This is a genomic window from Devosia lacusdianchii (assembly GCF_022429625.1).
Classification (GTDB): Bacteria; Pseudomonadota; Alphaproteobacteria; order Rhizobiales; family Devosiaceae; genus Devosia; species Devosia lacusdianchii.
This window is the reverse complement of the sequence record NZ_CP092483.1, coordinates 2,267,773-2,322,137: the sequence shown is the minus strand read 5'-3', so window position 1 is coordinate 2,322,137 and position 54,365 is coordinate 2,267,773. Positions and strand designations below refer to the sequence as shown.

Sequence of the window (54,365 nt, the reverse complement as noted above, 5' to 3'; positions counted from 1 at the left end):
TCGGTTGCCGCCTCGCTGATCCCGTTCCTCGAGAACGACGACGCCAACCGCGCCCTGATGGGCTCGAACATGCAGCGTCAGGCTGTGCCGCTGCTGCGCGCTCATGCGCCGTTCGTCGGCACTGGCATGGAAGCTGTCGTGGCTCGTGACTCCGGCGCTGCCATCGTCGCCAAGCGCAAGGGCATCGTCGACCAGGTGGATGCCACCCGTATCGTTATTCGCGCAACGGAAGAAACCGATGCGTCGAAGTCGGGCGTGGACATCTACAACTTGATGAAGTTCCAGCGGTCGAACCAATCGACCTGCATCAACCAGCGTCCGCTGGTTGTGGTTGGCGATCACGTTAACCAGGGCGACATCATCGCCGACGGTCCGTCGACCGAGCTGGGCGATCTGGCTCTCGGCCGCAACGTGCTCGTCGCGTTCATGCCGTGGAATGGTTACAACTTCGAAGACTCCATCCTGCTCAGCGAGAAGATCGCCATGCAGGACGTCTTTACCTCGATCCATATCGAGGAATATGAGGTGATGGCCCGCGACACCAAGCTTGGTCCTGAGGAAATCACCCGCGACATTCCGAACGTTTCGGAAGAAGCGCTGAAGAACCTCGACGAAGCCGGTATCGTCCATATCGGTGCCGAAGTCGCTCCGGGCGACATCCTCGTTGGCAAGATCACCCCCAAGGGTGAATCGCCGATGACGCCGGAAGAAAAACTTCTCCGCGCCATCTTCGGCGAGAAGGCTTCGGACGTTCGCGACACCTCCCTGCGCGTGCCGCCGGGCGATGCTGGTACTGTTGTTGAAGTGCGCGTGTTCAATCGCCACGGCATCGACAAGGACGAGCGCGCCATGGCTATTGAGCGCGAGGAAATCGAACGTCTCGCCAAGGACCGTGACGACGAACAGTCGATCCTCGACCGTAACGTCTATGCACGTCTCAAGGAGATGCTGTTCGGCAAGGCCGCTACGGCAGGTCCGAAGGGCTATGTCGTGGGCACCAAGCTCAACGATCAGATGTTCGAAGCTCAGCCACGCTCCAAGTGGTGGCAGTTCGCGGTCGATGACGACAAGGTCATGACCGAGATGGAAGCTCTTCATGCTCAGTATGAAGAGAGCCGTCGTCTGCTCGAGCAGCGCTTCATCGACAAGGTCGACAAGCTGCAGCGCGGTGACGAACTTCCGCCGGGCGTGATGAAGATGGTCAAGGTCTTCATCGCCACCAAGCGCAAGATCCAGCCGGGCGACAAGATGGCTGGTCGCCATGGTAACAAGGGCGTGGTTTCGCGCATCGTTCCCGTGGAAGACATGCCGTACCTCGAAGACGGTACGTCGGTCGATATCGTGCTGAACCCGCTGGGCGTGCCGTCGCGCATGAACGTGGGCCAGATCCTCGAAACTCACCTGGGCTGGGCTTGCGCTGGCATGGGCAAGAAGATCGACGAGATGGTCCGTGCGTATCAGCGCAATGGCGATCTGAAGCCGCTGCGCCTGGAAGTGCAGGACCTGTTTGCCGGTGATGACTCCATCACCGACCTCGACGACGACGGCCTCGTGCGTCTCGGCGAGCACCTTTCCAAGGGTGTTTCGATCGCGACCCCGGTGTTCGACGGCGCCAAGGAAGCCGACATCGTCGTGATGCTGGAGCGGGCAGGACTCAAGGCCTCGGGTCAGTCGACGGTGTTCGACGGCCGTAGCGGCGAGCAGTTCGATCGTCAGGTGACGGTTGGGTATATCTATATGCTCAAGCTCGACCACCTGGTGGACAACAAGATCCACGCCCGTTCGATCGGCCCGTACTCGCTGGTCACCCAGCAGCCGCTGGGCGGTAAGGCCCAGTTCGGCGGTCAGCGCTTCGGCGAGATGGAAGTGTGGGCTCTCGAAGCCTATGGCGCGGCTTATACGCTTCAGGAAATGCTCACCATCAAGTCGGACGACGTTGCTGGTCGTACCAAGGTCTACGAAGCCATCGTTCGCGGCGACGACACGTTCGAAGCGGGCATCCCCGAGAGCTTCAACGTTCTGGTCAAGGAAATCCGGTCGCTCGGTCTCAATGTCGAACTCGACATGCGCGAGATCGAGGGCGACGGCTCCCAGGCCGAAGCGGAGCTCGCACCTCCTCAGGAAGCGGCGGAATAATCCGGCACTTCCTACCCCCATTCACTTCCTGAAGGAGCGGGCCAGTTGGCCCCTCCGGATGGAAAGAGGAGAGAATTGATGAATCATCATTCCCACGTCATGGACCCGTTCAACCCGGCCGTTCCGGTGCAGACCTTCGATCAGATGAAGATCTCCATCGCGTCGCCAGAGAAGATTCTGTCCTGGTCGTACGGCGAGATCAAAAAGCCGGAAACCATCAACTATCGTACGTTCAAGCCTGAACGTGATGGTCTGTTCTGCGCGCGCATCTTTGGCCCTGTGAAGGACTATGAGTGCTTGTGCGGCAAGTACAAGCGCATGAAGTTCAAGGGCGTCATCTGCGAAAAGTGCGGTGTGGAAGTCACCCTGAGCCGCGTTCGCCGCGAGCGCATGGGTCACATCGAACTCGCTGCGCCCGTTGCCCACATCTGGTTCCTGAAGTCCCTGCCGTCCCGTATCGCGCTGCTGCTCGATATGACGCTCAAGGACATCGAGCGCATCCTGTATTTCGAGAACTACGTCGTTCTGGACGCTGGCCTCACGCCCTTCACCCAGCATGAACTGCTGACCGAAGAGCAGTTCCTCGATGCCCAGGACGAGTATGGTGCCGACAGCTTCACCGCCAAGATCGGCGCCGAAGCCATCCGCGACATCCTGCTCGCCCTCGATCTCGAGAAGATCGCGGCCGACCTGCGCGTGGAAATTGCTGAGTCCACCACGGAACTTAAGCCCAAGAAGCTCGCCAAGCGCTTGAAGATCGTCGAGCAGTTCATCGTCTCGGGCAACAAGCCCGAATGGATGATCATGACCGTCATCCCGGTCATTCCGCCCGAGCTGCGCCCGCTGGTGCCGCTGGATGGTGGCCGCTTTGCCACGTCCGATCTTAACGACCTCTATCGTCGCGTGATCAACCGCAATAACCGGTTGAAGCGCCTGATCGAGCTGCGGGCGCCTGACATCATCATCCGCAACGAAAAGCGCATGCTGCAGGAAGCTGTTGACGCGCTGTTCGACAACGGCCGCCGTGGCCGCACCATCACCGGTGCCAACAAGCGTCCGCTGAAGTCGCTGTCCGATATGCTCAAGGGCAAGCAGGGCCGGTTCCGCCAGAACCTGCTCGGCAAGCGCGTCGACTATTCGGGCCGTTCGGTCATCACCGTGGGTCCGAACCTCAAGCTGCACCAGTGCGGCCTGCCCAAGAAGATGGCGCTCGAGCTGTTCAAGCCGTTCATCTACTCGCGCCTCGAAGCCAAGGGCTTCAGCTCGACGGTGAAGCAGGCCAAGAAGCTGGTCGAGAAGGAAAAGCCCGAGGTTTGGGATATCCTGGACGAAGTGATCCGCGAGCATCCGGTTCTGCTGAACCGCGCTCCGACGCTGCACCGTCTGGGCATCCAGGCGTTCGAGCCCATCCTGATCGAAGGCAAGGCCATCCGTCTGCACCCGCTCGTTTGCTCGGCCTTCAACGCCGACTTCGACGGTGACCAGATGGCCGTGCACGTCCCGCTGTCGCTCGAAGCGCAGCTGGAAGCACGCGTGCTGATGATGTCGACCAACAACATCCTTCACCCCGCCAACGGCCAGCCGATCATCGTGCCGTCCCAGGACATCGTCTTGGGCCTCTACTATCTGTCGCTCATGAACGAGGGTGAGCCAGGGCAGGGCATGGCATTCGGTTCCTATGCGGAACTGGAACACGCGCTCGACAACAAGATCGTCACGCTGCACACCAAGATCAAAGGCCGCGTCGTGTCGTTCGATGAGAACGGCAAGGAAACGACCGAGATCGTCGAGACGACTCCGGGCCGCATGCTCATCGGCCAGATTCTGCCCAAGCATCCGGCTGTGCCGTTTGCCACGGCGAACCAGCTGATGACCAAGAAGATGATCTCGAAGATGATCGACACGGTTTACCGTGGCTGCGGTCAGAAAGAGACCGTGATCTTCTGCGACCGCGTCATGCAGCTCGGCTTCAAGAATGCTTGCGACGCCGGTATCTCGTTCGGCAAGGACGACATGGTTATCCCGGCCTCCAAGTACACGATCGTGGAAGCCGCCCGTAAGCAGGTCGAAGAGTTCGAGCAGCAGTACAATGACGGCCTGATCACTCAGGGCGAAAAGTACAACAAGGTGGTCGACGCCTGGGCCAAGTGCGGTGACAAGGTCGCCGAAGAGATGATGGACGCGATCCGCAAGGTGCAGATCGACAAGGAGACCGGCCGTCAGAAGCCGATCAACTCCGTCTACATGATGAGCCACTCCGGTGCCCGTGGTTCACCGGCCCAGATGAAGCAGCTTGCCGGTATGCGTGGTCTTATGGCCCGTCCGGACGGCTCGATCATCGAGACCCCGATCACGGCCAACTTCAAGGAAGGCCTCAACGTTCTCGAGTACTTCAACTCCACCCACGGTGCCCGTAAGGGTCTGGCGGATACGGCGCTGAAGACTGCGAACTCCGGGTACCTGACTCGTCGTCTCGTTGACGTGGCGCAGGACGCGATCATCGTGTCGACCGATTGCGGCACCGAACGCGGCCTCACCATGGAGCCGATCGTCGACGCCGGACAGATCGTGGCCTCCATTGGCCAGCGCGTTCTGGGCCGTACCGCTGCGGATGATATCTTCCATCCGTTGTCGGGCGACCTGATCGCTGCCAAGGGCACGCTGCTGGAAGAAAAGCACGTCGATGTCATCGAGGAAGCCCGGATCCAGTCGATCCGCATCCGCTCCCCGCTGACTTGCGACATGCGCCAGGGCACCTGCGCGGCCTGCTATGGCCGTGACCTTGCTCGCGGTACCCCCGTGAACATGGGTGAAGCTGTGGGCGTTATCGCCGCGCAGTCGATCGGTGAACCCGGTACCCAGCTCACCATGCGTACGTTCCACATTGGTGGTACGGCACAGGTGGTTGACTCCTCGTTCCTCGAGTCCGGCGCGGAAGGCAAGATCGCCATCCGCAACCCGAACGTCGTCAAGGTCGAGGGCGGCAAGCTGGTCGTCATGGCCCGTAACGTCTCGCTCGCCATTCTTGATGCCGACGGCAAGGAACGCGCCACCCACAAGGTGACCTATGGTTCCAAGCTGCTGGTCAAGGAAGGCGATCAGGTCCGCCGCGGTCAGCGTCTGGCCGAATGGGACCCCTACACTCGTCCGGTTCTGGCCGAAGTCGAGGGCGAGGTCGTGTTCGAGGATATGGTCGATGGTGCTTCCGTTGCGGAAAACACCGACGAAGCGACGGGCTTCACCAAGCGCGTGGTCATCGACTGGCGCGGCAACCAGCGTGGCGAGGGCCTCAAGCCTGCTCTGGCCATCGCTCGTGGCGGCGTCGTGCAGAAGGTGGAACGCGGTGGCGACGCTCGCTACCTGCTCTCCGTCGACGCGGTTATCGCGGTCGAGCCGGGCGAGAAGGTTTCGCCGGGCGACGTGCTCGCACGTATCCCGCTCGAAAGCGCCAAGACCAAGGACATCACCGGCGGTCTGCCGCGCGTGGCGGAATTGTTCGAAGCTCGTCGTCCGAAGGATCACGCCATCATCGCCGAGATCGATGGCACGATCCGCTTCGGTCGCGACTACAAGAACAAGCGTCGCGTCATCATCGAGCCGACCGAAGAGGGTGCCGATCCGGTCGAGTACCTGATCCCGAAGGGCAAGCCGTTCCATCTCCAGGAAGGCGACACCATTGAGAAGGGTGAATACATCCTCGACGGCAACCCGGCGCCGCATGACATCCTGGCCATCAAGGGCGTGGAAGAGCTTGCTCGTTACCTCGTCAATGAAATCCAGGAGGTCTATCGTCTGCAGGGCGTGCTGATCAACGACAAGCACATTGAGGTGATCGTTCGCCAGATGCTGCAGAAGGTCGAGATCGTGGATCCAGGTGATACCGGCCTGCTCAAGGACGAGCAGCTCGACAAGCTGGACTTCGACGAGCTCAACGACTCGCTTGTTGCCGACGGCAAGAAGCCAGCGACCGCCAATCCGGTGCTGCTCGGCATCACCAAGGCATCGCTGCAGACCCGCTCGTTCGTGTCGGCCGCTTCTTTCCAGGAAACCACCCGCGTCCTCACGGAAGCGGCGGTGTCTGGCAAGGCCGACCTGCTCGAAGGCCTCAAGGAAAACGTCATCGTCGGCCGCCTCATCCCGGCCGGTACTGGTGCCGGTATCTCGTCGGCCAAACTGATCGCGTCCAAGCGCGACGACCTGATCCTGGACGAACGTCGCCGCCAGGCGTCGACCGTCCAGATCCCGGCGCCTGCCGCCGAGTAGGGCTGTCGCATTGTTGAATTGAGGGAAAGGGGGCCGAAAGGTCCCCTTTCTTTTTCAGCGCAAGAGCGTGGCCACAAAATCCATGACCGTCTCCCGCATGGACTCGGCTGGGTCGGAGCAGCCGGCGATCGCGGCCAAGAGGCTGGCGCCCTCTATCAAGCCCAGTATCTGGTCTGCCAGCATGGTGGCGGGCCGATCTGACTTCAGCCGCCCGGCGGTGGCCTCGGCCGAAAGCGTCGCAATGAGGTGGTTGCGAACCGCATTCATGCGCTCCCGCAGTTGCGGCTGGATTTTGGGCGCTATCGCCAGGATGAACCTGAAGTAGGCAAGGCGATCTGGCGTTACCTCGTCCACTGCCGCGAGCATGGCGGCATAGCCGTCGACCAGGGACTTGACCGTGCCCTCGAAATCCGTCGGCGGCTGCTGATCGGCCTGCACCGGTAGGAATTGCAGGAAGAACTGCTCTATTGCTGCCGTGAACAGGTCGTCCTTGTCCTTGAAGTGATGGTAGATCGCACCCTTGGAGAGGCCGGTATCCCTGGTCAATTCACTCAGGCTCATCCCGTCATAGCCGTGCTCCAGGAAGAGCTTGAGAGCCTGCGTGACAATGGTGGTCCGGGCGTCTTTCATGGCTCAATCACTCGGTACATGCAGAAGCTGGTGAACGCACCCAGATCGAGTGTCCGACCCGAAATGAAGCCCAGCTTTTCATAGAGGCGGATATTTGCCGGGTTCTCGGTGTCGAGCGCAAGGCCGTCGGCATTCCAGGCGGCAGCCTGGGCGACGGCTGCTTCAACAAGCCGTCGACCGATGCCGCGACCCTGCCGGCCCGGATCGATGCCAACCATGGCGAGGTAGGCGTACCGGCCACATGCCGGCCCCTTTCGCGTTTCGACCATGTACTTGTTGAGCGTGGCGACCTTTCCCGCTCCGAGCGTCAGCGCGAGCGGCACGAAGCGGAGCAGAGCCATGGTCAATCTTGTCGCGTAACGAAGCGAGGGCGGTTGTTGGGGGCGGTCCATCAATGCGCAGCCAACCAGGACGCTGCGGTCAAACGCGCCTAACATCTCGCCGTCCAATAGCGTGTTCATGTCGAACATGAACTCGAGGAACGCCCTGGCCTTGTGTTCGTCCTGCCCGAACATCGCAAGGAACAATGGGTCGTCCAGGAAGGCCGATACCATAAGCGCAAGCGCGCTTTCGCGATGCGTCCGGGCGATTTTGCCGAGGGTGACGGTCACGAACCGCGCCCGTCCGCCCGGTGATCGACGGCAAAATGCACCAGCACCTTGAGCATGAAGAGCAGGCCGACACATACCGTGAAGGGAGAACCGTCCAGGCCGATCACTGTGCCAAAGGCGCCGATACCGAAAGCGGTTCCCGCAACGACGCGCTGGGTGGCCCCCGGGCGCAACAGGTTCACCAGCACTGCGCCGGCGATGGTGAAGGCCCAGATGGCGAGAGTCGCGGGCATGTTGAGATTGAGCAGCAAGGCGACGATCGGCAAGTGGACGTGGATGGCGATGAACACCCATCGGCTGCCGGGGTGGGCGGCGTGGTGGTCGTTCGTTCCGGTCGTGAGGTTGGCGATGCAGCCCGCAGCAATGTCGAGTATCAGCAGTATTGCCAGCGCCGCACGCCACGCCGGAACCCCTTGGAAGACCTCGGGGTAGAGCGCCACGAGCGTGCTTGAAGCGCCAAGGCCGAAGGCTGCGATCAGCACGAGGTCGCCTGGCCGCTGAGCAGCGCCAAGCACGTCATGCAGCCAAGCAGGTATTTGGATCATCATCTCTCTCGAAACCGACCGGTTGGTATGTAGGAGTCGAATTGCTGTACTGTCAAGCGGGCCGGGCTAGCTCGGAGTCTCCGGTGCATTGTCAACGAACTGCCATTTGGCCGTAGCCGAGCCGACACGTAGCCACGCTAGCAGCAGGATGGCTTCCTCGCTTCGGAGACGATCATGACCAAGACGACGCTGCTTGCCGCGCTAGCTGTGACGATGCTGTCCCCAGCCTCTTATGCCCAGCCCGTTCAGTTCGATGCCACTCTCAAGGCGCATGCCCAGTTGCCTGCCCAGACCTTCGTGCCGGCCCCCGCTGATGCGCCCTATGGCCTGTCGATGTCAGGGCGCTTTACCTCTGGCAAGCGCGTGGAGACGCCGTATGGCTGGGCCAATCCTGCCTCCGGCATTGCCATGCCGTTCCCCGGTCAGCCCGTACAGGGCATGTCCGGTGTTCGTTCGCTGGGCGATGACCGTTTCGTTTTTCTCACCGACAACGGCTTTGGCGCCAAGGCCAACTCGTCTGACGCCATGCTTATCTTCAATTTCATGAAGATGGACTGGGCCACGGGCAAGGTTGCGCTTGAGCGGACTGTGTTCCTCAGGGATCCGAACCGCGTCGTCCCATTCCCTGTTGTCACCGAACACAGCGAAACCCGCTATCTCACCGGCGCTGATTTCGATCCGGAATCGATCCAGCCCGTTGGCGATCACTTCTGGATCGGCGACGAGTTCGGCCCCTGGTTAATCGAAGTCGATGCGCATGGTGTGGTGCTTCAGGTGGTCGCCACCAATCCGAGCGGCGTCGATTACAAGACCCCAGACAACCAGTTCGTCGCCACGCCTGCTGCAGGTGTTGCGGTGACGGGGGTGAATACCGGTCGCTCGGGTGGATATGAAGGCATGGCCCAATCCATGGACGGCACCACGCTCTATCCACTGCTCGAAAAGGCCTTCTATGACGAGGCAGCAGGTGCTCTCGAGCTTATCGATGGCAAGCCGGTCATTCGTATGCTGGAGTTCAACGTTGCCGATGCGACGTGGTCGGACAAGGTTCGCTACTATCCGCTCGACGATGCCGGCAATGCCATCGGCGATTTCAACATCATCGAGGGCACCCGTGGGCTGGTGATCGAGCGCGATAACAATGAAGGCGATGACGGTCGCGAGAAGGCGGCTGCGTTCAAGCGCATCTACCTCATCGACCTGGAGCGCGTCGACGAAAGCGGCGTTCTGGAGAAGATCGCCTATATCGATCTGATGGCGATCAAGGATCCGGGCGGGATTGCGCCGCGCGGCACTGTGGACGGCGTGTTCACCTTCCCCTTCGTCACGATCGAGGATGTGGATCGTGTCGATGAAACCACTATCGTGGTCGCCAACGACAACAACTATCCCGGCTCCACCGGCCGTGAGGCAGGGCGTGCCGATGACAACGAGTACATCCTGCTTGAAGTCGCGGACTTCCTAAAGGCCGAGTAGGGCTAACAGGGAAGGGGCCTTCAGGCCCCTTTTCCTATTTTGTCGATTCCTTGTGCCTACGTTCGTCGTTGTCTACGAATGCACGAGGAGAGAGCCATGAAGTTCAGCACCACTATCCTGCAGATGGGCAACAATACGGGCATCGAGGTGCCGGTCGAGGTGGTCGAGGGCCTGGCCGGCGGCAAGAAACCGGCCGTGGTCGTGACCATTGGCACCTATAGCTATCGGTCGTCGATCGCCGTGATGGGCGGGCAGTTCCTGATCCCGCTTAGCGCCGAGCGCCGCCTGGAATCCGGCATCCGGGGTGGCGACGCCGTCGAGATTGATCTGACGCTTGATACCGAGCCGCGCGAGGTGGTCGTCCCGGACGACCTCGCCGCCGCGCTATCCGGCGACGCTCCCGCCAGGGCATTCTTTGAGTCCCTGTCCTACAGCAACAAATTGCGGCACGTGCTGTCGGTCAATGATGCAAAGACGCCCGAGACCCGCCGGCGGAGGATCGAAAAGGTCGTCGAGGCCATGCGCGCGGGCAAGAAATAGCGCGCTGACACATATTCGTCTTAGTAAAGCGCTTTACTAATTCCGTCCCCGTGTCGGGTCTTGGAGGGTAAAGACGATGACGACCAAAACACTGGCGGCGACCGCACTCGCCGCATCTATCGCGATTGGCTGCCCGGTTGCAGCGCAGGATGCCGCCCCCGCACTTGAACTGATCGGCGAGATCGTTCTGCCGACCGGCCTCAAGATCAACGGCCTAGAGTTCGGTGGCATTTCCGGCCTCAGCCCCGATCCTGCCGATGGCAGCTATCTGGCGATTTCAGACGATCGTTCCGAGCGCGGTCCGGCGCGGTACTACCGCCTCAGGTTTGCCATCGACGCCGACGGCTTCCGCGGTGTCGATATCGTGGGCAGCACTATCCTTCGCGGGCTGGACGGCAATGCGTTTGCCGTCAAGGGCATCGACCCCGAAGCGATCCAGTATTCGCCAACCAAGCGCAGCTTCTTCTGGTCGAGCGAAAGCGATGCCTCGGGCCGCCCCGGCATTTTCGAAGCCATGCTCGATGGCACCATGCTGCGCAGCCTTGCCGTGCCCGATTACTTCCTCACCAGTGCCGACGGCACCGGCGGCACGCATGCCAATCTCGGCTTCGAAGGGCTGAGCCTTTCCAGCGATGGCGCTACGGTCTATGCCGTCAGCGAGAATGCCCTGGCGCAGGACGGCCCCAAGGCCACGTTGGAAGCGGGCAGCCCGTCGCGAATCCTGACGTTCGACGCGATGACCGGCAAGGCCGGCGCTGAGTATGTCTACGAGACGGGCCCGATCTTCGCCAAGGCGACGCAGGAGCCCAACTACAACGATAACGGCGTCTCCGACCTGTTGGCACTGGACGACGGGTCACTACTGGTGGTCGAGCGGTCGTTCGGCTCTGGCATTGGCAACGAGATCAATCTCTACAAGGTCGAGATCGGCGCTGCGACGGATGTGAGCGGGGTGGTCAGCCTCGCCGGCCAGACCTTCACGCCTGTCAGCAAGACGCCGTTCGCCAGGCTGGGGGAGGGCGACTTCGGCCTCGACATCGATAATGTGGAAGCGGTGGCGATCGGCCCCGAGATCGACGGCGCCAAGACGCTCATCATTGCATCGGATAACAACTTCAACCCGGATGGGCAGTTCACCCAGTTCGTGGCGTTCCGGCTCGTCGAATAGCGCAAAAAGCAAGGGGCCCGAACGGGCCCCTCATGACGCCATCGGCGGCAGGTCACAAACCGTAGCCGACATGTTCTGAGTACTGATCGACGACCATGCTCCAAAGCCCGAACTGGGAATCGAGATACTCGGCTGTGACGCCCTTGACCATGTCGAGGTCCATTTCCACGCAGGCATCCTGGTCCTGGTCGAGATAGGCGCGGCTGAAGCGCTTATTGAAATTCCAGTCGTTGATGACCTCGAGTGTGGGCTTGAGGTCCAGGAAACCCACATAGAAGTTCAGGTCTTCGCAGTCGGTGTTGTTGGTGCAGTTGCGGAAATAGACCTGGTAGCTGATGCCGTTGATCTTGCCATTGATCTGCGGATCACCATTGCTCTGCGTTGAAAGGGTCGCCGCACCATAGCCGCGGGCGGCGTTGAGAATCTCGTCGGTGTCGGCGCCGGTCAACAAGGTCTGTGCCTGGGCGGGTGCCGTCAGGGCCAGAGCTAAAGCTCCACCGGCAATCATCGTAGTGAGCTTCATCGCGCTTCTCCCTCGTCGGATTCTGGGGCCGGTCACCTATCGTGTACAAGGCTGGCCGATGGAGCCCGATCCTACACATTTCGATTGGGGCGAGAAGGTGATACTTCAGCGCACCGGTCGAGGAGGGCAGGGGAAAGACATGCGAAGTTCCAAGACACTCTCGCAAAGTCATTGCAAGTCTGTGCATGGCTCCATCGCGGATTTTTCACGAAAGAATCCTTGACGCGCAGGAGAGTCGGCTCTAAACAGCGCCTACCTTAGCGGTCGGTCGTGAATGTCACACCGGGTTCCTGCCATCTTGTGCGGGCATCCAGGACACTCAAACACACTGTCGGGTAACTAGACGACGCAAAATCCTTGTGCGCATGACTGCCCGCCTTTGGGGGTGGTCCGCTGCAATTAAGGCGCCGCCGTACCCCTAATCGGGTCGGATGAGCGCCGTTTTGGTTTGCTTTGTCTAGACCGCACAGGAGCGCTTCCGGTTTCGGAGGGGCGACAAACAAGAACTAAGGGGCCGCTCAATCGGCGGCACCGAAATTTTGGACGATGGAAAGAGCGCAATGCCCACCATTAATCAGCTGATCCGCAAACCACGCGCCAGCAAGCCAAAGCGGAACAAGGTTCCGGCCATGGAAGCAAATCCGCAGAAGCGCGGCGTTTGCTCTCGCGTTTATACGACGACCCCGAAGAAGCCGAACTCGGCTCTGCGTAAGGTTGCCAAGGTTCGCCTGACCAATCAGCGCGAAGTGATCTCGTATATCCCGGGTGAAGGCCACAACCTGCAGGAGCACTCCGTGGTCCTGATCCGTGGCGGCCGCGTTCGCGACCTTCCCGGCGTTCGTTACCACGTGCTCCGCGGCGTTCTCGACACGCAGAGTGTCAAGGACCGTAAGCAGCGCCGTTCGAAGTACGGCGCGAAGCGTCCGAAGTAAGGAGATCGAGATATGTCCCGTCGTCACCGCGCAGAAAAACGCGACGTTATTCCCGACGCCAAGTATGGCGATCTCGTCCTGACCAAGTTCATGAACTCGCTCATGAAGGACGGCAAGAAGTCGGCCGCCGAAAGCATCGTCTACGGTGCGTTCGACATCGTCGAAGCCAAGGTCAAGCAGGACCCGGTCACCGTGTTCCACACCGCGCTCGACAACATCCGCCCTGCGGTTGAAGTCCGTTCGCGCCGTGTTGGTGGTGCTACCTATCAGGTTCCGGTTGAAGTTCGTGCTGACCGTCAGCAGGCCCTGGCCATTCGCTGGCTCATCGAATCTGCCCGCAAGCGTGGTGAGAACACCATGCGCGAGCGTCTTTCGGGTGAGCTGATGGATGCCCTCAATGGCCGTGGTCAGGCCGTCAAGAAGCGCGAAGATACGCACCGTATGGCTGACGCCAACCGTGCCTTCTCGCACTACCGCTGGTAGTAGGAGCGCCCAATGGCACGCGAATACCCGATTAATCTCTATCGTAACTTCGGCATCATGGCTCACATCGATGCTGGCAAGACGACCACGACCGAACGCATCCTCTACTATACCGGCAAGTCCCATAAGATCGGCGAAGTCCACGACGGCGCCGCGACCATGGACTGGATGGAGCAGGAGCAGGAACGCGGCATCACGATCACGTCGGCTGCGACCACCACGTTCTGGAAAGACCGTAACGGTACCCAGCACCGTTTCAACATCATCGACACCCCCGGCCACGTGGACTTCACTATCGAAGTCGAGCGTTCGCTGCGCGTGCTCGACGGTGCTGTTGCCCTGCTGGACGCCAATGCCGGTGTTGAGCCCCAGACGGAAACCGTGTGGCGCCAGGCCGACAAGTATCACGTTCCGCGTCTCATCTTCGTCAACAAGATGGACAAGATCGGCGCCGATTTCTATCGCTGCGTCGAGATGATCGGTTCGCGCCTTGGCGCGAAGGCCGTTCCGGTTCAGCTGCCGATCGGTGCCGAGAACGAGTTCAAGGGCGTTGTCGATCTCATCGAGATGAACGCACTCGTCTGGCGCAATGAAGAACTGGGCGCCCAGTGGGACGTCGTGGAAATTCCGGCCGACCTCAAGGAAAAGGCTGAGAAGTACCGCGAAGCCATGATCGAAGCCGCCGTCGAGCTCGACGACGACGCCATGGAAGCGTACCTGAACGGCGATCTGCCGAACAACGACACCATCCGTCGCCTGCTGCGTCGCGGCACGATCGATGCGAAGTTCTTCCTGATCTTTGCTGGCTCGGCGTTCAAGAACAAGGGCGTGCAGCCCCTGCTCGACGGCGTTATCGACTTCCTGCCTGCTCCGACCGACATTCCGGCCATCAAGGGTATCGATGCCCGTACGGAAGCCCCGATCGAGCGTCATGCCGACGACAACGAGCCGCTGGCCATGCTGGCGTTCAAGATCGCCAACGACCCGCACATGGGCTCGCTGACCTTCTGCCGCATCTACTCGGGCAAGCTCGAGCAGGGCGCGATGCTCGAAAACACGGTCAAGGAAAAGCGCGAGCGCGTTGGCCGCATGTTCCAGATGCACGCCAATAGCCGCGAGCAGATCACCGAAGCCTTTGCTGGTGACATCGTCGCCATCGTCGGCCTCAAGGACACCACCACGGGCGACACGCTTTGCGCGCAGAATGCCCAGGTTATCCTTGAACGCATGATCTTCCCCGAGCCGGTTATCGACATTTCGGTTGAACCGAAGTCGAAGGCCGACCAGGAAAAGATGGGTCTTGCCCTTAATCGTCTGGCTGCCGAGGATCCGTCCTTCCGCGTCAAGACCGATGAAGAATCCGGCCAGACCATCATTTCGGGCATGGGCGAATTGCACCTCGACATCCTCGTCGACCGTATGCGTCGCGAATTCAAGGTCGAGGCCAATATCGGTCAGCCGCAGGTTGCGTATCGCGAAACCATCACCAAGTCGGCCAATGTGGACTATACCCACAAGAAGCAGTCGGGTGGTTCGGGCCAGTTTGCTCGCGTCAAGCTCACCGTTGAGCCGGGCGAAGTCGGCAAGGGTCTCGAATTCGTCAACGCCGTCGTCGGCGGTTCGGTACCGAAGGAATACATCCCGGGCGTCGAAAAGGGCGTGAAGTCGGTGATGTCTGCAGGTCCGTTGATCGGCTTCCCGATCGTGGACGTGAAGGTCACGCTGACCGAAGGTGCATACCACGACGTGGACTCTTCGGTGCTGGCATTCGAAATCGCCGGCCGTGCCGGCTTTAACGAAGGCCTGCGCAAGGCGGCTCCGAAGATCCTCGAGCCGATCATGAAGGTTGAAGTTGTCACGCCTGAAGATTACATGGGCGACGTCATCGGCGACTTGAATTCGCGGCGTGGTCAGATTCACGGCACTGAAGGCCGTGGTGTTCTCCAGGTCGTGAATGCCTACGTGCCGCTCGCGAACATGTTCGGGTATGTGAACTCGCTGCGCTCCATGAGCCAGGGTCGTGCACAGTACACGATGACGTTCGACCACTACGAGCAGGTGCCGCAGGCCGTCGCCGACGAAGTCCAGGCCAAGTACGCCTAAAACAATAAACTGAAACTCAAGGTTGGCCGCAGGGCTAACGAATACGGAGAGAAGCGATGGGCAAGGAAAAGTTTTCCCGCAATAAGCCTCACTGCAACATCGGCACCATCGGTCACGTTGACCATGGCAAGACCTCGCTGACTGCAGCGATCACCAAGGTCCTGGCTGAAACCGGTGGCGCGACCTTCAAGGCGTACGATCAGATTGACGCTGCCCCCGAAGAGAAGGCACGCGGCATCACCATCAACACCGCTCACGTCGAGTACGAGACGCAGAACCGTCACTACGCTCACGTCGATTGCCCCGGCCACGCCGACTATGTGAAGAACATGATCACCGGCGCTGCCCAGATGGACGGCGCGATCCTGGTCGTGTCGGCTGCCGACGGCCCGATGCCCCAGACCCGTGAGCACATCCTGCTCGCCCGTCAGGTTGGCGTTCCCGCGCTGGTCGTGTTCCTGAACAAGTGCGACATGGTCGACGATCCGGAACTGCTCGAGCTCGTTGAGCTGGAAGTCCGCGAGCTGCTGTCGTCCTACGAATTCCCGGGCGACGATATCCCGATCATCAAGGGCTCGGCTTTGGCCGCTCTCGAAGATTCGGACAAGAAGCTCGGCCACGACGCCGTTCTCGAGCTGATGCGCGCTGTTGACGAATATATCCCGCAGCCGGAACGTCCGGTTGACCAGCCGTTCCTGCTCCCGATCGAAGACGTGTTCTCGATCTCGGGCCGCGGCACCGTGGTTACCGGCCGTGTCGAACGCGGTATCGTCAAGGTTGGCGAAGAAGTCGAAATCGTCGGCATCAAGGCAACCCAGAAGACCACCGTTACCGGTGTCGAAATGTTCCGCAAGCTGCTCGACTCGGGCCAGGCTGGCGACAACATCGGCGCGCTGATCCGTGGTATCGACCGCACTCAGGTTGAGCGCGGCCAGGTCCTCTGCAAGCCCGGCTCCGTGACCCCGCACACCGACTTCGTTGCTGAGGCTTATATCCTCACCAAGGAAGAAGGCGGCCGTCATACTCCGTTCTTCGGCAACTACCGTCCCCAGTTCTACTTCCGTACCACGGACGTGACGGGCATCGTGACCCTGCCGGAAGGCACGGAAATGGTTATGCCGGGCGACAACATCAACATGAACGTTCAGCTCATCGTTCCGATCGCCATGGAAGAGAAGCTCCGCTTCGCTATCCGTGAAGGTGGCCGCACTGTCGGCGCCGGCGTCGTTGCGAAGATCCTGAAGTAAGCCTCATTGAGACATTCGCGGCGCGCGAATAGCGCGCCGCGATCCATTTTCGTCAGGATTTACAAAGATGAACGGTCAGAATATTCGCATTCGCCTCAAGGCGTTTGACCATCGCGTTCTCGACGCTTCCACGCGCGAGATCGTGTCGACGGCCAAGCGTACGGGCGCGCAGGTTCGCGGTCCGATCCCGCTGCCGACGCGAATCGACAAGTTTACCGTTAACCGCTCGCCCCACATCGACAAGAAGGCGCGTGAGCAGTTCGAGATCCGGACCCACAAGCGTCTCCTGGACATCGTGGACCCGACCCCTCAGACGGTTGATGCACTGATGAAGCTCGATCTCGCCGCCGGCGTCGACGTCGAAATCAAGCTCTAAGTACAAGAAGTTTCCGCGCCTACCGCAAAAAGGGTCCTCTGAAACCATGACCCGGTACGGCGCCAATAGAGAAGGTAATAACCGATGCGTTCTGGATTGATCGCACAGAAGCTGGGCATGACCCGCATTTTCGCAGAGGACGGCTCGCACGTTCCTGTGACGGTGCTGGGCCTGCAGAACTGCCAGGTGGTGGGCCAGCGGACCGCTGACAAGGACGGCTACGTTGCCCTGCAGCTTGGCGCTGGCCAGGCCAAGGCAAAGAACACGACGAAAGCCGAGCGCGGCCAGTTCGCCGTTGCCAAGGTTGAGCCCAAGCGTCATGTCGCGGAATTCCGCGTTGACGAAGCCAACCTCATCGAAGTCGGCGCGCAGCTTCAGGCTGACCATTTCGTCGAAGGCCAGCTGGTGGACGTCACCGGTACTTCGATCGGTAAGGGTTTTGCCGGTGGTATGAAGCGCTGGAACTTCGGCGGCCTGCGTGCAACGCACGGCGTGTCGGTTTCGCACCGCTCGATCGGTTCTACCGGTGGTCGTCAGGACCCGGGTAAGACCTTCAAGAACAAGAAGATGCCGGGCCACATGGGCGATCGTCGCATCACCACGCAGAACGTCAAGGTCGTCAAGACCGACGTCGAGCGCGGTTTGATCATGATCCAGGGTTCGGTTCCGGGCGCCAAGGGCGCTTGGATCATGATCAAGGACGCGGTGAAGAAGCCGGCCCCCAAGGGCGCTGCCTTCCCGGGCTCGTTCAAGGCCGCCGCTGAAGTCGCGGGGGAAGGTAACTAAATGGAACTCAAGGTCACAACCCTCGACGGCAAGGCCGCTGGCTCGATCCAGCTCGCCGACGACGTCTTCGGTCTGGAAGTCCGTCAGGACATCCTGCACCGCATGGTTCGCTACCAGCAGCTCAAGGCAATGGCCGGTACGCACGATGTGAAGCATCGTTCGGAAGGCGTGCGCACGGGCAAGAAGTTCGTGAAGCAGAAGGGCTCGGGCGGCGCTCGCCATGGCGATCGCAAGGCTCCGCAGTTCCGTGGTGGTGGCCGTGCATTCGGTCCGACCCCGCGCAGCCATGCCATCGACCTGCCCAAGAAGGTCCGCGCTCTTGCTCTCAAGCATGCGCTGTCCTCCAAAGCCAAGTCGGGCTCGCTCGTCGTCGTCGACAGCGTTGCCACCAAGGAAGCCAAGACTGCCAGCATGCTGGCGACCTTCGGCAAGCTGGAATGGACCAACGCGCTGATCATCGATGGTAGCGCCGTCGACCAGAACTTCGCTCTGGCCGCACGCAACATCCCGCATATCGACGTGCTGCCGGTGCAGGGGATCAACGTTGTGTCGATCCTCAAGCGCGACAAGCTCGTCCTGACCAAGGCAGCGCTCGAAGCGCTGGAAGCGAGGTTCGCATGAACAAGCTCAGCGCTTACGACATCGTCCGTAACCCCGTCGTGACTGAAAAGTCGACGATGGCTTCGGAACACAACCAGGTCGTTTTCGACGTGGCGATCGATGCCAGCAAGACCGAGATCAAGGCTGCCGTCGAGCAGCTCTTCTCGGTCAAGGTCAAGGCAGTGAACACTCTGGTCCGCAAGGGCAAGGTGAAGCGCTTCCGTGGTCAGCTTGGCACGCGCAACGACGTCAAGAAGGCGATCGTGACCCTCATCGACGGCCAGTCGATCGATATTTCGACCGGCCTCTAAGGGAAGAGACAGAACAAAATGGCTCTGAAAACTTATAATCCCACCTCCGAAGGCCGTCGTCAGCTTATCACGACCGATCGTTCGGAACTGTGGAAGGGCAAGCCGGTCAAGACTCTGACCGAAGGTCTTTCCAAGTCCGGTGGCCGCAACAACCGTGGTCGTATCACCTCGTTCCATCGCGGTGGCGGTCACAAGCGCACCTATCGCCTGATCGACTTCAAGCGCGTCAAGTTCGACGTCGTTGGTACGATCGAGCGCCTGGAATATGATCCCAACCGTACGGCTTGGATCGCTCTGGTGAAGTACGAAGACGGCGAACTCGCCTATATCGTTGCGCCCCAGCGTCTGTCGGCCGGCGACAAGGTCATCTCGTCGATGCAGACCGTCGACGTGAAGCCGGGTAATGCGATGCCGCTGGAACGTATGCCGGTCGGTACGATCGTGCACAACATCGAGCTGAAGCCCCGCAAGGGTGGCCAGGTTGCCCGTTCGGCTGGCGCGTATGCCCAGTATGTCGGTCGCGACCAGGGTTGGGCGATCCTTCGCCTGAACTCGGGCGAACAGCGCCGCGTGCATGGCTCGTGCCTTGCTACCGTCGGTGCCGTGTCGAACCAGGATCACTCCAACACGTCGCTCGGCAAGGCCGGTCGTTCGCGTTGGCTGGGTCGCAAGCCCGTCACTCGCGGCGTGGCCATGAACCCGATCGATCACCCGCATGGTGGTGGTGAAGGCCGTACCTCTGGTGGCCGTCACCCGGTTACCCCGTGGGGCAAGCCGACCAAGGGTAAGAAGACCCGCAGCAACAAGGCGACGGACAAGTTCATCGTTCGCTCGCGTCACGTGAAGAAGGGCAGGTAAGCCATGACCCGTTCAATCTGGAAGGGGCCGTTCGTCGACGGCTACATGCTCAAGAAGGCCGAGAAGGCCCTCGCGTCTGGCCGCAACGACGTGGTCAAGATCTGGAGCCGCCGTTCGACCATCCTGCCGCAGTTCGTGGGTATCACCTTCGGCGTGCATAATGGCCAGAAGCACGTTCCGGTCAGCGTCACCGAAGACATGATCGGCCACAAGTTTGGCGAGTTCGCACCGACCCGTACCTACTACGGTCACGCGGCCGACAAGAAGGCCAAGAGGAAGTAAGATGGGCAAGCCAAAAACCCAGCGCGCGCTCAAGGACAACGAAGCCAAGGCTGTGCTGCGCATGCTGCGCATCAGCCCGCAGAAGCTCAACCTTCTGGCTCAGTTGATCCGCGGCAAGAAGGTCGAGAAGGCTCTGGCCGAACTCGAGTTCAGCCACAAGCGCATTTCCGGCCAGGTCAAGAAGGTGCTCGAGAGCGCCATTGCCAACGCCGAGAACAACCATGGTCTCGACACCGACGCTCTCGTCGTTGCTGAAGCTTTTGTTGGTAATTCGCTTGTAATGAAGCGTTTCACCGCTCGTGGCCGTGGTCGGTCGTCGCGCATCGAGAAGCCATTCTCGCATCTGACGATCATCGTCCGGCAAGTTGAGGAGGCCGCATAATGGGCCAGAAGATCAATCCAATCGGCTTCCGCCTCGGCATCAACCGCACGTGGGACAGCCGCTGGTTCGCCAACAAGGGCGAATACGGCTCGCTGCTTCAGGAAGACCTGAAGATCCGCACGATGCTGCTGGAAGACCTCAAGGCTGCCGCGGTCTCGAAGATCGTCATCGAGCGCCCGCACCGCAAGTGCCGCGTGTCGATCCACACTGCTCGTCCGGGCATCGTGATCGGCAAGAAGGGCGCCGACATCGACAAGATCCGCGCCAAGGTGAAGAAGTTCACCGACAGCGAAGTGCACATCAACATCGTTGAAGTGCGCAAGCCGGAAACCGATGCGACGCTGGTTGCCCAGGGCATTGCCCAGCAGCTGGAACGCCGCGTGGCTTTCCGTCGCGCCATGAAGCGCGCCGTGCAGACGGCGATCCGCATGGGCGCCGGCGGCATCCGCGTGAACGTTGGTGGCCGTCTCGGTGGTGCCGACATTGCTCGTACCGAATGGTACCGCGAAGGTCGCGTTCCGCTGCACACGCTGCGTGCTGATATCGACTACGGCACTGCCGAAGCCGAGACCACGTACGGCATCATCGGTATCAAGGTCTGGATCTTCAAGGGCGAAGTCCTTGAGCATGATCCCACTGCCCATGAACGTCGCGCCACCGAAGGCGCCGACATGGGTGGCCAGCGCGCTGAACGCGAACCGCGTCGTGAGCGCGGCGACCGTGACCGCGAACGCGCATAAGAAGGTTAGTTCATTATGCTGCAACCTAAGAAGACCAAGTTCCGCAAGGCTCACAAGGGCCGCATCCATGGCGTTGCCAAGGGCGGTACCGAGCTGGCTTTCGGCCAGTATGCCTTGAAGGCGACCGAGCCCGAGCGCGTGACTGCTCGCCAGATCGAAGCGGCCCGCCGCGCGATCACCCGCGAAATGAAGCGCCAGGGCCGCGTGTGGATCCGGATTTTCCCGGATCTGCCGGTTTCCAAGAAGCCGACCGAAGTTCGTATGGGTAAGGGCAAGGGTTCGGTTGAACTCTGGGCCGCCCGCGTGAAGCCCGGTCGTATCGTATTCGAGATCGACGGCGTCCCCGAGGACGTTGCCAAGGAAGCCCTGCGCCTCGGCGCAATGAAGCTCCCGATCATGACGCGGGTTGTCACCCGCATTGCCGACTAAGGACAACGAGCATGAAAGCCAGTGATGTGCGGAGCAAGACCGCAGACGAACTGAAGGACCAGCTCGTCGACCTGAAGAAAGAACAGTTCAACCTGCGTTTCCAGCGCGCTACCCAGCAGCTGGAAAAGCCGACCGAGGTCAAAAAGGTCCGCCGCGACATCGCGCGGATCAAGACGATCTTGGCCGAAAAGAACGCAGCGAAGTAAGGAGCCGCGACCATGCCAAAGCGCGTTTTGCAGGGGACTGTGGTCTCTGACGCCAATGAAAAGACGGTCGTGGTGCGCGTTGAGCGCCGTTTCACGCATCCGGTGATGAAGAAGACCGTTCGCCGGTCCAAGAAGTACCATGCTCACGACGAAGCCAATCTGGCCAAGGTCGGGCAGGTTGTCTGGATCGAAGAATGTGCGCCGATTTCCAAGAACAAGCGCTGGACGCTGGTTCAGGGTGCGGCCGAGCAGGAAAGCGCCAAGCCATGATCCAGATGCAGTCCAATCTCGATGTCGCCGACAATTCCGGCGCTCGTCGTGTCATGTGCATCAAGGTACTTGGCGGTTCGCACCGTAAGTACGCTTCGGTCGGCGATATCATCGTCGTTTCCGTGAAGGATGCTATCCCGCGTGGTCGCGTGAAGAAGGGCCAGGTCATGAAGGCCGTGGTCGTTCGCACCGCGTTCGACATCCGTCGCCCCGATGGCACCGTGATCCGCTTCGACAAGAATGCCGCGGTTCTGATCAACAATCAGAAAGAGCCGATCGGCACTCGTATCTTCGGACCGGTTCCGCGCGAGCTCCGCGCCAAGAACCACATGAAGATCATTTCGCTCGCACCCGAGGTGCTGTAATGGCTGCCAAGATCAAGAAGGGCGATAAGGTCGTCGTCCTGGCTGGCAAGGACAAGGGCAAAACCGGCCAAGTCCTGCAGGTCTTCCCGACCGAAACTCGCGCGACTGTCCAGGGTATCAACCTTGTGCGCCGCCACACCAAGCAGACCGCGTCGACCGATGCCGGCATCTTCACCAAGGAAGCGCCGATCCACCTGTCGAACCTCGCGATCGCCGACAAGGATGGCAAGCCCAGCCGCGTCGGTTTCCAGATCAAGGACGGCGTGAAGACGCGCGTCGCAAAATCGACCGGAGATTCGATCGATGGCTGAGACCGCTTACATTCCGCGTCTCCGGACCGAATACGACACCACGATCAAGGCCGCCCTGCGTGAGCAGTTCGGCTACAAGAACGTGATGGAGCTGCCGCGTCTGGACAAGATCGTCCTGAACATGGGCATTGGCGAGGCCGTCAATGATACCAAGAAGGTCAAGACGGCCGCTGCCGAGCTCGAGCGCATTGCTGGCCAGAAGCCGGTTATCACTCATGCTCGCAAGTCGATCGCCGGCTTCAAGGTTCGTGAAGACATGCCCCTGGGCGTGAAGGTTACGCTGCGCAAGACTCGTATGTACGAGTTTCTTGACCGTCTCGTGAACATCGCGCTGCCGCGCGTTCGCGACTTCCGCGGGCTGAACCCGAACTCCTTCGACGGCCGTGGCAATTATGCTATGGGCATCAAGGAACACATCATTTTCCCCGAAATCAACTACGATCAGATCGATCAGGTTTGGGGCATGGATATCGTGATCGCTACGACCGCGAAGTCCGATGATGAAGCTCGTGCGCTGCTCAAGGCATTCAACTTCCCGTTCCGCCAGTAAGCGGACAGGGAAGGGAAAGAGGATCAGGATATGGCAAAGACCAGCTCCATCGTTAAGAACAACAAGCGCGCTGCGCTCGCAAAGCAGTATGCTGCCAAGCGCGCCGCTTTGAAGAAGCAGACCAAGGATCAGTCGATCCCGATGGATCAGCGCTTCGCCGCCCAGCTCAAGCTGGCCGAACTGCCGCGTAACTCGGCCAAGGTTCGTGTGCGCAATCGCTGTGAAGTCTCGGGTCGTCCCCGTGGCTACTATCGCAAGCTGAAGCTGAGCCGTATCGCTCTGCGCCAGCTTGGCAACCTGGGCCAGATACCGGGTCTCGTGAAGTCGAGCTGGTAAGGAGAACCGAAGATGAGCTTTTCCGATCCGATCGGCGACATGCTGACCCGCATCCGCAACGCCCAGATGCGTCGCAAGAATTCCGTTTCGACGCCGGCGTCGACCCTGCGTGGTCGCGTGCTGGACGTTCTCCAGTCCGAGGGTTTCATCCGCGGCTACTCGGAGACCAAGTTCGAGAACGGTGCTTCCGAGTACGAAATCGAACTGAAGTACTCGGATAACGAGGCGGTCATCCGCACGATCGAGCGCGTTTCGCGTCCCGGCCGTCGTGTGTACGCTTCGGTCAAGAATATTCCGCAGGTTGCCAATGGCCTCGGTGTTTCGATCCTCTCCACCCCCAAGGGTGTGATGGCCGACCACGAAGCCAAGGCTGCCAACGTTGGTGGCGAGGTACTCTGCCGCGTGTTCTAAGGCCTTTGGCCTTGGATCCGCGGTAAGACGATTACTCAAGGATTGAATTAGAATGTCACGTACTGGCAAAAAACCGGTTGCACCGGTGAGCGGCGTTACGGTCACGATCAATGGTCGTACCGTCACCGCCAAGGGCCCGAAGGGCGAACTGAGCATCGAGCTCATGGATGTGGTCAATGCCGAGAATGGCGCCGATGGCGTCGTTATCTCTCCGGCTAATGACTCGCGTCTGGCTCGTGCTGCCTGGGGCACTACCCGTGCACTGATCCAGAACATGGTCACCGGTGTTTCGGCTGGCTTCGAAAAGAAGCTGGCGATCCAGGGCGTTGGCTATCGCGCCGCCATGCAGGGCAAGGATATCAAGCTGTCGCTTGGTTTCAGCCACGAAGTCATCTACGAAGCCCCCAAGGGCATCACGCTCGCTGTCCCGGCGCCGACGGAAATCGTCATCACCGGTATCGACAAGCAGCAGGTTGGCCAGGTTGCGGCGAACATTCGCGCGTGGCGCAAGCCAGAGCCCTACAAGGGCAAGGGCGTTCGCTATGCTGGCGAGTTCGTCTTCCGCAAAGAAGGCAAGAAGAAGTAAGGAGCGCCTGCAATGGCTATCAGTGCAAAAGGTGCGGAACGCCGCAAGGCTCGTGTCCGCAAGGCGCTCAAGGCTCGTGCCTTCGGTCGTCCGCGTCTGTCGGTTTTCCGTTCGGACAAGAATATCTACGCCCAGATCATCGACGACACCACGGGTCGTACCCTGGCTGCCGCCTCGACGCTCGACAAGGACATCAAGTCCAAGGTCAAGAACGGCGGTACCGCCGAAGCCGCTGCAACGATCGGCAAGCTGATCGCAGAGCGCGGCACCAAGGCCGGCGTTGCTGAAGTGATCTTCGATCGTGGGTCGTACATCTATCATGGCCGTGTAAAGGCCCTTGCAGACGCTGCCCGTGAGGGCGGCCTGCAGTTCTAAGCACGGACAAGGAAAGAAACATTATGAGCAGAGACGTTCAAGAACGCGAAAGCGAATTCGTCGATCGCCTGGTCCACATCAATCGCGTGGCCAAGGTGGTCAAGGGTGGTCGTCGCTTCGGCTTCGCCGCACTCGTCGTTGTCGGCGACCAGAAGGGCCGCGTTGGCTTTGGTCACGGCAAGGCCCGTGAAGTTCCCGAAGCGATCCGCAAGGCGACCGAGCAGGCCAAGCGCCAGATGATCCGCGTGCCGCTGCGCGATGCGCGTACGCTGCACCACGACGTTGCTGGCCGCCACGGCGCCGGCAAGGTCATCCTGCGTGCTGCCGTTCCGGGTACCGGCATCATCGCCGGTGGTCCGATGCGCGCCGTGTTCGAGACGCTTGGTATCAACGATATCGTTGCCAAGTCGCAGGGCACTGCCAATCCCTACAACATGGTGCGGGCCACCTTCGATGCGCTCAAGCGCGTCGATAGCCCTCGCTCGGTTGCTTCCCGCCGTGGCCTCAAGGTTTCGGAACTTCAGGCTCGCCGTGGCGAGACTGCGGTCGAAGCTTGATCGCCCAGCTCTGGAGATAAGTCATGGCTGAGAAGAAAAAGATGATCACCGTGCAGCAGATCGGTTCGCCGATCCGCCGCGACAAGGTGCAGCGCGCGACCCTCATCGGTCTCGGGCTCAACAAGATGAACAAGCAGCGCGAGCTGATCGATACGCCCGAAGTTCGCGGCATGATCAACAAGCTCCCGCATCTCGTCCGCGTTGTCGGCGAGTAAGGGGAGTACGATCATATGACTCGTTTGAACGAACTTCGCGATAATCCCGGCTCCTCCAAGACCCGCATCCGTATCGGCCGCGGCATTGGTTCTGGCAAGGGCAAGACCGGTGGTCGTGGCGGCAAGGGCCAGACTGCTCGCTCGGGCGTTGCCATCAACGGCTTTGAAGGCGGCCAGATGCCCCTTCACATGCGTATGCCGAAGCGTGGCTTCAATGCACTCAACCCAGGCAACTGGAACGAGGTCCGCATCGATCGCCTGCAGGCCTATATCGACGCAGGCAAGCTCGACCCCAAGGCGGTGATCGACGTTGCGGCGCTGATCGCGGCTCGCGTGATCCGTCGTCCGAAGGACGGCGTCCGTCTGATCGGTTCGGCAGGCTTCACGGCCAAGAAGGTGACCTTCAACGTCAACTACGCCACGGCCGGTGCCACTGCCGCTATTGAATCTGCTGGCGGCAAGATCGATATCATCCCGGCCAAGGCGCCGTGGAAGAAGACCCCATACGCCGGTTAATTCCGGCCTTGGCGCATCCGGCCTCGGGTTGGGTGCGCCTTTTTTTGGTTTGTTGCGTTGGGATGCAGATGCATCTGCGTCCTCCAGCGCTCCGAGCGCACCTGGCCTTGAAGCCATAGGGAGCGATACATGGCGTCCGCAGCCGAACAGCTCGCACGTAATCTAAATTTCTCGACCTTTTCCAAGGCGAAAGCCCTGCAGCAGCGCATCCTGTTCACTCTGGGGGCGCTGCTTGTCTATCGTCTGGGCACTTTCATTCCGGTTCCGGGTATCGACCCTGACGCCTTCCGCGCGACGTTCGAGCAGTCGCAGCAGGGCATCATCGGCATGTTCAACATGTTCGCAGGTGGCGCTGTCGAGCGCATGGCGATCTTTGCGCTGAACCTCATTCCCTACATCACTGCCTCGATCGTGGTGCAGGTCATTGCTACGGCATCGCCGCGCCTCGAAGCCCTCAAGAAAGAGGGTGAAGCTGGCCGTCGCAAGATGAACCAGTATACCCGCTATCTGGCCGTCGTGTTCTGCGCTGTGCAGGCATATGGCATTGCCGTCGGTCTTGAGGCGAGCCAAGGCGTCGTGCTTAATCCGGGCTGGTTCTTCCGCATTTCCACGGTCATTACCTTGGTTGGCGGCACCATGTTCCTGATGTGGCTGGGTGAGCAGATCACCTCGCGCGGCGTCGGCAACGGCATTTCGCTGATCATCTTCGCCGGTATCGTCGCCAACTTGCCTACCACGGTGGTGCAGACCATCGATCTTGCCCGTACCGGCGCGATCAACGGTTTTGCTGGCTTCGGCATCTTCATCCTGGCTTTGGTGGTTATTGCCGCCATCGTCTTCTTCGAGCGAGCCCAGCGCCGGTTGCTGATTCAGTATCCAAAGCGCCAGGTTGGCAACAAGATGTTCCAGGGCGACACTTCGCATCTGCCGCTGAAGCTCAACACCTCGGGCGTTATCCCGGTGATCTTCGGTTCGTCGCTGCTGCTGCTGCCGGCCACCATTGCGTCGTTCGCGGCGCAGGGTAACGCGCCGCAATGGCTGCAGGTGACCACGGCTCTGCTGGGTCGCGGACAGCCGCTCTATCTTGCGCTGTTTGCCTTCTTCATCATCTTCTTCGCCTTCTTCTATACGGCGATCGTCTTCAATCCGACCGAGACGGCCGACAACCTCAAGCGCTCTGGCGGCTTCATTCCAGGTATTCGTCCGGGTGAGCGGACCGCTCAGCACATCGACTACGTGCTGACGCGCATTACGGTGATTGGTGCTATCTACCTGACGGTGGTGGCGTTGATTCCCGAGATCGTGCACAACCAGCTCGCGGTGAGCCAGTTCATCGGCGGCACATCGCTGCTGATCATGGTGACGGTGACGCTGGATACGGTTAGCCAGATCCAGAGCCATCTGATCGCCCAGCAATATGAGGGGCTGGTCAAGAAATCCCGTCTTGGAGGAGGCAAGCGTCGATGAGATTGATTCTGCTCGGACCGCCAGGGGCGGGGAAGGGTACCCAGGCCAAGATTCTGATCGAGGCTTTCGGCATTCCCCAGCTCTCGACGGGCGATATCCTGCGCTCGGCCATTGCGGCAAAGACGCCGATGGGTCTGGCGGCTAAGGAAGTCATGGACCGGGGCGATCTCGTATCCGACGCGATCGTCAACGGCATCGTCTCCGAGCGGCTCGATGCCGAAGACTGCAAGCCAGGCTTCATTCTCGATGGCTTCCCGCGCACCATTGCCCAGGCGGAAGCGCTCGACATGATGCTGATCGACAAGGGCGTGAAGCTCGATGCCGTCATCGAGATCAAGGCCGATGCCGATGAACTGGTGCGCAGGGTGAACCAGCGCGCCAAGGAGTCGGGCACGGCCCGCCCTGATGACAATGAGGAAGTGCTGCGCAAGCGCCTCAATGTCTACAAGGAGCAAACCGCTCCTCTGGTGGCCTATTATGCCGAAGAGGGTCTGTTGCGGACCGTCGATGGCATGGAGCCGGTCGAGCAGGTGACTGCGGCAATCAAGGCCGCAATCGCGCACTAAAGATTTGGGCTTGACTTGGCGGTTGACTCCGCGGAATCGAGCCCTTAAAGAACCGCTTCAGTCTCATAGATTATTGGGCTGGATTCGGTTCCTCAATTAGGTTGGGGGTCGAAATCCGGTCCCTTGTTGTTTAACGGCACGGCCCCCTGATGGTAACCCGTGTTGAATGAAGGAGAGCAGACGTGGCTCGTATTGCTGGCGTCAATATCCCGACGAATAAGCGCGTGGTTATCGCGCTGCAGTATATCCACGGGATCGGCGACAAGTTCGCCGAGGATATCTGCACCAAGGTTGGCATTCCGCTCGAGCGCCGTGTGAACGAGCTCACCGACGCGGAAGTCATCCAGATCCGTGAGACCATCGACCGCGACTACGTCGTGGAAGGTGATCTGCGCCGCTCCGTGGCGATGAACATCAAGCGGCTGATGGACCTGGGCAACTATCGTGGCCTGCGCCACCGCCGTGGTCTGCCTGTGCGCGGTCAGCGCACCCACACCAATGCTCGTACCCGCAAGGGTCCGGCAAAGCCGATCGCCGGCAAGAAGAAGTAAGAACCCGCTTCTCGGGTTCTTCGATGTAGCTGCTGGGGCCATCTGGCTAACGGCAGCGCTGATATCGTCTAGAGGAAGTAAATGGCTAAAGCTGAAGTCGCGCGCGTTAAGCGCAAGGAACGCAAGAACATCACTTCGGGCGTTGCCCACGTGAACGCTTCGTTCAACAACACCATGATCACCATCGCCGACATGCAGGGCAACACGATCTCGTGGTCCTCGTCGGGCGTCATGGGTTTCAAGGGCTCGCGCAAGTCGACCCCGTATGCGGCACAGGTTGCCGCGGAAGATGCTGCCAAGAAGGCCCAGGAACACGGCATGAAGACCCTCGAGGTTGAAGTGCGTGGTCCGGGTTCGGGCCGTGAGTCGGCGCTCCGCGCTCTCCAGGCCGCTGGCTTCAACGTCACCTCGATCCGCGACGTGACCTCGATCCCGCACAATGGCTGCCGCCCGCGCAAGCGGCGCCGCGTCTAATTTAGACCGTTTAGAGAGCTCCCGGCCGATTGAATGGGCCGGGAGTCTTATTGCGTTTGCGGCGGAGCGGCTCGGGCTGGAGCCGCGATTTTGAAAGGACATAACCGTGACGATCCAGAGGAACTGGCAAGAACTGATCAAGCCGACCAAGCTGGAGATTGTTTCGGGCAGCGACAACGCGCGCGTGGCCTCGGTAGTTGCCGAGCCGCTTGAGCGCGGTTACGGGCTTACCCTTGGTAACGCTCTTCGTCGCGTGCTGCTGTCGTCGCTCCAGGGCGCGGCAGTTACAGCAATCCAGATTGACGGCATCCTGCATGAATTCTCCTCGCTTCCGGGCGTGCGTGAAGACATCACCGACCTCGTCCTCAACGTGAAGGAAATCGCGTTGAAGATGGGCGGCGAGGGCCCGAAGCGTCTGGCCCTCTCCAAGCAGGGTCCGGGTGCCGTGACCGCTGGCGACATCAAAGTCACCGGCGACATCGAAGTGCTGAACCCCGAGCTGGTGATCTGCCATCTCGACGACGGCGCCGAGATCAACATCGAGTTCACCGTCGATACCGGCAAGGGTTACGTTGCCGCCGACAAGAACCGTCCTGAAGACGCGCCGATCGGTTACATCCCGGTCGACTCGTTGTTTTCGCCGGTTCGCCGCGTGAGCTACAAGGTTGATGCGACCCGTGCGGGCGAAAGCCTCGACAAGGATAAGCTGACCCTGCAAGTCGAGACCAATGGCGCCGTGTCGCCGGAAGATGCCGTGGCCTATGCCGCTCGCATCCTCCAGGATCAGCTGTCGGTCTTCGTCAACTTCGAAGAGCCCAGCAAGGAAAAGGCCCAGGATTCGGTTCCCGAACTGGCCTTCAACCCGGCGCTGCTCAAGAAGGTCGACGAGCTCGAACTGTCGGTCCGCTCGGCCAACTGCCTCAAGAACGACAACATCGTCTACATCGGCGACCTCATCCAGAAGACGGAAGCCGAGATGCTGCGGACCCCGAATTTCGGCCGCAAGTCGCTCAACGAAATCAAGGAAGTCCTGGCACAGATGGGGCTTCATCTCGGAATGGACGTTGCCAATTGGCCACCCGAGAATATCGATGACCTCGCCAAGCGCTACGAAGATCACTATTGATCGCGCGCTGCCAAGCACTTTAGGAGACAACCATGCGCCACGGTAATTCAGGCCGCAAACTCAACCGGACTGCCAGCCACCGCAAGGCAATGTTCGCCAATATGTCGGCCGCGCTGATCAAGCACGAGCAGATCGTCACCACCCTGCCCAAGGCGAAGGACCTGCGTCCGATCGTCGAAAAGCTCATCACCCTCGGCAAGCGCGGCGATCTGCATGCCCGCCGCCAGGCGATTGCGCAGATCCGCGACGAAGGCCAGGTGGCGAAGCTGTTTGCGGTGCTGGGCCCGCGCTATAAGGAACGCCAGGGCGGCTACATCCGTATCATGAAGGCTGGTTTCCGCTATGGCGACAACGCCCCGATGGCCGTGATCGAATTCGTCGACCGCGACGTCAACGCCAAGGGTCTCGATAGCGGCCCGGTGCAGGTGCGCGACGACGAAGAATTCGAAGCCGCGTAAGCCGCTGGTTTCAGACCAAGAATTTCGGGCGGTCGCGTATCTCGCGGCCGCCTTTTAATTTGTCCGATGTACTAGGACCGCGCGGCGACAGGCGCAGCCATTGAAACCCGCTATTGCTGCGCCGTTTCGTTGCCGTCCACATGGGTTTTCGGATGCTTATCCAGAAGATTGCTGGCTCGATGATCCGTCGCGCAGAAAAGCGCGTCGGGGTGTCGTTTGACTATGTCCACAAGATCGCCCAGACCGATCTTGGCTTGCTGCTCCGCTACAATCGCCTGTTCGGATTTCTCGATCTCAGCCGCAAGACGCCGGCCGTCGCCCATCATGTGGCGCGGTTGCGCGGCGCCATTGCAGCCGATTGCGGCACCTGTGTCGAGGCAGAGATCGGCAATGCCCGCAATGCGGGGGTCGAGCCGTTGCTGATCGATACCGTGCTGTCCGGGAATTATGCGGCGTTGCCGCCTGATCTGGCCGCTGTGGCGACCCTGTCCGATGCCGTGACCAGCCGCCGGGAAGATGATCCGGAGGCGCGCGAGATTGTCCGGGAGGCCTACGGCGAGGCCGGGCTAATCGAACTCAGCTTCGCCATGAACGGCGCCGCGCTGTTGCCTGGTATCAAGCGCGCCATGGGTTACGCGACCGCCTGCAATATCGACATACTGCGAAAGCAGGCGCGACGCGCTCCTTAGCGATTTACTCTGCATATACATCGTAAGATGGCCACGGTTCACGCCGTGGCCGTTTTTCTTTGGGGGGCGAATGCGGACGGGTTTGGTTCTGGTTACGGGTGCGAGTGGCTTCGTTGGCAAATGGACAGTCATCGAGTTGCTGCGGGCCGGGTTCGATGTGCGGGGCAGTGTGCGCTCCGAGCACAAGGCCGAGGCGGTTCGCGCTGCGGTGGTGGCTGGTCTCGGTCATGATGCCTTGCTGCGGCTAAGCTTCGCCAAGGTTGACCTGATGCACGATAGGGGCTGGCGGGAGGCGATGATCGGCGTCAACGCGGTCGCCCACGTCGCCGCGCAAATCCTCGCCGACGAGCCCAAGGACATGCAAGTGGTCATCGGACCGGCGCTCGAAGGCACTGAGCGGGTGTTGCGCTTTGCGGCGGCAGGTGGTGTGAAACGGATCGTCCTGACGTCGTCGATCGCCACGGTCGGGTACGGGCACGGCCATACAAGAGGCGCGAGGACTTATACCGAAGAGCATTTCACCAATCTAGATGCGATGCAGTTCACCTGGGCCTATTGCGTGGGTAAGACCAAGGCCGAGAAGGCCGCCTGGGCCTATGCGCGCGCCGAGGAGCTGGCGCTGACCACCATTCATCCCGGCGCCATTCTCGGCCCAGCGCTGGACAAAGATGCCAGCATATCCCTGCAGATGGTGAGCGGGCTGCTGGACGGCACCACGCCGGCAATGCCGAGCAACGGCTTCTCGGTGATCGACGTACGAGATGTCGCGGCGATGCACGTGGCAGCGCTGCAGCAGCCCGCGTCGGCCGGGCAGCGCTATCTCGCCACGTCAGACTATGTTCCGTTTCCAGAGGTAGGCCGCATCTTGCGGGAGGCCTATCCGGATCGGCAGATCACCCAGAAAACTGTGCCGGACTGGATCATCAAGCTGCTGGCGCGCTTCGGCGGGCCGACGCGCCAGATCATCAACGATATCGGCAATGAGAAGCATTTCGACCGGACAAAGGGCGAGAAGCTGCTCGGCCGTGCCTTCATCTCGGGGCAGGACGCCATTCTGGCAACGGCGGAAAGTGCGATTGCCCTTGATCTGCTGAAGCCCAAACGGCCGCGCTGATATCGCGATTATGGGCATTGACCTTCCCATGTTGGGAAGGCTCAAGTTCCCGGGAGTCGTCAGACTCCAATGGAACTCATCATGTCTACAGCAACGAAAACCTATGCCAGCACCACCCGATGGTGGGCGCTTGGCCTTATCGCAACCGCCCAGTTCATCGTCATCATGGACACATCAATCATCGGCGTCGCACTGCCGCAGATGCAGGCCGATCTCGGTTTCACCCAGCACAACCTGTCCTGGGTCTTCAACGCCTATGTCGTCGCCTTTGGCGGCCTGCTCCTGCTGGGAGGGCGGCTCTCCGACCTGTTCGGTGCGCGGAGAATGTTCGGCGCCGGCTGGTTCATCCTGTTGGTCGGCTCTGTGGTCGCCGGCATTGCCGGCAATGTCGGCGTTGAACTGGCGGGCCGTGCCATCCAGGGCATAGGTGCGGCGCTAATCGCTCCATCAGCGCTTACCCTGCTGATGATGCTTTTCGGCGGCAACCCCAAGGAATTGACCAAGGCGCTCGCGCTCTATGGTGCTGCGGCGCCCGCGGGCGGCACTGCCGGCGTGTTCCTGGGTGGCGTCATCACCGAATATATCTCGTGGCCTTGGGTGTTCTACATCAACGTCCCGATTGCGGTGATCGCCCTCATCGGCACGCGTGCCCTGATGCCGGCCGGAGCCGCCAGCAACCGCGGTTCGGTCGACATCTTCGGTGCACTCACTGTGACGCTCGGCCTTGGCGCCGCCGTCTATGGCATTGTCCGAGCACCGGAGGTGGGTTGGGGCGCGACCGAAACCCTGATCGCCCTCGGCGCCGCCGCAGTCTTGCTCGTCGCCTTCGTGATCTCTCAAGCCATCCGGCGTGAGCCGCTGATGCGCCTGTCGATCTTTGGCGTGCCGAATCTGGGCGCGGCCAACCTGGCTCAAGTCCTGCTCGGTGCAGCCTGGATTCCGATGTGGTTCTTCCTCAACCTCTATCTTCAGCAGGTTCTGGGTTACACCGCCTTCCCGTCAGGAGCGGCGCTGCTGCCGATGACGATCCTCATCATGATCGCGATGATCGTGCTGGCGCCCCGCGTCATTGCCCGGTTCGGTACCAAGACCCCCATCGTCGTCGGCCTGCTCATCCTCGCCTTGGGCATGGGCTGGCTGTCATTCATCCGACCGGACGGCAACTTCTGGGTTGACGTTCTGCCCGCCTCGCTGGTGGCGGCACTCGGCATGTCGCTGGCCTTCATCCCGTCGCTCGGCACCGCCATCTCGTCGGCGCGACCGGAGGAGGGGGGCCTGGCCGCTGGTATCGTCAACACCAGCTATCAGGTTGGCTCGGCCTTGGGCCTGGCCGCAATGACAGCCGTTGCCGCTGCCTATGGTGCTGATCAGCTCGGCAACCCGACGGCGCTTACCAGCGGCTTCTCCGCGGCGTTTCTCGGGGCAGGCGGGATCGCGCTGGCAGGCGCCGTGCTGGCGCTGATCACGCTGCGGGGCCGTCCCGCAGCCTGAGGCTGATACGAGGAAGACCTCGTGGTTCGCCCCGAGGTCTTCTGCCGTTCATGATCTGGTGAGCTCCCAGGCGTCAAAGAGCCTCCGGACGTCCTTGAGCGAGGCGCAGAAGACATAGGGCAGGCCAGTGTCTCTTGCAAAGCCGTCATAGCGGCCGACGCTGTTGCGCGTCTTCCAGATCCAGTTGATCATCATCCACGTGACGCTGTCTCTGTTGCCGTCGAGATTTCCGGCGCGTTGCGCTTCGAACAGCGTTCGTTTGAGATAGCGCCCGAAGCGCCTGACATAGTGGTCGTCCACCACGACGACGCCCGTCGCTCGCGCGAAGCGTTGCGGCATCAGCACCGAGTAATTGCCGTCCATAATCCAGCCTTGCTGTCCGATGGCCTCGTCATGCAAGGCATGAAATTCCGCGTCTGGCCGCACCTGCCAATCCGTGCCCGGCAAATGGCGGAAGCGATCGAGATGGATCGCAGGCACGTCCAGCTTGCGCGACAACGCTGCCGCCAATGTCGACTTTCCCGCGTTTGTCGGGCCCAGGATGACGATGCGTCGGCCCATAACGGCGAGCGAAGGAAAGTCTGACATGGCGGTCCCCGAACTATTCGGCCGCCTGGATATCCTTCAGCGGCGGGATGTTGAAGTTGGCGCTGAACAGCTCGGTCGGATCGTACTGTTCCTTCAGCCGTCGCAGACGATCGAGAGTCGGGCCGGGGAAGGCGCGGTCGAGATGCTCACGCTCGGTTGCGGTTTCGAAGCTGATATAGAGGCCATCCAGCTCGTTCTGCAAGGCGGGCCACAGGCTGTCGAGCCGACCTCTGGTTGCTCCGTGACCTCCGGCGCTGAGTACGAAGTTCTGATGCCGGTGTGCATAGGCGGTGGCGTCGGCCGCCACGTCGTTCACGGCACCGCCCACTGCCCGGAGCTGCATCATATCGGTGGCGTGACCACGCAGCAGGTCACTCATCTGCCGGGCAACGTTTGGCGTCACCGTCGTCAGCAGGCCGCTATGCGAAGTATAGCCGCCTTGCCCGTCATGGCCAGAAAATTGCGAGTCCACCAAAGCGGCATAGGGCAAAATGTAGGCTTGGCTGCCGATAACCGGACCAACATTGAGGAATGGCCGCAGCATGGGCTGGGCGATGGTCGGATCGGGGTTGGTGATCACGATGCTCGCCTGGCCCATGGCCGGTTTGCCGCTTCGCGCCGGAACCATGGTCAGGAAGCTCGTCAAATCACGCGGGGCATCGACCACTGCCTCTGCCCAGCGTGGGATGACATCGGCAGCGTCGGTGAGATCGTACGATATCTGTGCGAAGACAACATCGCCGACGTCATAGGCTTCCAGCTCGAATGCAGTGACGACGCCGAAATTGCCCCCGGCGCCGCGGATCGCCCAGAACAGGTTGGCATGATTGTCCTTGTCGGTGCGAAGCAGGCGACCGTCAGCCAGCACGATTTCGGCGGCCACGAGATGGTCGATCGTCAGCCCATGCCTACGAGACAGCCAGCCGACGCCTCCGGCCGTCGCCAGGCCACCCACGCCGACATCGCCATAGTCGCCGGAGCTCATGCCTAGGCCGTGGGGCGCCAGTTGTTCGGCTACTTGACCCCAGCGTGCGCCCGGGCCCAGGCGAATACGCTTGGTGGCTGGATCGAGCAGGCGGATCTCGTTCAGGGCAGACACATCGAGAACGATGCCGCCGTCATTGGTGGAGCGACCCGAAATGCCGTGGCCGCCGCTGCGAACGGCCAAGGGAACGTTCTGCTTGCGGGCATAGCCGATGGCTGTGGAGACTTCCTCGGCGGTGGTCGCCTTGATGACGAGGCCCGGTGACCCGCGATGGAGATAGGTCGAGCGCAGCTTGGAATAGCCATGGTCACCCGGCTCCACCGCTATTCCCACAAGGCTCGATGGGACGCCCTCATAGTCGATTGCGGGATTGCGCAGCGCCAGTGCCGCGGCGCTGCGGATGGTTGCAGTCGAGGTCCCGGATAAGGTTCGTGCCTTGGCCACCGCTTCGCGAACAGCGGGAGCGACTTCGTTTCCGAAGACGTTGATGCCGTTTGGCGAGTCCGCCGGCAGGATGAATGTCGAGAAGCCGTGCTCCAGCGCCAGTTCGGTGATCTGGTCGATCATCGCTTGCTTGTCATCGGGGCCGAACCGCGACCCGAGCAGGTTGATCATCCGCCGGATCTCGCGCGGATCGCGGCCGGCCTCCGTTGCGGCGCCGTCGATAATGGCGTTGGCCTCAGCCATCGTAGGCGATTTGATATAGCTCAGGGACGGCAGCCAGCCATCGGCCTTGCGGCCTATGAGCGCCAGCATGCGTGGCTTCAACGCACCGAGCCAGATGCTGATGCGATGCCCTGGCAGTGGACCGCGTCGTGCCCCACGGGCGTGGTAGTGCTTGCCCTCAAGGCGTACGCCTCCGGGTTCGCCTGCGTCCCAGATGTCACGGATGATGTCGATGCCTTCCTCGAGCGCCTCCACGGATTCGCCGGGTGTGAGCTTCGTGCCGCCCATTGCTTCGACGCCGTCCCAGAACGCTCCGGCCCCAAGACCCAGCTCGGCGCGGCCATGCGACAGCAGGTCCAGGCTGGCGACGGCGCGGGCCAGCACTGCTGGCGGACGCAGCGGCAGGTTCAGCACATTGCCGGCCAGGGCAACCTTGCTGGTCTTGGCTGCCACAAAGGACAGCAGGGTCCAGGTATCGAGAAAGTTTGCCTGATAGGGATGGTCCTGGAAGGTCACCAGATCGAGCCCTGCGGCTTCGCTGAGCTGGGCGAGTGCCACCACATCGTCGACCTGCTGAGCTACCGGGGTGATGAAGCTGCCGAATTTCAGCTCATGGCCGTAATCAGTCATCGCGTGCCTCAATAGGTACGTTTCGTAACCTAGCACTTAGGCGAGTTTGTACGCCGCGCAAGACGGCACATACCTGTAACCGGAAAAGCAAAAGCCACCCGCCGGCGGCAGGTGGCCTTCAAAAGCAAAGAGACGAATTATTCCGGCTGCTGGTCCTTGCCGGTATAAACTTCCTCGACCCAGAACTGGTCGCGGCGGTCGAAGCCGTTGAACGGGGTCAGCGAGGCCTGAGTATAGGCGCCCATCAGGCCGAACTCGATCCAGTCGTCCTCGTCGATATCGGCGGGCAGGGTGAACACCTGGGGCAGCACGTCATAGCTGTCGCAGGTGGGGCCCCAGATGGTGAATTCGCTGAATTCGGCGTCATTGTCGTGCACGCGGGCGCCGCGCCAGACGCGGACCGGCGGGGTGAAGTGCATGAACTTGACTTCCATCAGGCTGCCATAGGCGCCGTCATTGACATAGACCGACTGGCCGCCGCGCTGATGCTTTACGCGCAGCAGCAGCGATGTCGAGCTGGTCACCAGCGCACGGCCGGGCTCGATGATCAGCTCGGGTTTGCGCTTCTCGCCGAAATGGTCGCTCACAGCCTGGCCGATAGTCTCGAAGTAATAGTCCATCGGCGGCGCTTCGCTGGTCGGGTAGGGGGCCGGATAGCCGCCGCCGATATTGAGGCGCTTCAGTTCGATGTTGGACTCTTCGACGATACGGGCGGCAGCGGCGATGTGGCGCTCATAGGCATAGGCGTCTTCGCACTGGCTGCCGACGTGGAAGCACAAGCTGGGCGTGTAGCCCATCTGGTCGACCATGGTGACGATTTCGGCCGCGCCCTGTTCCATCACGCCAAACTTGATGCCAAAGTCATAGGACTTGAGCGCCTTGCCGGCCTTGAAGCGGGTGGTCACTTCCACGTCGCGCGATGGCGACACCACCGCAGCAAGCTGGTCGAGCTGCTGTGGGTGGTCGATGGTGAAGCTGCGGACGCCGAACTCTTCGTAGGCGCGTTCGATCTCGCGCTTGTTCTTGATTGGGTTGTTGTAGTGCATCACCGCGCCCGGCGCATGGTCGCGCACCAGTTCCATCTCGGTGTTGGAGGCGACGTCGAATGCCTTCAAACCTTCGCGATGGAGCTGGGCGATGATGTGCGGGGAGGGGTTGCACTTGACCGCGTAAGTCAGCAACCCGTCAAAGCCCTTCTTGAAGACCTTTGTGGCCTTGTGAAGCTCACGTTCGGAGAACAGGAAAGCCGGGAAATCCGGCGCTTCCGCAGCAATCAGCGCGGAGGTGTTCGGGTAAACGTGTTTCGGCTCGGTGGTCTCGGTAGTCATGGGACGACGGCCTTTCGGGGCTGGGGGTAAGCAGGAAAACGAGCGCTGCATATAGGGCCGTGTGCCCCCTCGCGCAAACGATTATTTGCCTTCGGATTGCGACGGTCCCATGACGCCATTTTCCCGACAGATTCCGGGCGTTTGCCTCACCTCCGCGTAGGTCCGTTTCGAGGGTCAACGCGATGACCGGAGGTTGGTTCGAATGTCGATGCGTACGTTGCTGCTGGCTGGTGCTGCCATAACCGTTTTGGCGATAGGGGCGACAGTGGCACTGTCGCCACTCAATGCGCCCTCGGTAGCGCAGGTGCAGGCGGTCCCGGCAGAAACTCGAGCGGTTCCGACCAGCGACGCGCAAATCAAGCTCAGCTTCGCGCCGGTGGTGAAGTCGGTCTCGCCCTCGGTGGTCAATGTCTATGCCACGCGGGTCGAACAGCAATCCGCGTCGCCCTTCGCCAACGATCCGTTCTTCTCACGCTTCTTCGGGCAGGGGCAGTTTCAGAGCCGGCCACGCGAGTCCCGCTCTCTCGGGTCCGGTGTGATCGTCGATGGTGGTGGCGTGATCCTGACCAATCAGCACGTCATCGAGGGTGCGACCGACGTGCGTATCGCGCTGTCGGATGGCCGCGAATTTGCGGTCGACGTGATCATCGAAGATAAGCAGACCGACCTGGCTGTGCTGCGTGTGCGCCAGCCAGGCGAAACCGCCTTTCCCGCGATCACTTTCGCCGATTCCGATGGGCTCGAGGTCGGCGATCTGGTTCTGGCGATCGGCAATCCGTTCGGCGTTGGCCAGACCGTGACCAGCGGCATCGTCTCGGCGCTGGCCCGGACTGGCGTCGAGAGTTCAGACTACGAGTTCTTCATTCAGACCGACGCCGCCATCAACCCCGGCAATTCCGGCGGTGCACTCGTCGATCTCGACGGCAAGCTGGTTGGCATCAATACCGCCATCTTCTCCCAAAGCGGCGGTTCGGTCGGCATCGGTTTTGCCATACCTGCCAATATGGCGCGGCTGGTGGCCGATGCCGGCGTCAGCGGTGGGGAAATTATACGGCCATGGTTCGGCGCCAAGATGCAGGCGGTCAACGCCGACATTGCGTCCAGCCTTGGCATGGCCGCGCCGCACGGGGCGTTGATCACCGAAGTTGCGCCTGATGGGCCTGCGGCTCGCGCTGGCTTTGGCTCGGGTGATGTCATTCTTTCGGTGGACGGCGTGGCGGTCGATGACCCCAGCGCCTTCAACTTCCGCCTCGCGACCAAGCCCATCGGGCAGGTCACGCAGCTTGAAAGGCTTCGCGCCGGCAATACCGAGACCGTGAGCTTTTCCGTCGAGGCGGCTCCGGTGGCCGGCGGGGACATGATGGCCGCCATAGGGGGCAATTCGCGTTTTGCGGGAACGACCGTCCGCCAGATCGATGCTGCATTGGCCGAAGCCAAAGGACTGCCCTACGACGCCAAGGGCGTCATCGTGACGTCGGTCGAGGCTGGCTCCCCCGCCGAGCAGATGGGTCTGCGTGTAGATGACGTCATTCTGGCGCTGAACGATGTCCCAATGGACAGCGCTCAGGCATTCAGCGAGACAGCCTCGACGCGGGTGCGGACCTGGCAGATCATCCTGCAACGAGATGGCCAGATCACACGCAGCATCGTCGGGGGCTAGAGTGCGCTGCCGTCAGAGATAGATACCGGTGAGGCCGCGCATTTGCCGGGGACTATCCTGTTCAAGTTGGCAGGCATCTTCCCCCGCAATGACCCGAACCACCTGACCGGACAGCGTCAGCATGAACTCGCTGCTGGTTCTGCCATCGGCGAAGTCATAACGGAAATGCTCCATGACGAGCGTGCACTTGCCGGTTTCCTCGGTAAAGGTTCCTTCGGGGCCGTCCGGGCTAAAGGTGAGGCAGGATACGGCGTCAGAAGCGCAGATCAGAATGTCGTCGCTCTGCGGAGATACGCTGAGGCGAAAGCCAAGGGCGTCGTTCTCGTAGATCGTCGCCGCCGCGTAGCTGGCGCTGGAAAAGATGAGGTAGGCAGCAATGGCAGTCAGTATCTTTTTCAAAGCAGGCTCTCTCGAGGTCAAGGATCGTATGGTCGGCTAGCCGCCGCGCGGTATGGCTTGGTTCTATTCGGGTATCGCGACTTCAGGTAATTCCATCGTCGCCAGGGCCGTAATGGAGTTCTGGCGCCAATCCTTGAGCTCGGTGAGGAAAGTCTTGGCGCCGTCGTCGCCATAGCCGCGACGGCTGATGGCGTAGCCGACAACGCCGCCGTCCAGCGGCGCGTAGCGATAGGCGTTCCACTCGACGACGATGCTGCCGGAGCTGGAGTCGCTGATCAGGAAGTCGAGAAGTACCTCGCCGGTGGCTTTGTTCTCGATAAGGTCGTAGTTGACCACGGGATCGGTGCCTCGGCGTTCCTCAAGTCCGGCCGCCATGTTTTGCGCAACGACCAGTGGCGTATTGCCAGTGGTGGCGGTGCGGATGATGAACATCGCATCGTAGCTTTCGAGCGCCTGGCCCTCCGGCAGGTACTCCTGGACGGCCTCGGCTTCGGTAGCGCCGGTCCAGGCCAGAGCAAACTCCGTGCCTTCGAAGGTCAACGGGCCGGGCGCCCCGATCAGGTCATCCTGAGCCGCAGCCGGCAGGGCCAGGGCAGCAGCGATGACGAAGCTCACGACGGGTAAGAGCGATCGGCGGAGGCTTGAGTGGCGCATCGGAATTCCTCTCCATGAGTTCAGACGATTAGACGCCAGGACGGTCATCCATTGCAAACGCAACGGTGTACTGGTCTTGCCGTTCAGCGCTCTCTGGCCTACGCAAGGCGTATTGTTGAACCCGTGAACCGCCATGGCCGATCTCTTCGCATCCGATCCTGAAAGCGCCGCTGACTTTGACCGGGCTCGTCCCCTGGCCGATCAGTTGCGCCCGCGTTCGCTTGACGAGGTTATCGGCCAGACGCACCTGCTGGGACCCGATGGCACGCTGCGGCGCATGATTGCGACGGGCCGATTGGGGTCGCTGATCCTCTGGGGACCGCCGGGAACCGGCAAGACAACGGTCGCGCGGCTGCTGGCGGCGCAGATCGGCTACACGTTCGAGCAGATATCGGCCGTCTTCTCCGGCGTGGCCGATCTAAAGAAGGTGTTCGAGAAGGCTCGTTTCGAGCGCCTTAGCGGCCACAAGACACTGCTCTTCGTTGATGAAATCCACCGCTTCAACCGCGCGCAGCAGGACGGTTTTCTGCCGGTCATGGAAGACGGCACCGTGGTTCTGGTCGGTGCTACAACGGAGAATCCCTCCTTCGAACTCAACGCGGCTTTGCTGTCGCGCAGTCAGGTCCTCCGCTTTGAATCGCTGGGGCTGGAGGACCTCGAAAAGCTGGTCGAGCGGGCCGAGGCGCTGACCGGGGCCGCGCTGCCGCTTGAACCAGAGGCTCGCCACACGCTGCTGACCCTGGCCGACGGCGACGGGCGCGCCTTGCTCGGTCTGGTCGAAGAAGTGCTGGCCTCGGCCAAGGATGGCGAGGTTCTGGACGCGGCAACTATGCTGACAGTGATCCAGCGACGCGCCCCGATCTACGACAAGGCCCAGGATGGCCACTACAACCTGATCTCGGCGCTGCACAAGACGGTCCGCGGCTCCGATCCGGACGCGGCACTCTACTATTTCGCTCGGATGCTTGACGCCGGCGAAGACCCATTGTTCCTCGCGCGCCGGCTGATCCGCATGGCGGTGGAGGATATCGGTCTGGCCGATCCGCAGGCTCTGCCGCAAGCCGTTGCCGGCCGCGATGCCTATCAGATGCTGGGATCGCCCGAGGGTGAGCTGGCATTGGCCCAGGTGGTCGTCTATCTGGCGCTCGCTCCCAAGTCGAACGCAGTCTACACTGCCTACAAGGGCGCCGTTGGCGTAGCCAAATCCACCGGCTCACCGATGCCGCCCATGGTCATTCTCAACGCGCCAACCAAGCTCATGAAGGGCTCGGGCTATGGCGACGGCTACGTCTACGACCATGACACGCCCGAGGCATTTTCGGGTCAGGAATACTTCCCCGAGAAGATCGGCCGGCAGAAATTTTACGAACCGGTCGAACGCGGCTTCGAACGCGATCTGAGGAAGCGCATCGAATATTTTGAGCGCCTGCGCGCTGAGAAGGCTGGCAAGTAGTTAGTTCTGAGCGCTCCAGACACCGGCCTGTCCGCTTTCGTAGCCATATTGGAACAGCGCGCTAAGCCAAGCTGGAGAGCCGAATGGACTCTTGCTATCGGGGAAGTCGCCTGGGATGGCCGTGACGCGGTAGTCGACGCCGCTTTCCCTTGCCCCGGCGGCCAGCTGGTCGAGATTGCCTCGGCCAAGGTATTTGAGCAGCGTGGGCACCGCGCGCCGCTGGCCCCAGCGACCGTCGCTGCGTCCGCAATGGTGGCTGAAATGCTTGGACGGTATGGAGCTACCGCCGAACATGCTGTTAGTAGTGCCGCAAGGGCCGCGACCAAGAGTACCCGCGTGATCGTCCCTGGCATCATTTTCAACACGCAACACATTCTGATTATCTGCCTCCCTGGGCGATCATGAATGGCCGGTGCGGTTGACGAACATAGGAGATAGTTGGTGCAAGCATATCTGCTGGTCGCGGCCGGTGGCGCGATTGGCTCGGTCCTGCGCTATGCCTTTGGCGTGGCTGTTGGCCGGGCATGGCAGGGGGCGTTTCCGCTGGCCATCCTCTTGACCAATATCGCCGGATCGTTCGCCATGGGCGTCTTTGTCGGCCTGATGGCCCGCTTCCTGCCCAGCTGGGCGGCCGATGCCCGCCTTTTCGTTGCCGTTGGCATGCTTGGCGGGTTCACGACTTTCTCCTCATTCTCGCTCGATACGGTCGTCCTCATCGAGCGTGGAGAATTGCTTCAGGCTGGCCTCTATGTGTTGTTGTCGGTTGTGGTTTGCCTCATTGGGCTTTATCTCGGGCTTTTGGTGACCCGAGGCGTGGCATGAGTGGCGTTCAACAGCGGCAGGTGAATGACGACGAAGACGGGATGCGTCTCGATCGCTGGTTTGCTACCCATTTCCCGCAGCTCGGCTTCGGGCGCCTGCAAAAGCTCATCCGCAATGGCGAGGTCAAGGTCGACAAGGCCAAGGTAACGACCAGTACGCGGCTGTCGCCGGGGCAGACCGTACGCATTCCGCCGATCGACGATCCGGATACGCCCAAACCGGTTAAGGTCAATAGCGGCGACGCCGAGTTCATCAAGGGCCTCATTCTCTACGAGGATGACGACATCTATGTTCTCAACAAACCGCATGGCCTGGCGGTGCAAGGTGGCAGCGGTACCAAGCGCCACCTCGACGGTATGCTGAAAAGCCTGCCCAATAAGAAGGGCGAGCCGCCCCGGCTGGTGCATCGGCTCGATCGCGACACCTCCGGCTGCATCGTCGTTGCCAAGACGCACGCGGCGGCCAGCCATTTCGGCACGGTGTTTCGCTCGCGTTCGGCGCGCAAAATTTACTGGGCCATCGTCGCTGGCAACCCGCATCCGCAGCAGGGTGAAATATCCTGCTTCCTTGCTAAGCAGGCGACGACCGACGGCGAGCAGATGGTGGTGGTGAAGAACGGTACGCCGGGGTCGCAGCACTCGATGAGCTATTATTCGACCACTGACACCGCCAGCCGGCGCTTCGCCTGGGTAACGCTGAAGCCCGTCACCGGTCGCACCCACCAGTTGCGCGTGCACATGGCGCAGCTTGGCACGCCAATTATCGGCGATCCGCGCTACTTCAATATCGAGAACTGGCAGGGCGCGCCCGGCCTGAGCGAGGGCCTACATCTTCATGCCCGCCGTATTGCGCTGCCGCTGCGCAATGGCAAGCGGCTGGATATTTCGGCGCCGCTACCGCCGCATATGCGGCAAAGCTTTGAGACCCTGGGCTTTGATCCCGATCGCTACGATGTGAGCGGTGATCCGGAGGACGGCGCATGATCCTTGTCATGTTCGACATGGACGGCACGCTGATCGATACGCAGGCACTGATCACCGAGCATATGGCCACGACGTTTGAGAGCGTTGGCCTCGAGGCTCCGACGCCCGCAGAGTCGCGCCGGGTGATTGGCCTGTCACTGCCCGTCGCCATGGCGCGCCTCGCCAAAAGCGACGACTCGGTTCTGATCGAAACTCTGGTCGATACCTACAAGACGCATTACCGCGCCTCATTGGTGGCCGATGCCGGCCGGGAAGGCCTGTTTCCGGGCGCACTGGAGGCGCTCCAGCAGCTACGGCAGCGCGATGACGTGGTCATGGGCATCGCGACCGGCAAGGGCCTGCATGGCGTCCACCGCATCACCGGGCTTCACGGCATTGCCGACTACTTCGTGACGCTGCAGACGCCCGATCACAATCCCTCCAAACCACATCCCGGCATGCTGGAGACGGCCATCCGTGAAACCGGGGCCAAGGCGGACCGCACAATCATGGTCGGCGACACTACCTTCGATATCGAGATGGGCGTAGCGGCCAAGTGCAAGACCGTCGGCGTGACCTGGGGCTATCACGAGCCGCGCGAACTGATCGCGGTTGGCGCCAGCACCATGATCGACCGGTTCGACCAACTCGACGGCGCGATCCGCCAACTCGTGGAGTAACCGCTATGCGCGACCAGCTCGAAGACATTCAGAAGCATCTTGATGACGGCTATGGCCGGGCTCAGCATCTCAACACGGTCGAGCTGCCCAAGCGGTTCTACAAAGATGTCGGCGTGGCGCCCGTGGAAGGCGGCTTTGTCGTAACGCTCGATGGCCGCCAGGTGCGCACGCCAGGACACAAGATCCCCGTCGTTGTTCCCACTGCTGCGATCGCTACGGCCATGGCCGAGGAATGGGCAGCGCAGGCCGAATTCATCAATCCGGCAACCATGCCAACTGTACGCCTGATCAATTCGGCGGTCGAAAGCGGGGAGACGATGATCCCCGCTTTCCGCGAGGAAGTACTGAAGTTCGCCGCCGGCGATCTGTTGCTCTATCGCGCCGAGGCGCCGCAGGAACTGGTGTCGGAGCAGGAACTGGCCTGGGATAGGGCGCTGGTGATCCTGGCGCGCCATTTCGGCGTCAGTTTCCAGCCGACTATGGGCATTCTCCACCAGCCGCAGCCGCAAGCAACGCTGGATCGGCTGGCGCAGTCGCTGGAGGGCGAAAACCTCTTTACGCTAACGGCGCTGGTGTCGATCACCGGTCTGACTGGCTCGGGCCTGCTGGCGATCGCCTTGTGGAACAAGTTGCTGACGCCGGACCAGGTCTGGTCGGCGGCCCATGTCGACGAGGATTATCAGATCACGCAGTGGGGCCAGGATGAGGAAGCGGCCGAGCGGCGGGCGATGCGGCGGGTAGAATTCGATACCGCCGTCACGGTGTTGGACGCTCTGCGCCCTTAGAGCCTTTGGCTCTCGATGCTAGCAGCGCGCTGACATCGGGGGCTATTTCTGCGAGGGGTGTTAGCACGAAGTCGCGCTCGTGTGCGTGTGGGTGCGGCAGCGTCAGACGGGGCGTTTTGAGCTCCAGATCGTCGTAGGCGATGATGTCGATGTCGATCAGGCGAGGGCCCCAGACTTCCTCGCGGACGCGGCCCATGTCCAGTTCGATGCCAAGAACAACATCAAGCAAATCAATGGGTTCGAGCGTCGTCTCAATAGCGATTGCCATGTTGGCGAAGTCGGGCTGATCGGTCTTGCCCCAGGGCTTGGTGATGAGGACGCGCGACTGTGCGACGACGCTGATCGCCTGGTGTTCGCCGATGCGGCGGATGGCTTCGGCGAGTTGGGCGGGTGGGTTGCCGATATTGGCGCCGAGGCTGAGCCAGGCCTTTGAGGTCATTACTGTTTCCGCCGGCGATGCAATTCGATGGCGGCTTCACCACGCACCATGGCGATCGGCGCTTCCGGCTTGCGGATGCGAATGATCACCCAGGTAACGCCTTGAAAAGATGCGAATAATTGGTCGCAGATGTTCTGGGCTAGCGCTTCCAGCATCTTGGTGCGCTTGGTTTCGAACGTGGCCTTCACGACGTCGTAGATATCGGCATAGGAAATGCCGGTGCTGAGCCGGTCGGTGGCGGCCGGCACCGAGAGGTCGGCGCCCAGTTCGAGGTCGATGAAGAATCGTTGGCCGAGCTTCTCCTCCTCGGCAAAGACGCCGTGGTAGCCGTAAAAGCCCAGATCTTTCAGGATGATACGGTCGCCCGTGAATGGCTCGGCCATTGCTGCTACCCCAGTTCCGCGGGCGGAGCCTATAGGCCCGCGGGCGGACCATACAGTGTTGCCTGCGCGACGCGAAGGGCGTCGCTGGCGGCGCGGACGTCATGCACGCGAAAGATATGCCCGCCGTTGATGTAGCCAAGGACCGTGGTTGAAATTGTGCCGGCAAGGCGCTGATCGGCCGGGATATCGAGCAATTTGCCGATCATCGACTTGCGTGACGTGCCAACCAGAATGGGAAAATGTTCCGACAATCTGCTGCTGCAAGCATGCTGGCGAAGTTCTCGCAGCATGGCGTAGTTTTCCGGCAGACTTTTGCCAAAGCCGAAACCTGGGTCGAGGATCAGGTTTGTGCGACTTATCCCCGCCTGTTCTGCGTGGGCCATAGTGGCGTCGAAATAACGATGCATGTCGTCGATGAGAGGAACGGAACGATCGCGGTCTTTTTGCCAATGCATGGCGATGACGGGAACATCGTGAAGAGCGGCGACCTCAGCCATTTCGGGCGCGCCTTGCAGGCCGTGCACGTCATTGATGATTACAGCGCCGGCCTGAATAGCCTGGTCGGCGACAAGCGGCTTGTAGGTGTCGATGGAGATCGGTGCGGTAATACCTGCGGCGATCAGCGCGTCGATGACGGGCATGACGCGGTCGAGTTCCTCCTGAACGCCAACTGGCTCGGCGCCGGGGCGAGTGCTTTCGCCACCAATGTCGATGATGTCGGCGCCCTCAGCGATCATCTGGTGGGCGTGAGAGACGGCCGTTTCGATGAGGTTGTGTTGGCCGCCGTCGGAGAAGCTGTCAGGCGTGACGTTGAGAATGCCCATGATCAGCGGGGTCTGGCCGAGGATCAAGGGTGGGCGGTTGGGCAGGGAGATGGTGTGGATCGAGTGCATGGAAAATTCCGCTTCTGATGAGGCTTACCCCCACCCCGATCCTCCCCACAAGGGGGAGGGAGGTCGACTGCGGCTTGGATGATCTAGAACGGCCAGACGAGCATCAACATGGGCACGCCGACGAGGACCACGATCAGCGACAGCGGTGCGCCCAGCCGCCAATAGTCGCCGAACTTGTAGCCGCCGGGTCCCATGACCAGCGTGTTGCACTGATGGCCGATGGGCGTGAGGAAATCGCAGCCGGCGCCAATGGCGACGGCCAGCAGGAAAGCCTCGGGCGCATAACCGAGGTCGGTGGCGAAGGTGGCGGCGATGGGCGCCATGACCAGCACGGTGGCGGCATTGTTGAGAAACGGCGTGACCGCCATGGCAGCAACCATGATGAGGGCGAGGGCGCCCCAGCCGGGTAGCGTGCTGGCCGTCATGGAGAGCCAGCTGGCGATGATCTCGGTGCCGCCGGTGGCACGCAGCGAGTCCGAAACCGGAATGAGGCAGGCCAGCATGATCAGGATGGGAGGATCGAGCTGGGCGTAGACATCGCGCAGGGGGATCGAGCGGCTCAGCACCATGGCCACCGCAGCGGCAAAGAAGGCCGGGGCGACCGGCACGATGCCCAGCGCGGTGGCCGCCATGGCGACGAGCAGGATGAGCAGCGGGACAAGGCCATTGCGTACGCTGCCGAGGCGCAGGCCGCGTTCGACCAGCGGCAGGCAATCCCACTCGCGAAGCAGTTCCGGCAGGCGCTTGAGGTGACCCTGCAGCAGGATGACATCGCCGTTCTGGAAACGAATCTGGCCCAGGCGTTCGGTGAAGCGCTGGTCGCGGCGGCTGACGGCGAGCAGGTTGAGGCCGGTGCGATCGAACAGCGTCAATTCCTGCGCCGTGGCGCCGATCAGGGCGGAGGTCTCGCCGATGACCGCTTCAATAATGCCGATATCGGCGGCGTCCTTGGTGGCTGCGCCGCGACGCTCGGAGAAGATCAGCCCGGACTGCGACACCATCTTGTCGAGGGCTTCGGGGTCACCTTCGATCATCAGGATATCGCCGGCGCGCAGCTTGGCATCGGGCAGGGGCGTGCGGCCCTGGCCGGAGGCGCTGACAAGGCGGGTGATCATGGCCTGGCCATCGGCGCTGGCATGGATGTCGCCCACGGTCTTGCCGATGGCGGCGGAGTCCTCGATGACGCGCGCTTCGGTGGTGTAGTTCTTGATCTCGATGGCTCGGTCGAGGCCACTGTCTTCGCGCTTGCGCTCGGGCAGGAGCCGGTAGCAGAGCGCGAGGAAGATGATGCCCACGATCGACAGGGCCAGACCGACCGGGGTGTAGTCGAACATGCCGAATGCTTGACCGGTCATCTCCTGGCGAACGCGCGAGACGATGATGTTGGGCGACGTGCCGATCTGTGTCATGAGCCCGCCCAGCAGCGAGCCGAACGACATCGGCATCAGGAAAAGGGAAGGCGAGACACCGGATTTTCGCGCCATCTGGAAGGCGATGGGCATCATGATCGCCAAAGCACCGATATTCTTGACGAAGGCGCTGAGGATGGTGACCACTACGACCAGCAGGATGAGTTGGGCGCGTGGGGTGGAGATGTTTGGCGCGAAGCGGCGGATCGCCAATTCCATGATGCCGGAGCGTGACACCGTGGCGCTCACGATGAGTGCGCTAGCGACGATGATAACGATGTCGTCGGAAAAGCCGCTGAATGCCTCCGTCGGCGGCACCACACCCAGGGCAAGCGCCGCGAGCAGGGCCCCGACCGCAACCACGTCATATCGCCACCGCCCCCAGATGAAGGCGACCATCATGGCGCCGATGATCAGGAAGGCGAAGGTTTGCGGAAGAGTCATTGCGATTCCGTTGCTGGCGGCGCTGCCCTCGTAACACACAGCAGCGGTCTGCGAGCGGCAAGGGCCAAAATCGTCGTTGGGTGGTGTATAGGGATGGAACCAAATCAGGGCGCCACTCGGCGCGGAGGACGTTTGATGAAGCAGCTTTTCACCACGCTCGGGCCGCGCAGCAAGGATCAGCTCGGCATTATCCTGCCGCACGAGCATGTGTTCGTCGACCTGCGGACGCCTGATCAGCCAGGATATGCCGAAGCGGATGAGGCCGATGTGGTGGCGCTGATGGCGCCGCAAATCGAGGCGATCAAAGCGCAGGGTGTGACGGCCTTGGTCGAGTGCTCGACCGGTGGCGTGGGCCGTCGGGCGGACATGGACCTGGCGGTATCGCTGGCAACGAACTTCCCGATCGTGGTGCCGACGGGGAATTATCGCGAGCCCTGGATTCCGGAATGGGTCGGCAGAGCCAGCGAGGGCGAGCTAGAGGCCTGGATGCTCCGCGAGCTCAACGAGGGGATGGACGATACCGGCGTGCAGGCCGGATGGATCAAGCTCAGCGCCGGTGACGACGGGATTACCCGCCTGGAGGAGCGCATTTTGCGGGCAGCGGCACGGGCGGCCAGGGCGACGGGGGCGGTGATCGGCTCGCATACGATCAAGGGGCGGGTGGTGATGGACCAGCTCGATATCATCGAAGGCGAGGGCTATACGGCCAGCCGGTTTATCTCGATCCATACGCAGGCGGAGCCGGATTTCGAGATGCATAAGGCGGTGGCGGCGCGCGGGGCGTGGATCGAGTACGATAATATCGGTTGGGTGCCGGACGAAGAGACGCTGCCGCGCATCCTGCGGGCGCTGGCGGCGGGTCTCGGCGGGCAGTTGCTGCTGAGCCACGATATGGGCTGGTTCGATCCGGCGCAGCCTGGTGGCGGCACGCCACGGCCGTATACAACGCTGTTTGGCAGCATCGTGCCCAAGCTGCGGGAGGCTGGGGTGGAGGAGGCGATGATCGTGCGGCTGACGGAGGAAAATCCGTTCGAGGCGTTTGCGCGGTAGACGGCGAAGACGAGTTTCGTTGGATACCCCCACCTAACCTCCCCTGATAGGGGGAGGAATCCGTTCAGCGGGGTGCGCCGGATTGAGTTCCCACTGAGGCTGGAACGGTTTCGCCCTAAACCCAGGACGTGCGGTGGCGGATTGATCAGTGCTAGATCAGGAAGGCCGCCCGATACTCCCTCGGTGTCGTGCCTTTCAGCGCTTTGAACTGGCGGTTGAAATTGGCCAGCGAGTCGTAGCCGACTTCGCCGGCGATGGTGCCGATCGGGGTGGCGCCCGATGACAGCAAGGCGCAGGCGCGGCCGATGCGCAGGCGGATCAGGTATTGGCTCACGGTTTGGCGGGTATGGCGCAGGAAGGTGCGATGCAGGCCTGAGGGGCTGAGGGCGGCGATGTCGGCGAGCTGCGGGATAGTGATCGGTTCGGCGAAGTGCTGGTGGATGTGGTTGAGCACGCGATCGATGCGGCCACGATCGGCGGATGCGGGGGCCAGTTCGGGCGCGGTGACGGACAGGGGCGTAGCGGCGCGATCGTCGGCGAGGCGGGTCAAAACGGTCACCAAGCGCAGGAAGCGCTCGACTGGCGGCTGGGTAAACAGATCTTCGATCAACGGGCGGACCGCCGCAGCGGCTTCCGGCGTGAACTGGAGGCCGGTGGCGGCGCGGGCGAGCATGGCGCCGACGCTGCGCAGCTCAGTGTTGGCAGTGAGCCGTTCGGCCCATTCGGGCAGGAACCACATCACCAGAGCGACATGCGGCTCGGCCTGATCGGGCCGTTCCAGGGAATGCCAGGTGTGCGGCAGGTAGGGGCCGATGAGGACGAGGTCGCCTTCGTCGTAGCGGCCGATATGGTCGCCGATGAAGCGCTGGCCCCGTGAATTGAGGGTGAGGGTGAGCTCGAACTCGGGGTGGTGGTGCCATTGGAACGGAATGCCGTCATCGAGGCGCCGGTTGAGCATGGCCCAGGACGCGTCGTCGGCGGTGGTGAGGTGCTCCAGATAGGGCTTCATGTGGCGCGGGTTTGGCTCGATAGGCCAGAATAGTATCAATACTGGCCAGCCGTGGGCAAGCCTGCCGGGCTTTGGCAGGCTACGGTTGCTTCATCAGCAAGCCCCGAGGGGACAGCACATGGGAGCGAGACATGCAGCCGACCACCAAACGCGACAGCCATCCGACCACGCAGGTGGTGACCACTCAGCTCAAGGATATCGTCAAGAAGCTACCGCTGCGGGTGCTGAGCCCGGAAGACTGGGAGCATTGGGTGACCAAGGGCTATGTGATTGTTCGCGGTGCGGTGCCGCAGGAAAATGTCGAGCGGCTCAAGGCTTTGCTCTGGGAGTTTGATGAAAAGGATCCGGGCGACCAGACGACGTGGTACGCGCCGCAGCGGCGCGATCACATCATGAAGGAGCTCAACGGCACTGGCATGGTGGAGATCTATAACCACCAGTTGCTGTGGGATAACCGCATGGAGCAGCGCGTCTATGACGCATTCGTCGATATTTGGGACATGGAGGAGCTGTGGACCAGCATCGACCGCGCCAACCTCAACGTGCCCAAGAAGGTGCATGGCAACCCGAACGGGTTCATCCACTGGGACAGCGACACGTCGCTCGATCCGCTGCCGATTGGCGTGCAGGGGGTGTTAAGCCTGGTCAAGCAGGATGGCGATGTCGGCGGCTTCCAGTGCATTCCGGAGCTGTTCTATGACTTCGACAATTGGGTGAAGACGCAGCCCGATGATCGTGACCCGATGCACCCGGACACTACCGGGCTCAAGATCACCAATATCGAGATGGAGGCGGGCGATCTGATGATCTTCAATACGCTGCTGGCGCATGGGGTGCGGCCGAACCACTCCAAGGACCGGGTGCGGATGGCACAGTACATTTCGATGTTCCCGGCCGATGAGGGCAATATCGCCGAGCGCACCGAGCGGGTGCGGCTGTGGCGGGAGCTCGATCATCCGCGGCGCGACGCTTTTCCGGGCGACCCGCGCGAGTGGGAGAAGAAGAATGCCGAGACGGCAAAGCTGACGCCGCTGGGTGAGAAGCTGCTGGGGCTCAAGAGCTGGCATTAGGCGCCGCGCAAACTCGATCGGTTCCCCTTGATGGGGAGGGTTAGGGTGGGGTGGGGCCGAGTGCTCGGTGTTCGTGACTCACCCCCGCCCTTGATCCCTCCCCACAAGGGGGAGGGAGACGACTGCGGGGCCGGTTCGCAGCACGAAATTTCAACGCTGCTGCCCCATTGAGAATATGCCACGTGTTCAGGCAGTTGGCGCTTGAAGTGCCGCCTGCTACACCGCGCGCCAATGTCCAGCGTTCTTCCCTTTATCAAGCGGTTCGTGCCCGGCCTGGCGCCTGTCAGCCTGGGTGAGCGGCTGCGCGCGTCGATCGGGGCGCTGATCGGGATTTTGGTGACGGGCCTCGTGGCCAGCCTGGCGCTGGGTGGCGGCACCGATGTGCCGCTGCTGATCGCGCCGATGGGGGCGTCGGCGGTGCTGCTGTTCGCGGTGCCGACCAGTCCCCTGGCGCAGCCGTGGTCGATCATCGGCGGGAACACGGTTTCGGCGCTGATCGGGGTCACGTGCGCGCGTTATGTAGGCGATCCGATGGTTGCTGCCGCGCTGGCGGCGGGCCTGGCGATCGCTGCGATGATGGCGCTCAAATGCCTGCATCCGCCGAGCGGCGCGGTGGCGCTGACGGCGGTGCTGGGCGGGCCGGCGATCCAGGCAGCGGGCTATGGCTTTGTGCTGTGGCCGGTGGGCGTGAACTCGCTGCTGCTCTTGGGTGCGGCGCTGCTGTTCAACAATCTGACGGGGCGGCGCTATCCGCATCTGGCGCCGGCGGTAAGCAATCCGCACCGCACGGCCGACCCGCTGCCAACGGGACGGCTGGGGGTGACGAGCGAGGACATCAGCGCCGTGCTGGCCCAGTACGATCTCGTGTTGCCCGTCGCGACCGATGACCTGGAGGATATCCTGCATCGGGCCGAGCAACGGGCCTATGACCGCCGTTCCGGCGGGGTGACCTGTGCGCAGGTAATGAGCCGGGACGTGCAATCGGTCGGCCCCAAGACCAGCCTGCGCGAAGCGTTGCGGCATTTGCGGGAGCATCACATCAAGGCGCTGCCTGTGGTCGACCTCGACAACCGGGTCATTGGCATCCTGACGCAGACCGATCTGCTCGACAAAGCCGATTGGGGCATGTCGTCTACGGGTTCGGGGCTTGGCTGGCGGCTGCGCGCAATCAGCAATTCGGATCGCGCGCTCAAGGGCAAGGTCGAGGATATCATGAGTGCGCCGGTGAAGGCCGCGCGGCCGGAGACACATATTGCGCAGATCGTGCCCTTCATGGCCGATGCGGGGCTACATCACCTGCCGGTGGTGGATGCGGATGGGCGGCTGGTGGGCATGGTCACGCAGTCGGACGTGATGGCGGCGATGTTCGCTGTGTCGGCCGACGCGGGGCCTCTAGCGCCAGCCGGCCCTGGCCTCGAGGGCTGATTTCAGCACCAGCGTCAGAACGGCCATCAGCGCCAGCGTCGAGGCGGCGGCGAAGGAGCCGGTGACGTTGAAGTCGTTGAAGAGCTGGCTGATCTGGAGCGGCAGGGTGTTGGTCTGGCCGCGGATCGAGCCGGAGACCACCGAGACGGCGCCGAATTCGCCCATGACGCGCGCATTGGTCAGGATGGCGCCATAGATGATGGCCCATCGGATATTGGGCAGGGTCACGTGCCAGAACATTTGCCAGCCATTGGCGCCGAGCGACAGGGCCGCCTCCTCGTCTTCAGTGCCTTGCTGCTGCATCAGCGGGATCAGTTCGCGCGCCACGAACGGGGCGGTTACGAAGAGGCTGACCAGGATGATCGCGGTGACCGTGAACATGAGCTGGATGTTGGCGGCCTGCAGCGCGGGCCCGAGCAGGCCCTGACCGCCATAGAGGAACAGATAGACCGTGCCGGCGACGATGGGGCTGACGGCGGCCGGGAGTTCGATAATGGTGATCAGCAATTGCCGGCCGCGGAAGCGGAAGCGGCCGACCAGCCAGGCAATGCAGACGCCGACCACGACATTGATCGG

64 protein-coding genes (2 of these 64 only partly in view) are annotated in these 54,365 nt (G+C 61.6%); 48 read left to right on the top strand and 16 right to left on the bottom strand.

From position 1 onward, the window contains the following. Together rpoB and rpoC are read left to right on the top strand one after the other, a co-directional pair. Positions 1 to 2,136, top strand: the 3' portion of a protein-coding gene (rpoB, locus tag MF606_RS11360; protein ID WP_240229351.1) for a DNA-directed RNA polymerase subunit beta. Its footprint begins 2,007 nt before the window's first position; only the last 2,136 of its 4,143 coding nucleotides appear in the window; its start codon lies beyond the left edge, outside the window; the stop codon is at positions 2,134 to 2,136. Between the two features lie 78 nt (positions 2,137 to 2,214). Further along, entirely contained in the window at positions 2,215 to 6,399 is a 4,185-nt protein-coding gene (rpoC, locus tag MF606_RS11355) for a DNA-directed RNA polymerase subunit beta' (protein WP_240229350.1), read from the top strand. 54 nt (positions 6,400 to 6,453) lie between these two features. Here the strand turns inward: rpoC and MF606_RS11350 are convergent, their stop codons facing one another. The 3 genes from MF606_RS11350 to MF606_RS11340 are packed head-to-tail and all read right to left on the bottom strand — an operon-like array spanning position 6,454 to position 8,185. Beyond that, positions 6,454 to 7,029 (bottom strand): TetR/AcrR family transcriptional regulator, encoded by a 576-nt coding sequence (locus tag MF606_RS11350; protein WP_240229349.1) that lies wholly within the window; start codon positions 7,027 to 7,029, stop codon positions 6,454 to 6,456. Next, positions 7,026 to 7,640, bottom strand: a complete 615-nt coding sequence (locus MF606_RS11345) for a GNAT family N-acetyltransferase (RefSeq protein WP_240229348.1) — start codon at positions 7,638 to 7,640, stop codon at positions 7,026 to 7,028. Before MF606_RS11345 ends, MF606_RS11350 begins: the two co-directional genes overlap by 4 nt. Continuing rightward, positions 7,637 to 8,185 (bottom strand): hypothetical protein, encoded by a 549-nt coding sequence (locus tag MF606_RS11340; protein ID WP_240229347.1) that lies wholly within the window; start codon positions 8,183 to 8,185, stop codon positions 7,637 to 7,639. The genes MF606_RS11345 and MF606_RS11340 overlap by 4 nt, the downstream gene beginning before the upstream one ends. Before the next feature lie 174 nt (positions 8,186 to 8,359). On the opposite strand from MF606_RS11340, the gene MF606_RS11335 reads away from it, so the two are divergent. The 3 genes from MF606_RS11335 (at position 8,360) to MF606_RS11325 (ending at position 11,369) form a co-directional block, all read left to right on the top strand. Then, positions 8,360 to 9,661: an esterase-like activity of phytase family protein gene (locus MF606_RS11335; RefSeq protein WP_240229346.1), complete on the top strand. Its 1,302-nt coding sequence runs from the start codon at positions 8,360 to 8,362 to the stop codon at positions 9,659 to 9,661. A gap of 96 nt (positions 9,662 to 9,757) precedes the next feature. Further along, positions 9,758 to 10,201, top strand: coding sequence for a YdeI/OmpD-associated family protein (locus MF606_RS11330; protein ID WP_240229345.1), 444 nt, complete (start codon positions 9,758 to 9,760; stop codon positions 10,199 to 10,201). Positions 10,202 to 10,277: 76 nt separating this feature from the next. Continuing rightward, the gene (locus MF606_RS11325; RefSeq protein WP_240229344.1) at positions 10,278 to 11,369 is read left to right on the top strand and encodes an esterase-like activity of phytase family protein; all 1,092 of its coding nucleotides are present in this window, start codon (positions 10,278 to 10,280) and stop codon (positions 11,367 to 11,369) included. A gap of 52 nt (positions 11,370 to 11,421) precedes the next feature. Here MF606_RS11325 and MF606_RS11320 read toward each other — a convergent pair whose 3' ends face one another. Continuing rightward, a complete protein-coding gene (locus tag MF606_RS11320) occupies positions 11,422 to 11,892 on the bottom strand; it encodes a YbjN domain-containing protein (RefSeq protein WP_240229343.1) in 471 nt (156 codons plus the stop codon). Positions 11,893 to 12,452: 560 nt separating this feature from the next. Here MF606_RS11320 and rpsL point away from each other — a divergent pair. The 34 genes from rpsL (at position 12,453) to MF606_RS11150 (ending at position 34,055) form a co-directional block, all read left to right on the top strand. Next, positions 12,453 to 12,824 (top strand): 30S ribosomal protein S12, encoded by a 372-nt coding sequence (gene rpsL / locus MF606_RS11315; RefSeq protein ID WP_035080811.1) that lies wholly within the window; start codon positions 12,453 to 12,455, stop codon positions 12,822 to 12,824. Between the two features lie 12 nt (positions 12,825 to 12,836). Continuing rightward, positions 12,837 to 13,307, top strand: coding sequence for a 30S ribosomal protein S7 (gene rpsG / locus MF606_RS11310; protein WP_240229342.1), 471 nt, complete (start codon positions 12,837 to 12,839; stop codon positions 13,305 to 13,307). A gap of 12 nt (positions 13,308 to 13,319) precedes the next feature. Continuing rightward, entirely contained in the window at positions 13,320 to 15,410 is a 2,091-nt protein-coding gene (fusA, locus tag MF606_RS11305) for an elongation factor G (protein ID WP_240229341.1), read from the top strand. A 56-nt stretch (positions 15,411 to 15,466) separates the two neighbouring features. Then, a complete protein-coding gene (gene tuf / locus MF606_RS11300) occupies positions 15,467 to 16,657 on the top strand; it encodes an elongation factor Tu (RefSeq protein ID WP_240229340.1) in 1,191 nt (396 codons plus the stop codon). A 67-nt stretch (positions 16,658 to 16,724) separates the two neighbouring features. Next, complete coding sequence (gene rpsJ / locus MF606_RS11295; RefSeq protein WP_035102617.1) at positions 16,725 to 17,033, top strand: 30S ribosomal protein S10; 309 nt, start codon at positions 16,725 to 16,727, stop codon at positions 17,031 to 17,033. Between the two features lie 84 nt (positions 17,034 to 17,117). Next, positions 17,118 to 17,819: a 50S ribosomal protein L3 gene (gene rplC / locus MF606_RS11290; RefSeq protein WP_240229339.1), complete on the top strand. Its 702-nt coding sequence runs from the start codon at positions 17,118 to 17,120 to the stop codon at positions 17,817 to 17,819. Continuing rightward, positions 17,820 to 18,440, top strand: coding sequence for a 50S ribosomal protein L4 (rplD, locus tag MF606_RS11285; RefSeq protein ID WP_240229338.1), 621 nt, complete (start codon positions 17,820 to 17,822; stop codon positions 18,438 to 18,440). Beyond that, positions 18,437 to 18,730 carry a 50S ribosomal protein L23 gene (locus MF606_RS11280; RefSeq protein ID WP_240229337.1) on the top strand — a complete coding sequence of 98 codons (294 nt, stop codon included), beginning with the start codon at positions 18,437 to 18,439 and terminating at the stop codon, positions 18,728 to 18,730. The genes rplD and MF606_RS11280 overlap by 4 nt, the downstream gene beginning before the upstream one ends. 18 nt (positions 18,731 to 18,748) lie before the next feature. Then, entirely contained in the window at positions 18,749 to 19,588 is an 840-nt protein-coding gene (rplB, locus tag MF606_RS11275; RefSeq protein WP_240229336.1) for a 50S ribosomal protein L2, read from the top strand. A 3-nt stretch (positions 19,589 to 19,591) separates the two neighbouring features. Beyond that, positions 19,592 to 19,870, top strand: a complete 279-nt coding sequence (gene rpsS / locus MF606_RS11270; protein ID WP_240229335.1) for a 30S ribosomal protein S19 — start codon at positions 19,592 to 19,594, stop codon at positions 19,868 to 19,870. A 1-nt stretch (position 19,871) separates the two neighbouring features. Then, positions 19,872 to 20,252, top strand: coding sequence for a 50S ribosomal protein L22 (rplV, locus tag MF606_RS11265; protein WP_240229334.1), 381 nt, complete (start codon positions 19,872 to 19,874; stop codon positions 20,250 to 20,252). Further along, positions 20,252 to 20,992: a 30S ribosomal protein S3 gene (gene rpsC, locus MF606_RS11260; RefSeq protein ID WP_240229333.1), complete on the top strand. Its 741-nt coding sequence runs from the start codon at positions 20,252 to 20,254 to the stop codon at positions 20,990 to 20,992. The genes rplV and rpsC overlap by 1 nt, the downstream gene beginning before the upstream one ends. 15 nt (positions 20,993 to 21,007) lie before the next feature. Further along, positions 21,008 to 21,421: a 50S ribosomal protein L16 gene (gene rplP, locus MF606_RS11255; RefSeq protein WP_046136746.1), complete on the top strand. Its 414-nt coding sequence runs from the start codon at positions 21,008 to 21,010 to the stop codon at positions 21,419 to 21,421. A gap of 11 nt (positions 21,422 to 21,432) precedes the next feature. Then, complete coding sequence (gene rpmC / locus MF606_RS11250; protein WP_137152189.1) at positions 21,433 to 21,627, top strand: 50S ribosomal protein L29; 195 nt, start codon at positions 21,433 to 21,435, stop codon at positions 21,625 to 21,627. A gap of 12 nt (positions 21,628 to 21,639) precedes the next feature. Further along, positions 21,640 to 21,897 carry a 30S ribosomal protein S17 gene (rpsQ, locus tag MF606_RS11245; RefSeq protein WP_240229332.1) on the top strand — a complete coding sequence of 86 codons (258 nt, stop codon included), beginning with the start codon at positions 21,640 to 21,642 and terminating at the stop codon, positions 21,895 to 21,897. Then, complete coding sequence (gene rplN / locus MF606_RS11240; protein WP_035102635.1) at positions 21,894 to 22,262, top strand: 50S ribosomal protein L14; 369 nt, start codon at positions 21,894 to 21,896, stop codon at positions 22,260 to 22,262. Before rpsQ ends, rplN begins: the two co-directional genes overlap by 4 nt. Further along, entirely contained in the window at positions 22,262 to 22,573 is a 312-nt protein-coding gene (gene rplX / locus MF606_RS11235) for a 50S ribosomal protein L24 (RefSeq protein ID WP_146289253.1), read from the top strand. The genes rplN and rplX overlap by 1 nt, the downstream gene beginning before the upstream one ends. Further along, positions 22,566 to 23,123 (top strand): 50S ribosomal protein L5, encoded by a 558-nt coding sequence (rplE, locus tag MF606_RS11230; RefSeq protein ID WP_240229331.1) that lies wholly within the window; start codon positions 22,566 to 22,568, stop codon positions 23,121 to 23,123. Before rplX ends, rplE begins: the two co-directional genes overlap by 8 nt. 30 nt (positions 23,124 to 23,153) lie before the next feature. After that, a complete protein-coding gene (gene rpsN, locus MF606_RS11225; RefSeq protein ID WP_240229330.1) occupies positions 23,154 to 23,459 on the top strand; it encodes a 30S ribosomal protein S14 in 306 nt (101 codons plus the stop codon). A 12-nt stretch (positions 23,460 to 23,471) separates the two neighbouring features. Beyond that, positions 23,472 to 23,870 carry a 30S ribosomal protein S8 gene (rpsH, locus tag MF606_RS11220; RefSeq protein WP_046172880.1) on the top strand — a complete coding sequence of 133 codons (399 nt, stop codon included), beginning with the start codon at positions 23,472 to 23,474 and terminating at the stop codon, positions 23,868 to 23,870. Positions 23,871 to 23,922: 52 nt separating this feature from the next. Next, on the top strand, positions 23,923 to 24,456 hold the full coding sequence (rplF, locus tag MF606_RS11215; RefSeq protein ID WP_240229329.1) for a 50S ribosomal protein L6: 534 nt from the start codon (positions 23,923 to 23,925) through the stop codon (positions 24,454 to 24,456). Between the two features lie 12 nt (positions 24,457 to 24,468). Beyond that, complete coding sequence (rplR, locus tag MF606_RS11210) at positions 24,469 to 24,831, top strand: 50S ribosomal protein L18 (RefSeq protein ID WP_240229328.1); 363 nt, start codon at positions 24,469 to 24,471, stop codon at positions 24,829 to 24,831. Positions 24,832 to 24,854: 23 nt separating this feature from the next. After that, complete coding sequence (rpsE, locus tag MF606_RS11205) at positions 24,855 to 25,388, top strand: 30S ribosomal protein S5 (protein WP_240229327.1); 534 nt, start codon at positions 24,855 to 24,857, stop codon at positions 25,386 to 25,388. A gap of 23 nt (positions 25,389 to 25,411) precedes the next feature. Beyond that, complete coding sequence (gene rpmD, locus MF606_RS11200; RefSeq protein WP_056251250.1) at positions 25,412 to 25,603, top strand: 50S ribosomal protein L30; 192 nt, start codon at positions 25,412 to 25,414, stop codon at positions 25,601 to 25,603. A gap of 15 nt (positions 25,604 to 25,618) precedes the next feature. Next, entirely contained in the window at positions 25,619 to 26,119 is a 501-nt protein-coding gene (rplO, locus tag MF606_RS11195; protein WP_240229326.1) for a 50S ribosomal protein L15, read from the top strand. A 129-nt stretch (positions 26,120 to 26,248) separates the two neighbouring features. Next, positions 26,249 to 27,586, top strand: a complete 1,338-nt coding sequence (gene secY, locus MF606_RS11190) for a preprotein translocase subunit SecY (RefSeq protein ID WP_240229325.1) — start codon at positions 26,249 to 26,251, stop codon at positions 27,584 to 27,586. Next, entirely contained in the window at positions 27,583 to 28,152 is a 570-nt protein-coding gene (locus MF606_RS11185) for an adenylate kinase (RefSeq protein WP_240229324.1), read from the top strand. The genes secY and MF606_RS11185 overlap by 4 nt, the downstream gene beginning before the upstream one ends. A 182-nt stretch (positions 28,153 to 28,334) precedes the next feature. Continuing rightward, positions 28,335 to 28,703, top strand: a complete 369-nt coding sequence (gene rpsM / locus MF606_RS11180; protein WP_240229323.1) for a 30S ribosomal protein S13 — start codon at positions 28,335 to 28,337, stop codon at positions 28,701 to 28,703. A gap of 81 nt (positions 28,704 to 28,784) precedes the next feature. After that, entirely contained in the window at positions 28,785 to 29,177 is a 393-nt protein-coding gene (gene rpsK, locus MF606_RS11175) for a 30S ribosomal protein S11 (RefSeq protein ID WP_092184696.1), read from the top strand. A 100-nt stretch (positions 29,178 to 29,277) separates the two neighbouring features. After that, positions 29,278 to 30,303, top strand: a complete 1,026-nt coding sequence (locus MF606_RS11170) for a DNA-directed RNA polymerase subunit alpha (RefSeq protein WP_240233834.1) — start codon at positions 29,278 to 29,280, stop codon at positions 30,301 to 30,303. Positions 30,304 to 30,335: 32 nt separating this feature from the next. Continuing rightward, positions 30,336 to 30,761, top strand: a complete 426-nt coding sequence (rplQ, locus tag MF606_RS11165; protein ID WP_240229322.1) for a 50S ribosomal protein L17 — start codon at positions 30,336 to 30,338, stop codon at positions 30,759 to 30,761. A 152-nt stretch (positions 30,762 to 30,913) separates the two neighbouring features. Continuing rightward, complete coding sequence (locus MF606_RS11160; protein ID WP_240229321.1) at positions 30,914 to 31,450, top strand: carboxymuconolactone decarboxylase family protein; 537 nt, start codon at positions 30,914 to 30,916, stop codon at positions 31,448 to 31,450. A 70-nt stretch (positions 31,451 to 31,520) separates the two neighbouring features. After that, positions 31,521 to 32,564: an NAD-dependent epimerase/dehydratase family protein gene (locus MF606_RS11155; RefSeq protein WP_240229320.1), complete on the top strand. Its 1,044-nt coding sequence runs from the start codon at positions 31,521 to 31,523 to the stop codon at positions 32,562 to 32,564. A gap of 81 nt (positions 32,565 to 32,645) precedes the next feature. Further along, on the top strand, positions 32,646 to 34,055 hold the full coding sequence (locus MF606_RS11150; RefSeq protein WP_240229319.1) for an MFS transporter: 1,410 nt from the start codon (positions 32,646 to 32,648) through the stop codon (positions 34,053 to 34,055). Between the two features lie 48 nt (positions 34,056 to 34,103). On the opposite strand, the gene MF606_RS11145 is transcribed toward MF606_RS11150, so the two are convergent. The 3 genes from MF606_RS11145 to MF606_RS11135 all read right to left on the bottom strand — a co-directional run bounded on the left by MF606_RS11145 (position 34,104) and on the right by MF606_RS11135 (position 38,252). Further along, positions 34,104 to 34,643 carry a P-loop NTPase family protein gene (locus MF606_RS11145; protein WP_240229318.1) on the bottom strand — a complete coding sequence of 180 codons (540 nt, stop codon included), beginning with the start codon at positions 34,641 to 34,643 and terminating at the stop codon, positions 34,104 to 34,106. A 13-nt stretch (positions 34,644 to 34,656) separates the two neighbouring features. Beyond that, positions 34,657 to 36,924 carry an LLM class flavin-dependent oxidoreductase gene (locus MF606_RS11140; RefSeq protein ID WP_240229317.1) on the bottom strand — a complete coding sequence of 756 codons (2,268 nt, stop codon included), beginning with the start codon at positions 36,922 to 36,924 and terminating at the stop codon, positions 34,657 to 34,659. Positions 36,925 to 37,061: 137 nt separating this feature from the next. Next, entirely contained in the window at positions 37,062 to 38,252 is a 1,191-nt protein-coding gene (locus MF606_RS11135; RefSeq protein WP_240229316.1) for a type III PLP-dependent enzyme domain-containing protein, read from the bottom strand. 202 nt (positions 38,253 to 38,454) lie between these two features. Here MF606_RS11135 and MF606_RS11130 point away from each other — a divergent pair, with 202 nt between their 5' ends. Beyond that, positions 38,455 to 39,912 (top strand): Do family serine endopeptidase, encoded by a 1,458-nt coding sequence (locus MF606_RS11130; protein ID WP_240229315.1) that lies wholly within the window; start codon positions 38,455 to 38,457, stop codon positions 39,910 to 39,912. A 12-nt stretch (positions 39,913 to 39,924) separates the two neighbouring features. Here MF606_RS11130 and MF606_RS11125 read toward each other — a convergent pair whose 3' ends face one another. Next, on the bottom strand, positions 39,925 to 40,311 hold the full coding sequence (locus MF606_RS11125) for a hypothetical protein (protein WP_240229314.1): 387 nt from the start codon (positions 40,309 to 40,311) through the stop codon (positions 39,925 to 39,927). A 63-nt stretch (positions 40,312 to 40,374) separates the two neighbouring features. Continuing rightward, positions 40,375 to 40,965 (bottom strand): hypothetical protein, encoded by a 591-nt coding sequence (locus tag MF606_RS11120; protein WP_240229313.1) that lies wholly within the window; start codon positions 40,963 to 40,965, stop codon positions 40,375 to 40,377. Positions 40,966 to 41,098: 133 nt separating this feature from the next. Between MF606_RS11120 and MF606_RS11115 the strand changes: the two genes are divergently transcribed. Beyond that, a complete protein-coding gene (locus tag MF606_RS11115; protein ID WP_240229312.1) occupies positions 41,099 to 42,418 on the top strand; it encodes a replication-associated recombination protein A in 1,320 nt (439 codons plus the stop codon). On the opposite strand, the gene MF606_RS11110 is transcribed toward MF606_RS11115, so the two are convergent. Next, on the bottom strand, positions 42,419 to 42,712 hold the full coding sequence (locus MF606_RS11110; protein ID WP_240229311.1) for a hypothetical protein: 294 nt from the start codon (positions 42,710 to 42,712) through the stop codon (positions 42,419 to 42,421). It abuts the gene before it with no gap. Positions 42,713 to 42,859: 147 nt separating this feature from the next. On the opposite strand from MF606_RS11110, the gene crcB reads away from it, so the two are divergent. From crcB to MF606_RS11090, 4 genes are read left to right on the top strand one after another with little or no spacing between them, the layout of a single operon-like run. Continuing rightward, entirely contained in the window at positions 42,860 to 43,240 is a 381-nt protein-coding gene (crcB, locus tag MF606_RS11105; protein ID WP_240229310.1) for a fluoride efflux transporter CrcB, read from the top strand. Beyond that, positions 43,237 to 44,223: an RluA family pseudouridine synthase gene (locus tag MF606_RS11100; RefSeq protein WP_240229309.1), complete on the top strand. Its 987-nt coding sequence runs from the start codon at positions 43,237 to 43,239 to the stop codon at positions 44,221 to 44,223. The genes crcB and MF606_RS11100 overlap by 4 nt, the downstream gene beginning before the upstream one ends. Next, the gene (locus MF606_RS11095) at positions 44,220 to 44,882 is read left to right on the top strand and encodes an HAD-IA family hydrolase (RefSeq protein WP_240229308.1); all 663 of its coding nucleotides are present in this window, start codon (positions 44,220 to 44,222) and stop codon (positions 44,880 to 44,882) included. The genes MF606_RS11100 and MF606_RS11095 overlap by 4 nt, the downstream gene beginning before the upstream one ends. Before the next feature lie 5 nt (positions 44,883 to 44,887). Further along, entirely contained in the window at positions 44,888 to 45,667 is a 780-nt protein-coding gene (locus MF606_RS11090; RefSeq protein ID WP_240229307.1) for an ATP12 family chaperone protein, read from the top strand. On the opposite strand, the gene folK is transcribed toward MF606_RS11090, so the two are convergent. From folK to MF606_RS11070, 4 genes are all read right to left on the bottom strand, one after another. After that, the gene (gene folK / locus MF606_RS11085; protein WP_240229306.1) at positions 45,639 to 46,106 is read right to left on the bottom strand and encodes a 2-amino-4-hydroxy-6-hydroxymethyldihydropteridine diphosphokinase; all 468 of its coding nucleotides are present in this window, start codon (positions 46,104 to 46,106) and stop codon (positions 45,639 to 45,641) included. The two genes, MF606_RS11090 and folK, sit on opposite strands and share 29 nt — an antisense overlap. After that, on the bottom strand, positions 46,106 to 46,489 hold the full coding sequence (gene folB, locus MF606_RS11080; protein ID WP_240229305.1) for a dihydroneopterin aldolase: 384 nt from the start codon (positions 46,487 to 46,489) through the stop codon (positions 46,106 to 46,108). Before folB ends, folK begins: the two co-directional genes overlap by 1 nt. A 29-nt stretch (positions 46,490 to 46,518) precedes the next feature. After that, the gene (folP, locus tag MF606_RS11075; RefSeq protein ID WP_240229304.1) at positions 46,519 to 47,340 is read right to left on the bottom strand and encodes a dihydropteroate synthase; all 822 of its coding nucleotides are present in this window, start codon (positions 47,338 to 47,340) and stop codon (positions 46,519 to 46,521) included. 125 nt (positions 47,341 to 47,465) lie between these two features. Continuing rightward, on the bottom strand, positions 47,466 to 49,235 hold the full coding sequence (locus MF606_RS11070; protein WP_240229303.1) for an SLC13 family permease: 1,770 nt from the start codon (positions 49,233 to 49,235) through the stop codon (positions 47,466 to 47,468). Between the two features lie 135 nt (positions 49,236 to 49,370). Here MF606_RS11070 and MF606_RS11065 point away from each other — a divergent pair, with 135 nt between their 5' ends. Next, entirely contained in the window at positions 49,371 to 50,285 is a 915-nt protein-coding gene (locus MF606_RS11065; protein WP_240229302.1) for a phosphotriesterase family protein, read from the top strand. Positions 50,286 to 50,436: 151 nt separating this feature from the next. Here the strand turns inward: MF606_RS11065 and MF606_RS11060 are convergent, their stop codons facing one another. Beyond that, a complete protein-coding gene (locus tag MF606_RS11060) occupies positions 50,437 to 51,294 on the bottom strand; it encodes a helix-turn-helix domain-containing protein (RefSeq protein WP_240229301.1) in 858 nt (285 codons plus the stop codon). Between the two features lie 131 nt (positions 51,295 to 51,425). Between MF606_RS11060 and MF606_RS11055 the strand changes: the two genes are divergently transcribed. Both MF606_RS11055 and MF606_RS11050 read left to right on the top strand, forming a co-directional pair. Next, entirely contained in the window at positions 51,426 to 52,364 is a 939-nt protein-coding gene (locus MF606_RS11055; protein WP_240229300.1) for a phytanoyl-CoA dioxygenase family protein, read from the top strand. Positions 52,365 to 52,595: 231 nt separating this feature from the next. Beyond that, entirely contained in the window at positions 52,596 to 53,789 is a 1,194-nt protein-coding gene (locus tag MF606_RS11050) for an HPP family protein (RefSeq protein ID WP_240229299.1), read from the top strand. Here MF606_RS11050 and cysW read toward each other — a convergent pair. Continuing rightward, positions 53,757 to 54,365, bottom strand: the 3' portion of a protein-coding gene (cysW, locus tag MF606_RS11045; protein WP_240229298.1) for a sulfate ABC transporter permease subunit CysW. The gene runs 207 nt beyond the window's last position; the window shows 609 of its 816 coding nt (coding positions 208–816); its start codon lies beyond the right edge, outside the window — the gene reads right to left on this strand; it ends in the stop codon at positions 53,757 to 53,759. The genes MF606_RS11050 and cysW overlap by 33 nt on opposite strands.

Coding starts and splice junctions, on each gene's coding strand:
- MF606_RS11070 (WP_240229303.1), bottom strand. CDS start 49,235: ATGACTCTTCCGCAAACCTTCGCCTTCCTGATCATCGGCGCCATGATG.
- MF606_RS11065 (WP_240229302.1), top strand. CDS start 49,371: ATGAAGCAGCTTTTCACCACGCTCGGGCCGCGCAGCAAGGATCAGCTC.
- rpsN (WP_240229330.1), top strand. CDS start 23,154: ATGGCAAAGACCAGCTCCATCGTTAAGAACAACAAGCGCGCTGCGCTC.
- rplX (WP_146289253.1), top strand. CDS start 22,262: ATGGCTGCCAAGATCAAGAAGGGCGATAAGGTCGTCGTCCTGGCTGGC.
- folK (WP_240229306.1), bottom strand. CDS start 46,106: ATGACCTCAAAGGCCTGGCTCAGCCTCGGCGCCAATATCGGCAACCCA.
- MF606_RS11055 (WP_240229300.1), top strand. CDS start 51,426: ATGCAGCCGACCACCAAACGCGACAGCCATCCGACCACGCAGGTGGTG.
- rpsG (WP_240229342.1), top strand. CDS start 12,837: ATGTCCCGTCGTCACCGCGCAGAAAAACGCGACGTTATTCCCGACGCC.
- rpsL (WP_035080811.1), top strand. CDS start 12,453: ATGCCCACCATTAATCAGCTGATCCGCAAACCACGCGCCAGCAAGCCA.
- rpsJ (WP_035102617.1), top strand. CDS start 16,725: ATGAACGGTCAGAATATTCGCATTCGCCTCAAGGCGTTTGACCATCGC.
- fusA (WP_240229341.1), top strand. CDS start 13,320: ATGGCACGCGAATACCCGATTAATCTCTATCGTAACTTCGGCATCATG.
- MF606_RS11130 (WP_240229315.1), top strand. CDS start 38,455: ATGTCGATGCGTACGTTGCTGCTGGCTGGTGCTGCCATAACCGTTTTG.
- MF606_RS11110 (WP_240229311.1), bottom strand. CDS start 42,712: ATGTTCGGCGGTAGCTCCATACCGTCCAAGCATTTCAGCCACCATTGC.
- rpmD (WP_056251250.1), top strand. CDS start 25,412: ATGGCTGAGAAGAAAAAGATGATCACCGTGCAGCAGATCGGTTCGCCG.
- MF606_RS11340 (WP_240229347.1), bottom strand. CDS start 8,185: ATGATCCAAATACCTGCTTGGCTGCATGACGTGCTTGGCGCTGCTCAG.
- MF606_RS11350 (WP_240229349.1), bottom strand. CDS start 7,029: ATGAAAGACGCCCGGACCACCATTGTCACGCAGGCTCTCAAGCTCTTC.
- MF606_RS11050 (WP_240229299.1), top strand. CDS start 52,596: ATGTCCAGCGTTCTTCCCTTTATCAAGCGGTTCGTGCCCGGCCTGGCG.
- rplR (WP_240229328.1), top strand. CDS start 24,469: ATGGCTATCAGTGCAAAAGGTGCGGAACGCCGCAAGGCTCGTGTCCGC.
- MF606_RS11155 (WP_240229320.1), top strand. CDS start 31,521: ATGCGGACGGGTTTGGTTCTGGTTACGGGTGCGAGTGGCTTCGTTGGC.
- rpoC (WP_240229350.1), top strand. CDS start 2,215: ATGAATCATCATTCCCACGTCATGGACCCGTTCAACCCGGCCGTTCCG.
- MF606_RS11060 (WP_240229301.1), bottom strand. CDS start 51,294: ATGAAGCCCTATCTGGAGCACCTCACCACCGCCGACGACGCGTCCTGG.
- MF606_RS11325 (WP_240229344.1), top strand. CDS start 10,278: ATGACGACCAAAACACTGGCGGCGACCGCACTCGCCGCATCTATCGCG.
- MF606_RS11330 (WP_240229345.1), top strand. CDS start 9,758: ATGAAGTTCAGCACCACTATCCTGCAGATGGGCAACAATACGGGCATC.
- rplD (WP_240229338.1), top strand. CDS start 17,820: ATGGAACTCAAGGTCACAACCCTCGACGGCAAGGCCGCTGGCTCGATC.
- MF606_RS11095 (WP_240229308.1), top strand. CDS start 44,220: ATGATCCTTGTCATGTTCGACATGGACGGCACGCTGATCGATACGCAG.
- secY (WP_240229325.1), top strand. CDS start 26,249: ATGGCGTCCGCAGCCGAACAGCTCGCACGTAATCTAAATTTCTCGACC.
- rplE (WP_240229331.1), top strand. CDS start 22,566: ATGGCTGAGACCGCTTACATTCCGCGTCTCCGGACCGAATACGACACC.
- rplV (WP_240229334.1), top strand. CDS start 19,872: ATGGGCAAGCCAAAAACCCAGCGCGCGCTCAAGGACAACGAAGCCAAG.
- rpsS (WP_240229335.1), top strand. CDS start 19,592: ATGACCCGTTCAATCTGGAAGGGGCCGTTCGTCGACGGCTACATGCTC.
- tuf (WP_240229340.1), top strand. CDS start 15,467: ATGGGCAAGGAAAAGTTTTCCCGCAATAAGCCTCACTGCAACATCGGC.
- MF606_RS11150 (WP_240229319.1), top strand. CDS start 32,646: ATGTCTACAGCAACGAAAACCTATGCCAGCACCACCCGATGGTGGGCG.
- MF606_RS11160 (WP_240229321.1), top strand. CDS start 30,914: ATGCTTATCCAGAAGATTGCTGGCTCGATGATCCGTCGCGCAGAAAAG.
- MF606_RS11185 (WP_240229324.1), top strand. CDS start 27,583: ATGAGATTGATTCTGCTCGGACCGCCAGGGGCGGGGAAGGGTACCCAG.
- MF606_RS11145 (WP_240229318.1), bottom strand. CDS start 34,643: ATGTCAGACTTTCCTTCGCTCGCCGTTATGGGCCGACGCATCGTCATC.
- rpmC (WP_137152189.1), top strand. CDS start 21,433: ATGAAAGCCAGTGATGTGCGGAGCAAGACCGCAGACGAACTGAAGGAC.
- MF606_RS11090 (WP_240229307.1), top strand. CDS start 44,888: ATGCGCGACCAGCTCGAAGACATTCAGAAGCATCTTGATGACGGCTAT.
- rpsQ (WP_240229332.1), top strand. CDS start 21,640: ATGCCAAAGCGCGTTTTGCAGGGGACTGTGGTCTCTGACGCCAATGAA.
- MF606_RS11280 (WP_240229337.1), top strand. CDS start 18,437: ATGAACAAGCTCAGCGCTTACGACATCGTCCGTAACCCCGTCGTGACT.
- MF606_RS11120 (WP_240229313.1), bottom strand. CDS start 40,965: ATGCGCCACTCAAGCCTCCGCCGATCGCTCTTACCCGTCGTGAGCTTC.
- rpsK (WP_092184696.1), top strand. CDS start 28,785: ATGGCTAAAGCTGAAGTCGCGCGCGTTAAGCGCAAGGAACGCAAGAAC.
- rplN (WP_035102635.1), top strand. CDS start 21,894: ATGATCCAGATGCAGTCCAATCTCGATGTCGCCGACAATTCCGGCGCT.
- rplO (WP_240229326.1), top strand. CDS start 25,619: ATGACTCGTTTGAACGAACTTCGCGATAATCCCGGCTCCTCCAAGACC.
- rplC (WP_240229339.1), top strand. CDS start 17,118: ATGCGTTCTGGATTGATCGCACAGAAGCTGGGCATGACCCGCATTTTC.
- MF606_RS11135 (WP_240229316.1), bottom strand. CDS start 38,252: ATGACTACCGAGACCACCGAGCCGAAACACGTTTACCCGAACACCTCC.
- rpsC (WP_240229333.1), top strand. CDS start 20,252: ATGGGCCAGAAGATCAATCCAATCGGCTTCCGCCTCGGCATCAACCGC.
- MF606_RS11335 (WP_240229346.1), top strand. CDS start 8,360: ATGACCAAGACGACGCTGCTTGCCGCGCTAGCTGTGACGATGCTGTCC.
- MF606_RS11140 (WP_240229317.1), bottom strand. CDS start 36,924: ATGACTGATTACGGCCATGAGCTGAAATTCGGCAGCTTCATCACCCCG.
- rplB (WP_240229336.1), top strand. CDS start 18,749: ATGGCTCTGAAAACTTATAATCCCACCTCCGAAGGCCGTCGTCAGCTT.
- rplF (WP_240229329.1), top strand. CDS start 23,923: ATGTCACGTACTGGCAAAAAACCGGTTGCACCGGTGAGCGGCGTTACG.
- rpsE (WP_240229327.1), top strand. CDS start 24,855: ATGAGCAGAGACGTTCAAGAACGCGAAAGCGAATTCGTCGATCGCCTG.
- MF606_RS11100 (WP_240229309.1), top strand. CDS start 43,237: ATGAGTGGCGTTCAACAGCGGCAGGTGAATGACGACGAAGACGGGATG.
- rpsH (WP_046172880.1), top strand. CDS start 23,472: ATGAGCTTTTCCGATCCGATCGGCGACATGCTGACCCGCATCCGCAAC.
- rplQ (WP_240229322.1), top strand. CDS start 30,336: ATGCGCCACGGTAATTCAGGCCGCAAACTCAACCGGACTGCCAGCCAC.
- folB (WP_240229305.1), bottom strand. CDS start 46,489: ATGGCCGAGCCATTCACGGGCGACCGTATCATCCTGAAAGATCTGGGC.
- rplP (WP_046136746.1), top strand. CDS start 21,008: ATGCTGCAACCTAAGAAGACCAAGTTCCGCAAGGCTCACAAGGGCCGC.
- MF606_RS11320 (WP_240229343.1), bottom strand. CDS start 11,892: ATGAAGCTCACTACGATGATTGCCGGTGGAGCTTTAGCTCTGGCCCTG.
- MF606_RS11115 (WP_240229312.1), top strand. CDS start 41,099: ATGGCCGATCTCTTCGCATCCGATCCTGAAAGCGCCGCTGACTTTGAC.